The sequence below is a fragment of the Geminisphaera colitermitum TAV2 genome (genome assembly GCF_000171235.2).
Lineage (GTDB): Bacteria > Verrucomicrobiota > Verrucomicrobiia > Opitutales > Opitutaceae > Geminisphaera > Geminisphaera colitermitum.
Map to the genome: position 1 here is coordinate 1 of NZ_ABEA03000095.1, position 57671 is coordinate 57671.

Annotated in this window: 50 protein-coding genes and 1 pseudogene (1 of these 51 running past the window's edge); 16 read left to right on the plus strand and 35 right to left on the minus strand. The window is 60.6% G+C overall.

Translation table 11 applies throughout. From position 1 onward, the window contains the following. From OBACDRAFT_RS10870 to OBACDRAFT_RS10920, 11 genes are all read right to left on the minus strand, one after another. On the minus strand, positions 1-441 hold a 441-nt coding region (locus OBACDRAFT_RS10870; RefSeq protein WP_043585564.1), incomplete at its 3' end, for an NfeD family protein. A 223-nt stretch (positions 442-664) separates the two neighbouring features. Next, entirely contained in the window at positions 665-2212 is a 1548-nt protein-coding gene (locus OBACDRAFT_RS10875; RefSeq protein ID WP_043585523.1) for an NfeD family protein, read from the minus strand. A 186-nt stretch (positions 2213-2398) separates the two neighbouring features. Further along, positions 2399-3454, minus strand: a complete 1056-nt coding sequence (locus OBACDRAFT_RS10880; RefSeq protein WP_232767002.1) for a tetratricopeptide repeat protein — start codon at positions 3452-3454, stop codon at positions 2399-2401. After that, positions 3444-4283 carry an ABC transporter permease gene (locus tag OBACDRAFT_RS10885; RefSeq protein WP_052361709.1) on the minus strand — a complete coding sequence of 280 codons (840 nt, stop codon included), beginning with the start codon at positions 4281-4283 and terminating at the stop codon, positions 3444-3446. The genes OBACDRAFT_RS10880 and OBACDRAFT_RS10885 overlap by 11 nt, the downstream gene beginning before the upstream one ends. 190 nt (positions 4284-4473) lie before the next feature. After that, positions 4474-5409: an ABC transporter ATP-binding protein gene (locus OBACDRAFT_RS10890; RefSeq protein ID WP_052361711.1), complete on the minus strand. Its 936-nt coding sequence runs from the start codon at positions 5407-5409 to the stop codon at positions 4474-4476. 7 nt (positions 5410-5416) lie between these two features. After that, a complete protein-coding gene (locus OBACDRAFT_RS10895) occupies positions 5417-5710 on the minus strand; it encodes an acylphosphatase (RefSeq protein WP_052361713.1) in 294 nt (97 codons plus the stop codon). 98 nt (positions 5711-5808) lie between these two features. Next, positions 5809-6222 (minus strand): tetratricopeptide repeat protein, encoded by a 414-nt coding sequence (locus OBACDRAFT_RS10900; RefSeq protein ID WP_052361715.1) that lies wholly within the window; start codon positions 6220-6222, stop codon positions 5809-5811. Between the two features lie 27 nt (positions 6223-6249). Beyond that, positions 6250-7806 carry a glycogen synthase GlgA gene (gene glgA, locus OBACDRAFT_RS10905; protein WP_232767003.1) on the minus strand — a complete coding sequence of 519 codons (1557 nt, stop codon included), beginning with the start codon at positions 7804-7806 and terminating at the stop codon, positions 6250-6252. Between the two features lie 349 nt (positions 7807-8155). Next, positions 8156-8374, minus strand: a complete 219-nt coding sequence (locus tag OBACDRAFT_RS10910; protein WP_043585525.1) for a DUF433 domain-containing protein — start codon at positions 8372-8374, stop codon at positions 8156-8158. A gap of 126 nt (positions 8375-8500) precedes the next feature. Then, entirely contained in the window at positions 8501-9208 is a 708-nt protein-coding gene (locus OBACDRAFT_RS10915) for a MarC family NAAT transporter (RefSeq protein WP_052361717.1), read from the minus strand. Between the two features lie 159 nt (positions 9209-9367). Continuing rightward, positions 9368-10546 (minus strand): DUF2264 domain-containing protein, encoded by a 1179-nt coding sequence (locus OBACDRAFT_RS10920; RefSeq protein ID WP_052361720.1) that lies wholly within the window; start codon positions 10544-10546, stop codon positions 9368-9370. A gap of 180 nt (positions 10547-10726) precedes the next feature. Between OBACDRAFT_RS10920 and OBACDRAFT_RS10925 the strand changes: the two genes are divergently transcribed. Continuing rightward, positions 10727-11605: a hypothetical protein gene (locus OBACDRAFT_RS10925; RefSeq protein WP_043585528.1), complete on the plus strand. Its 879-nt coding sequence runs from the start codon at positions 10727-10729 to the stop codon at positions 11603-11605. Between the two features lie 106 nt (positions 11606-11711). After that, the gene (gene dapF, locus OBACDRAFT_RS10930) at positions 11712-12608 is read left to right on the plus strand and encodes a diaminopimelate epimerase (RefSeq protein ID WP_043585530.1); all 897 of its coding nucleotides are present in this window, start codon (positions 11712-11714) and stop codon (positions 12606-12608) included. A gap of 169 nt (positions 12609-12777) precedes the next feature. Here dapF and OBACDRAFT_RS10935 read toward each other — a convergent pair whose 3' ends face one another. The 3 genes and pseudogenes from OBACDRAFT_RS10935 to OBACDRAFT_RS10945 form a co-directional block, all read right to left on the minus strand. After that, positions 12778-13134: a DUF3127 domain-containing protein gene (locus OBACDRAFT_RS10935; RefSeq protein WP_043585533.1), complete on the minus strand. Its 357-nt coding sequence runs from the start codon at positions 13132-13134 to the stop codon at positions 12778-12780. Between the two features lie 45 nt (positions 13135-13179). Further along, positions 13180-14199 (minus strand): annotated as a pseudogene (locus tag OBACDRAFT_RS29670) (virulence RhuM family protein). A gap of 754 nt (positions 14200-14953) precedes the next feature. After that, positions 14954-15178 carry a helix-turn-helix domain-containing protein gene (locus OBACDRAFT_RS10945; protein WP_043585534.1) on the minus strand — a complete coding sequence of 75 codons (225 nt, stop codon included), beginning with the start codon at positions 15176-15178 and terminating at the stop codon, positions 14954-14956. Between the two features lie 144 nt (positions 15179-15322). Here OBACDRAFT_RS10945 and OBACDRAFT_RS10950 point away from each other — a divergent pair, with 144 nt between their 5' ends. From OBACDRAFT_RS10950 to OBACDRAFT_RS10965, 4 genes are all read left to right on the plus strand, one after another. Beyond that, complete coding sequence (locus OBACDRAFT_RS10950; RefSeq protein ID WP_081721965.1) at positions 15323-16054, plus strand: type II secretion system protein; 732 nt, start codon at positions 15323-15325, stop codon at positions 16052-16054. A gap of 60 nt (positions 16055-16114) precedes the next feature. Next, positions 16115-17365 carry an autotransporter-associated beta strand repeat-containing protein gene (locus OBACDRAFT_RS10955; RefSeq protein WP_043585535.1) on the plus strand — a complete coding sequence of 417 codons (1251 nt, stop codon included), beginning with the start codon at positions 16115-16117 and terminating at the stop codon, positions 17363-17365. A gap of 55 nt (positions 17366-17420) precedes the next feature. After that, positions 17421-19235 (plus strand): right-handed parallel beta-helix repeat-containing protein, encoded by a 1815-nt coding sequence (locus OBACDRAFT_RS10960; RefSeq protein ID WP_052361722.1) that lies wholly within the window; start codon positions 17421-17423, stop codon positions 19233-19235. Between the two features lie 111 nt (positions 19236-19346). Beyond that, complete coding sequence (locus OBACDRAFT_RS10965) at positions 19347-21839, plus strand: glycoside hydrolase family 38 N-terminal domain-containing protein (RefSeq protein ID WP_081721966.1); 2493 nt, start codon at positions 19347-19349, stop codon at positions 21837-21839. Between the two features lie 158 nt (positions 21840-21997). Here OBACDRAFT_RS10965 and OBACDRAFT_RS10970 read toward each other — a convergent pair whose 3' ends face one another. From OBACDRAFT_RS10970 to OBACDRAFT_RS10985, 4 genes are all read right to left on the minus strand, one after another. Further along, positions 21998-22642, minus strand: coding sequence for a hypothetical protein (locus tag OBACDRAFT_RS10970; RefSeq protein ID WP_043585536.1), 645 nt, complete (start codon positions 22640-22642; stop codon positions 21998-22000). Then, a complete protein-coding gene (locus tag OBACDRAFT_RS10975; protein ID WP_232767006.1) occupies positions 22639-23673 on the minus strand; it encodes an AAA family ATPase in 1035 nt (344 codons plus the stop codon). Before OBACDRAFT_RS10975 ends, OBACDRAFT_RS10970 begins: the two co-directional genes overlap by 4 nt. A 92-nt stretch (positions 23674-23765) precedes the next feature. Beyond that, complete coding sequence (locus OBACDRAFT_RS10980; protein WP_232767008.1) at positions 23766-24878, minus strand: adenosine kinase; 1113 nt, start codon at positions 24876-24878, stop codon at positions 23766-23768. Further along, positions 24875-25258, minus strand: coding sequence for a DUF6941 family protein (locus tag OBACDRAFT_RS10985; protein WP_043585537.1), 384 nt, complete (start codon positions 25256-25258; stop codon positions 24875-24877). Before OBACDRAFT_RS10985 ends, OBACDRAFT_RS10980 begins: the two co-directional genes overlap by 4 nt. Before the next feature lie 155 nt (positions 25259-25413). On the opposite strand from OBACDRAFT_RS10985, the gene OBACDRAFT_RS10990 reads away from it, so the two are divergent. Further along, the gene (locus tag OBACDRAFT_RS10990) at positions 25414-27387 is read left to right on the plus strand and encodes a heparinase II/III domain-containing protein (protein WP_043585539.1); all 1974 of its coding nucleotides are present in this window, start codon (positions 25414-25416) and stop codon (positions 27385-27387) included. Positions 27388-27425: 38 nt separating this feature from the next. Here the strand turns inward: OBACDRAFT_RS10990 and OBACDRAFT_RS10995 are convergent, their stop codons facing one another. Beyond that, positions 27426-28658, minus strand: coding sequence for a glycerate kinase (locus OBACDRAFT_RS10995; protein ID WP_043585591.1), 1233 nt, complete (start codon positions 28656-28658; stop codon positions 27426-27428). Positions 28659-28747: 89 nt separating this feature from the next. Here OBACDRAFT_RS10995 and OBACDRAFT_RS11000 point away from each other — a divergent pair, with 89 nt between their 5' ends. From OBACDRAFT_RS11000 to OBACDRAFT_RS11010, 3 genes are all read left to right on the plus strand, one after another. Beyond that, positions 28748-29443, plus strand: coding sequence for a GntR family transcriptional regulator (locus tag OBACDRAFT_RS11000; protein ID WP_043585541.1), 696 nt, complete (start codon positions 28748-28750; stop codon positions 29441-29443). Between the two features lie 12 nt (positions 29444-29455). Beyond that, complete coding sequence (locus OBACDRAFT_RS11005) at positions 29456-30424, plus strand: D-2-hydroxyacid dehydrogenase (protein WP_043585542.1); 969 nt, start codon at positions 29456-29458, stop codon at positions 30422-30424. A 169-nt stretch (positions 30425-30593) separates the two neighbouring features. Then, positions 30594-31361 (plus strand): RraA family protein, encoded by a 768-nt coding sequence (locus OBACDRAFT_RS11010; protein WP_052361740.1) that lies wholly within the window; start codon positions 30594-30596, stop codon positions 31359-31361. Between the two features lie 9 nt (positions 31362-31370). Here OBACDRAFT_RS11010 and queF read toward each other — a convergent pair whose 3' ends face one another. Further along, complete coding sequence (gene queF, locus OBACDRAFT_RS11015) at positions 31371-31781, minus strand: preQ(1) synthase (RefSeq protein WP_052361724.1); 411 nt, start codon at positions 31779-31781, stop codon at positions 31371-31373. A 91-nt stretch (positions 31782-31872) separates the two neighbouring features. Further along, positions 31873-32829 carry a helix-turn-helix transcriptional regulator gene (locus OBACDRAFT_RS25275; RefSeq protein WP_052361726.1) on the minus strand — a complete coding sequence of 319 codons (957 nt, stop codon included), beginning with the start codon at positions 32827-32829 and terminating at the stop codon, positions 31873-31875. Positions 32830-32922: 93 nt separating this feature from the next. Here OBACDRAFT_RS25275 and OBACDRAFT_RS11025 point away from each other — a divergent pair, with 93 nt between their 5' ends. The 6 genes from OBACDRAFT_RS11025 (at position 32923) to OBACDRAFT_RS11055 (ending at position 40041) form a co-directional block, all read left to right on the plus strand. Continuing rightward, positions 32923-34656, plus strand: coding sequence for a right-handed parallel beta-helix repeat-containing protein (locus tag OBACDRAFT_RS11025; protein ID WP_157837025.1), 1734 nt, complete (start codon positions 32923-32925; stop codon positions 34654-34656). Between the two features lie 25 nt (positions 34657-34681). Continuing rightward, a complete protein-coding gene (locus tag OBACDRAFT_RS11030) occupies positions 34682-34954 on the plus strand; it encodes a hypothetical protein (protein ID WP_043585544.1) in 273 nt (90 codons plus the stop codon). Between the two features lie 18 nt (positions 34955-34972). Then, positions 34973-37009 (plus strand): sodium:solute symporter family protein, encoded by a 2037-nt coding sequence (locus OBACDRAFT_RS11035; RefSeq protein WP_043585545.1) that lies wholly within the window; start codon positions 34973-34975, stop codon positions 37007-37009. Between the two features lie 148 nt (positions 37010-37157). After that, complete coding sequence (locus tag OBACDRAFT_RS28185; protein ID WP_157837026.1) at positions 37158-38051, plus strand: hypothetical protein; 894 nt, start codon at positions 37158-37160, stop codon at positions 38049-38051. Between the two features lie 39 nt (positions 38052-38090). Beyond that, complete coding sequence (locus OBACDRAFT_RS11050) at positions 38091-38831, plus strand: prepilin-type N-terminal cleavage/methylation domain-containing protein (RefSeq protein ID WP_052361728.1); 741 nt, start codon at positions 38091-38093, stop codon at positions 38829-38831. A 49-nt stretch (positions 38832-38880) separates the two neighbouring features. Continuing rightward, positions 38881-40041 carry a sialidase family protein gene (locus OBACDRAFT_RS11055; RefSeq protein WP_043585549.1) on the plus strand — a complete coding sequence of 387 codons (1161 nt, stop codon included), beginning with the start codon at positions 38881-38883 and terminating at the stop codon, positions 40039-40041. A 48-nt stretch (positions 40042-40089) separates the two neighbouring features. Here OBACDRAFT_RS11055 and OBACDRAFT_RS11060 read toward each other — a convergent pair whose 3' ends face one another. The 14 genes from OBACDRAFT_RS11060 to OBACDRAFT_RS11130 all read right to left on the minus strand — a co-directional run. Then, complete coding sequence (locus OBACDRAFT_RS11060; RefSeq protein ID WP_043585550.1) at positions 40090-40686, minus strand: D-lyxose/D-mannose family sugar isomerase; 597 nt, start codon at positions 40684-40686, stop codon at positions 40090-40092. A 26-nt stretch (positions 40687-40712) separates the two neighbouring features. Continuing rightward, positions 40713-42212, minus strand: a complete 1500-nt coding sequence (locus OBACDRAFT_RS11065) for an FAD-dependent oxidoreductase (RefSeq protein ID WP_043585551.1) — start codon at positions 42210-42212, stop codon at positions 40713-40715. Further along, the gene (locus tag OBACDRAFT_RS11070; protein WP_043585599.1) at positions 42209-42679 is read right to left on the minus strand and encodes a NanQ anomerase/TabA/YiaL family protein; all 471 of its coding nucleotides are present in this window, start codon (positions 42677-42679) and stop codon (positions 42209-42211) included. Before OBACDRAFT_RS11070 ends, OBACDRAFT_RS11065 begins: the two co-directional genes overlap by 4 nt. 553 nt (positions 42680-43232) lie before the next feature. Next, positions 43233-44159 (minus strand): dihydrodipicolinate synthase family protein, encoded by a 927-nt coding sequence (locus OBACDRAFT_RS11080; RefSeq protein ID WP_052361733.1) that lies wholly within the window; start codon positions 44157-44159, stop codon positions 43233-43235. Between the two features lie 120 nt (positions 44160-44279). Beyond that, entirely contained in the window at positions 44280-45074 is a 795-nt protein-coding gene (locus OBACDRAFT_RS11085) for a hypothetical protein (protein WP_052361735.1), read from the minus strand. A gap of 271 nt (positions 45075-45345) precedes the next feature. Then, the gene (locus OBACDRAFT_RS11090) at positions 45346-46131 is read right to left on the minus strand and encodes an alpha/beta hydrolase (protein WP_052361737.1); all 786 of its coding nucleotides are present in this window, start codon (positions 46129-46131) and stop codon (positions 45346-45348) included. Positions 46132-46292: 161 nt separating this feature from the next. Further along, a complete protein-coding gene (locus tag OBACDRAFT_RS11095; protein WP_081721969.1) occupies positions 46293-46949 on the minus strand; it encodes a type II secretion system protein in 657 nt (218 codons plus the stop codon). A gap of 43 nt (positions 46950-46992) precedes the next feature. Beyond that, a complete protein-coding gene (locus OBACDRAFT_RS11100) occupies positions 46993-50415 on the minus strand; it encodes a hypothetical protein (protein ID WP_043585556.1) in 3423 nt (1140 codons plus the stop codon). Positions 50416-50502: 87 nt separating this feature from the next. Further along, positions 50503-51558 (minus strand): hypothetical protein, encoded by a 1056-nt coding sequence (locus OBACDRAFT_RS11105; protein ID WP_043585557.1) that lies wholly within the window; start codon positions 51556-51558, stop codon positions 50503-50505. Positions 51559-51614: 56 nt separating this feature from the next. Next, the gene (locus tag OBACDRAFT_RS11110) at positions 51615-52643 is read right to left on the minus strand and encodes a glycoside hydrolase family 130 protein (protein WP_052361739.1); all 1029 of its coding nucleotides are present in this window, start codon (positions 52641-52643) and stop codon (positions 51615-51617) included. 124 nt (positions 52644-52767) lie between these two features. After that, complete coding sequence (locus OBACDRAFT_RS11115) at positions 52768-55008, minus strand: beta-galactosidase (protein ID WP_043585559.1); 2241 nt, start codon at positions 55006-55008, stop codon at positions 52768-52770. 156 nt (positions 55009-55164) lie between these two features. Beyond that, complete coding sequence (locus OBACDRAFT_RS11120; RefSeq protein WP_043585560.1) at positions 55165-56214, minus strand: LacI family DNA-binding transcriptional regulator; 1050 nt, start codon at positions 56212-56214, stop codon at positions 55165-55167. A gap of 165 nt (positions 56215-56379) precedes the next feature. Beyond that, on the minus strand, positions 56380-57447 hold the full coding sequence (locus OBACDRAFT_RS11125; RefSeq protein WP_043585562.1) for a RodZ family helix-turn-helix domain-containing protein: 1068 nt from the start codon (positions 57445-57447) through the stop codon (positions 56380-56382). Continuing rightward, a protein-coding gene (locus tag OBACDRAFT_RS11130; RefSeq protein ID WP_043585563.1) for a sigma-70 family RNA polymerase sigma factor crosses the window boundary here: on the minus strand, positions 57444-57671 show its final stretch. It continues 411 nt past the right edge of the window; the window shows 228 of its 639 coding nt (coding positions 412-639); its start codon lies beyond the right edge, outside the window — the gene reads right to left on this strand; the stop codon is at positions 57444-57446. Before OBACDRAFT_RS11130 ends, OBACDRAFT_RS11125 begins: the two co-directional genes overlap by 4 nt.

A 57671-nucleotide genomic window follows, 5' to 3' on the forward strand; every position in this document is an offset into this window, starting at 1 on the left:
GAAGGTGCTGGTGCCGATGACGGTGATGGTCGCGCCTTTTTCGATGAGGCCGGAGCGCGAGACGGCTTCGTAGCGGCGGCCATCAACGAAGACGTAGCCGGTGGGGGCGAGTGTTGTATCGGCGGTTCCGATACTGCCGGCGATGCCTTCCGCGGCAACGGGGGGCTGGCTCTGGCTGTCGATGCTTTTGTGCAGGAAGAAGCGGCGTCCCCAGCGTGTGCGGGGCAGGATGGCAAATTCGATTACGAGCAGGATGCCGACAAGCAGCAGGGCGACGGCGACCGCAATGCCTCCACCCGTCGCGCCGTGATAAACAAAGGCGAGGGCGCAGCCGACGATGAGCGAGAGCGCGCCCAAGGTGCCGAGTATTGCACCGGGGACAACGACTTCAAAGGCGAGCAGAAGGACGCCGATTAAAAAGAGAAGGAGAATGGCGTTCATCAGGGCCTTGACGGGAGTGGATTGGCGAGAGCGGGGGACGCAGGGCAAGGCCCTGAACGTCGAACATCCAACGTCGAACATCCAACATCGAATGTGGAGAGCTGTGATTGAAAAATGGAGTTTACGGACATCAGGTATGTGTGTGGGGGGGGGGGGGGGATGGATGGATCGTTTGTAGGTTCAGGTATTGGGCGTTGGATGTTCGACGTTGGATGTTGGATGTTCAGCGGCGGGCATCATCGCCGCCGCTGTCTTCTTCGACGAGGAGTTCGAAGCCTTGGCGTCCGATGACGCGGACGCGGACGTCTTTATCAATGGTGCCGACGGCCACGCGGGCCTCGTAGTGGCGGCCGTCGATCTTGATCTGACCGGCGGGGCGTAGTGCGGAAACGGTGACACCTATCTGGCCGAGTTGCGTGGCTTCGGCCCCGGGACCGGCGTCGGTGTCTTCGGCGGTGGACGCGCCGCCAATCGCCGCCTGGAGCACGAGGCGGTCGAGGAACCAGCCGCGGGGGAGGAAGCGGAGGACGAGCAGGCCGCCGCCCACGGAAACGGCGATGCCGACAAGGAGGTTGGCAAGGGGGCGGGTGAACATGCCCGAGGAGATGGTGATCGGTTCGTTGGGCCAGAAATCCGTCATGGACCAGACGAGCGCGCCGAGCATGAGGGCGAGGCCGGTGAGGGCGAGAAAGACGGTGCCGGGGAAGAAAATCAGCTCCACGGCGACAAGCAGCACGCCGAGGGCGAAGAAGAGCCAGGCTTCGTTGCCGGAGAGTCCGGCGATGTAGTGGCCGAAAAATACAATGGCGAGCAGGATGCCGCCCGCGATGCCGAAGAAGCCGAAACCGGGGGTTTTGAATTCGATAAAAATGCCGAGCAAGCCGAGTCCCATGAGGATGGGGGCGATGGTCGTGATGTATTGGGCGACGCGTTCGGACCAGGTGAGTTCGAGCGTGGTGAGGCGGTAGTTGCCCGCGCCGTATTTTCCGGTGAGGAGTTCGTCGATGTTTTTGGCGATGCCGGTGGCGAAGAGGGGGCGGGGCGGGTCGCCGTAGGGGCGCATGGCTTCGGTGGCGGTGAGGGAGAGGAGTTTGTCGGCGGGTTTGATGACGGTGTCGCCGATCTTGAATTCAAATTTGGGGTTCATCATGGCTTCGAGAACCTCGCCACGCCGGGGGTCGGTTTCGGAGTAGGCGCGGATTTTGGCGGTGAGGTAGCTTTCGACTTTGCGCTTCATGGATTCGCCGACGTCCTTGCCGTCGGAGTTGACGACTTCGGCGGCTCCAATGACGGCGCGGGGGGAGAAGTAGATGTGGTCGGTGACGCCCGCGATGAGCGCGCCGGCGGACATGGCTTCGTCGTTGACGTAGGTGAGGGTCTCGCCGGGGAACTGGTCGAGGGCTTCCATGATGTCGAGGGTGACATCGACGCGTCCGCCGGGGGTCTTCATGTCGAGGACGACGGCGGCGGCGTTTTGTTTGATCGCCTCCTTGAGGCCGCGGCGGAGGACGTAGAGGACGGGCGGGGTGATCTGGTCGCGGACCTGAATGACAAAAACGTGGGCCGGGGTGTCGGCGTTGATGGCGGGTGTAGGGTTTGGGGTTTCGAGTTTAGGGTTGGAGGCAGGCGCGGGGGCGGGTGCGGACGCAGGAGCGGGGGAGGAGGGGGGAGCCTGGGTGTCGGCCGTTGGGGTTGGGGCGGGGTCATCCGTTGCCGCGAGGAGCGAACAGGCGCAAACCGTGCCAAGGAGGAGCTGCCAAAGGCGTTTCATAACAGGGCTGACATGAACATCTCCCGATGCGCGCCGCAAGCATGCGCATGGAGTATTCGCGTTATATTCTGCTGTTACGCAGAGAGGCAATGGTTGCGGGGCTGACGCCGCAGGCGTTCTGGGGGAGGTGAGATATTTCGGATGGGCGGCGCTTCGCGCCGTCGGCGGGTCAGGAGACCCGCCCTCCTACTTGGGGATGGAGGGGGTCCAGCCGTCGGCGGAGGGGGGGGGCTGGGCTGCTCCGGGAGGCGTGTAAGCGCCGTCGGTCGCAGGGGGGCGGGGGGGCTCAACTACTCCGGGTCCGGGATCGAAGCGGGCAGGGAGGGGGATTTTTAGTTCGTCCTCCAATTCGCGTATGCGCTCAAGGACTACGTGCGGCATGGCATACATGGCGGCTTCGCCGTCCTTGGGGAGCGTGGGATAGAGTTTCTTGAGCCAGGCCAGGGCTTCGGGTTTGCGGTCAATGCGACGGAGGAGTTCGGCGTAGATGCGGAAGGCGTAGGCGGGGCAGTTGGGTTGTTCGGTGGCCTTCAAATACCACTCGGAGGCGGTGGCGGGGTCTTTGAGGCGGTTCAAGAAGACGTTGGCTATTTCGATGTAGAGGAGGGGTTCGTGGGGGTGGAAGCCGAGGCCGGTCTTGAGGAAATCGACGCCGACGCTGGATTGTTCTTCTTCGAACTTGCGCTTCACGGCGTCGGGCACGCCGGCGTCGTCGATGGCCTTTTCGATGATCTTTTTGTCGAACTTGCGTTTATCGGTGTCAGGAACCTTGGCCCAACCGCCGAACTTTTCGATGGCCTTTTTGAGGGCCTCGTCGCCGGCCTTTTTGAGAGCCTCGTCGATATTCTTCTTGATCTCCTCGTCGATGCGCCAGTTGGGCATGTCGTAGGCGATCATGCGGGAGCCGTTTTGCCAGAAATAGATCGGGCGCGGGTCAATGGCAGTGACGAGTTTGATGTAGGTCTGCGTGGCGGGCAGGTCGTAGGTTTCCCAAACGGTGTTGGTGCGTATCCAGAAAAAGTCGGCAACGATGGCTTGAAAACCTCCGAGGAGGCCGACGGTGAGGCCTTGGCCAAGCGCGCCTTCGATGGACTTGAAGTTGAAGGCGGGTTGCGCGGCTTTGATTTTGGTCCAGGCGGGCGTTTCCAAGGGGCGAACGGCAGCGCCCACGGCGGCCATTACCACGAGGACGAGGAGCGCCGTGCGGAGGGGACGAAAGGCGGTGGGTGGGTTAAATTTCACGGCTGCGGAAGCTGTAAACAGCAAGGAGGCCAATCACGAGTATGTAGATGAATCCGTAGCCGGCAACGCGCGCGGCAACGGCAAGGTCAATGCCGATTCCCTGGCCAACTTGGTCGGCAAGGTTGAAGAGTTGGAAGTTGGGGAAGATGTAGCTGAGGAGGCGCACTCCTTCGCGGAGAAAGAAGTTGGCCACGTTGCCGTAGGCGTCGCGCGCGAGGTATTGGAGGTGGCAGATGACGAGGACAAAGAAGCCGGTGACGACGGTGTAGAGGTTGGTGTTGGAGAAGCTGGCAATGAGGAGGACGATGGCGGTGAGGACTCCGAATTTGATCCATTGGAGGGCACCGACGATGAGGATGTCGGTGTAGTTGATGAGTCCGCCGGGGGGGAGGTTTTCAGGGTCGAGGGTTTTGAGGATGGCGTGCTCGCGGAAGAGGAGGATGCCGATCATGAGGCCGATGGTGACGGCGCAAAAGATGCCGACGACGGCGAGAACTCCGAGGAATTTGCCGAAGACAAATTCGGTGCGCCAGATGGGTTTGGCGAGGAGGGTGAGGGCGGTGCGGTTTTCGATTTCGCTGAAGAAGAGTTGCGCGGTGGTCGCAACGGTCAGCACGGAGCCGAAAAACACGAGGGCGCCGAAGCCGAAGTCGGCAATGAATTTGAGTTCGGAGGAGCCGAAGTTGAAGTCGCGAAAGAAGAGGGCGCTGGCAACGAGTCCAATGGCGAGGAGGAGCAGGAAGTTGAAGAGTTTCTGGCGAACGGCTTCAAGGAAGGTGTTGCTGGCAATGAGGCCGAGTCGCGCGGGTGAGAAGGGAACGCTATTCATAAAATTAGGAAGGAGAAATTAGGAATTAGGAAATAAGGGCAGGTGATTGATGTGTGTGTGTGGGGGGGGTGGGGGGGGGGGAGGGAATCAGGAGAGAAAAATCAGGAAGTAGGAAGGGGCGGTTTCGCCGCGCATACTGGCAAGTGAACGCGTCGAGTGGTCCGCAGGCATGGGTTTGTTTTTCTAATTTTTAATTCTTAATTTTTAATTCTTCATTCCGCGAGGGAAGAGAGGCGCGGGAGACTTTGCTGAGGAAGAGTTGGTCGAGGCGGGCGCGGGGTTGTTCAACGGCGTTGAGGTGGTGTTTGCGTTGAGCGAGCCAGTGTTTGAAGGCGTCGAGGTCCTCGTCGGAGAGTTTGTCCACGATGAGGGCTTGCTGGTCGCGTTTGCCAACGAGGTCGTTGACGTTGCCTTCGAGGATGAGTTTGCCGCGGTCGAGGATGGCGATGCGGTCGCAGACGTCTTCGATCTGGGCAAGGAGGTGCGAGGTGATGAGGACGGTTTTGCCTTGTTGTTTGAGTTTGAGGATGAGGTCGCACATCTCGGCGGAGCCGACGGGATCGACGCCGGCGGTGGGTTCGTCGAGGACGATGAGCTTGGGGTCGTGCACGAGGGATTGGGCGAGGCCGATGCGTTGGAGCATGCCTTTGGAATAGGTGCCGACGCGGCGGTGCGAGGCACCGGAGAGGCCAACCCATTCGACGACTTCTTTGACGCGGGCGTCGAGTTTGGCGCGGGGGACGCCGCAGACGCGGGCGTAAAAGCGAACGAGTTCGGCACCGCTGAGGTAGCGGTAAAAGTAAGGGGCTTCGGGGAGGTAACCGACGTTGCGGCGGGAGGCGACTTGTTCGCTGGGGATGCCGAAGACGCGGCATTCGCCGAGGGTGGCTTCGAGGAGGCCGAGGATGACTTTGATGGTGGTGCTTTTGCCGGAGCCGTTGGGGCCGAGGAGGCCGAAGACCTGGCCTTGGGGGATGGTGAGGCTGAGGTTGTCAACGGCGCGGAGTTTCACGCCGCGCAGGCTGATGGGGAAGTCCTTGGTGAGGCCGCGTATTTCGATGGCCGGAGGGGCGGCGGGCGCATCCGTGGTGGTGGTGGGAGAGGTGGTGGTGGCGGTGGCGGACATGAGTGGATTATTGGATTTGAAAACCGGAGAATTGCGGCGGTGTGGGTGCGGGGCGCGAGGTGCGCTCTGTCTTGCGAATGTAGCCGTGCATGCGTTCGTCAATGGCTTTGATGAAGGCGTCGATGTCGCGGGGAGAACCTTCGGCGTCGAGTTGCACGCGGCCATCGTCGAGGTTTTGCACGCGGCCCGCCACGTCGAATTCGCGCGCGATGGAGAGCGTTTCCTGACGGAATCCGACGCCTTGCACGTGACCGGTGAAATATACGGTTTCGTGGCGCATCTCGTTACTCGTGCTGTTCATGCGGGCTTTGGATAAATGAGAAAGAGGTCTTACGATGAACGGGTGGGGACGGTGGTGGAGAAACAGGTGGAGTTACTAGGAGAGGTCTTTGCGGTGATTCAACCCGGAAAATGACTTTCCCCGGCGGTTTTTGAGCTGGGGTTGGGGTCGGGGTTTTTGAGTTGGTCTTTCCAGCCGAGGATGCGGGCTTGGGCGCCGTATTTCTCGGCGGTGGTTTTGTCGCCTTTTTCCATCCAGATGCGGGAGAGGGTGGTTTTGATGAGGAGGTCGTCGGGGCGAAGGGTGTCGGCGCGTTGCGCGGCGTCGAGCGCGGTGTCGAGGGCGGCGTCGCGCGTGTGGCCGGGGTGGTCGCGGGCGTTGAGGGCGACTTCGGCCAGGGTGTGCCAGGCTTCAAAGGAGGTGGGAGCGGCTTGGGTGGCGCGGTGGAGCTTGGCCAGGGCAGCGTCGAGGTCGCCCATGGTGTAGTCAAAGGTGGCGTCTTCGATGAGGGTGGTGAGTTCGTGGTCGGTCATGTTTCCGGGTGTCTGGGACTGGCCGGTTCAGCACATTTCTTCGTAGATGCGTTCGTATTCGGCAACGGAGCAGGCCCAGCCGAAGTCGCGGGCCATGGCGCGTTGCTGCGCGCGGCGGTGGCGGGGCGTGTCGGAATAGAGGAGGAGGGCGCGTTCGAGGCCGTGGCGGAGGCCGTTGGCGGTGGGGGGGAATAGAATACCGGTGCCTTCGGCGGGGTGGCCGTCCACGTCGATGACGGTGTCGATGAGGCCGCCAACGCTGGATACGAGGGGGATCGTTCCGTAGGCTTGCGAATACATCTGGTTGAGGCCGCAGGGTTCGAATTTCGAGGGCATGAGGAAGAAGTCGGAACCGGCTTCGATGAGGTGGCTCATGGCTTCGTCATGCACGGCGCTGAGGGCGACTTTGCGGGGGGCGAGGACGGTGAGTTCGCGCAGGCCGCGTTCGAGGGTCTTGTCGCCGGTGCCGAGGACGATGAGGCGGCAGTCGGAGCGTTGGAAGAAGAGGTGGTTGTCGAGGACGAGATCGACGCCTTTTTGCGTGGTGAGGCGGCAGACCATGCCGATGACGGGGCCGGGGTAATCGGGGTCCATGCCGTGGCGCACGAGGAGTTCGCGGCGGCAGCGGGTTTTGCCGGCGAGGTCGGTGGCGGTGTAGTTGGCGGGTAATGAGGGGTCGGTGGCGGGGTTCCAGATGGTGGTGTCGATGCCGTTGAGGATGCCGACGAGGTCGTCGGCCCGGGTTTTGATGACGCCGTCGAGGCCGGCGCCAAATTCGGGGGTCTGGATTTCGAGGGCGTAGCGGGGGCTGACGGTCGTCACGCGGTCGGAGAAGAGGATGCCCGCTTTCATGAGGCTGATCTGGCCGTAGAATTCGATGCCGTCGATGCCTTGGAGTTCGGAGGGGAGGTTGGTGCGGATGAAGCTCTTCATCGGAAACACGCCTTGGAAGGCAATGTTGTGGATGGTGAACACGGTGCGCAGGGCGAGGGAGACTTGGTAGCGTTCTTCGGTGTGGCGGAGGAGGAGGGGGAGGATGCCGGTCTGCCAGTCGTGGCAGTGGACGAGGTCGGCCTGGTATTCGAGGAGGCGGAGGGATTCGACGACGCCTTTGCAAAAGAAGACGAAGCGTTGGTCGTTGTCTTCGTAGTCGCGCGCGCCGTTGCCGTAGGGGTTGCGGCGGTCGAAGAATTCTTCGCGGCACACGAGGTAGATGGTGAGGTTGTGCTTGGGGCGGAAGCAGCGGAGGTCGCCGGACATGAATTCGTCGCCCATCTCGATGCGCAGTTTGGTGAGGGGAGCGGCGAGGGCGGCGTCGGGGTGGTCGAGGATCGCGCGGTAGCCGGGGAGGAACACGGCGACTTCGTGGCCGCGGTCGGCAAGGGTGGAGGTCAGCGCCCCGGCAGCATCAGCCAGGCCACCGGTTTTAACGTAGGGGAACAGCTCACTGGCAACATGGACGATCTTCATCGTGTGCGAGGCTCGCAGTCCGCACGCGGGGGCGGCAAGGCGCAAGTGGCAGCCGCAAGGGGGGGGGGGGGGAGGGGGGGGGAGAGACCGAGGCGAAGTGGTGTTTATTCCCAAAATCGCACTTTGATAAAGGTTCTTCGACGTTTTCAGTGGAGACTCGATAAGTTGATATAGCGGGAGTTGGCGCGGTAGCGCCCGTAGCGCAGGCATCTTGCCTGCCATCTAAATTGATTGCGCGAAGCGCGGTGGCATTTGCTGCGTTTAGTTTTGGGAAGCAGCGCTTCGCGCCAGCGACTCGATTGCAGGCAAGATGCCTGCGCTACGGGCGCTCCCGCGCCACCTCTCGTCTATCCACCGAAAACGTCGAAGAACCTTGATAAACGAGCCACAACATGACCGACAAACCACTTGCGCAGGGGGACGGGGGTTCCTTGGTCGAACAGGATTTTCATGCACTATGCACTCATGCAACTTTCAGGGTGCCGGTTGCAAATTCGAGAACGTCGTCGACCTGGCGCTTGGATACCCCAGGAAACCACGTGAGGAATTCGTCCACCGTGGCTCCGTCTTCCAAGTTTTCGAACAACGCTGCGACAGGGATCCGGGTGCCACGAAAAACCCATGCTCCGCTGACTTTGTCAGGGATGCGTTCCACAGACGGACAATCCAACCAGTCAAACATAATGCGGGAAACGTAGTGTGGTTTGTAGATTGAGCAAGCCTGTGGGTGCCGGGTTTGCCTCGTCGCCTGCCATTCCCGCCTCCCTGTCCTGCGCCTCCCGCCGTTCCTGCTGGCTGCCCCTGATGATCACTTGTTGGCGTCCGCCTTCGCCGTGGCGCTGGTTCCAGTATTCGTCTCCGCCGATGCCTCGAGTCCGGCGCGGATGTCGCGGAGTAGTTCCGAGTCGCTGGCGATGCCGCGCACGCCGTTGACCACGAACTGGACTCCGACGCACAGGATCAGAAATCCCATGATCTTGGTCATGGCGTGGAGGCCGTTGACGCCGAGATGATGCACGAGTCGCGTTGCCAGCCGGAGCACGCCGTAGGTAATGCAGGCCACGACGAGGATGCCGATGAAAACGCTCACGTAATCAAGCCAGCCTGACGACATTGAGGCCAGGCCGATGGTAACCGAGATCGCACCCGGGCCGCTCAGGCTCGGCATGGCGAGCGGGGTGAAGGAGACGTCCGCTTTTTTGCGCGACTCGGCTTTTTCCTGCGGAGTCTGGTCGTGGTCGTCTTTTGGATACAACATGCGCATGCCGACGCCAGCCACGATAATGCCGCCCGCGATTCGCAAGCCGGGCAGCGAAAGGCCGAAGAAGTTCATGATAAAACTGCCGCAGACCAAAAAGGTGGTGAGGATGGCAACCATGTAGAGCACGCCGCGCCGGGCCTGCTCGTTGCGCTCGGCGTCGGTGTCTCCTTCCGTGATGGCGAGAAACAATGGCGCGGTGCTGAATGGGTTGATGATCGGCAAAAGTGCCGCGATGGAGGCGAAGATCAGACTCATGTTTTGATTTCCGCCCGCACTCGAATGCCCAAGCCCGCCGGATGCAAGCATGAGGGGCGCCTACAGCCTGCGTAGAGGAGGAGGGGGGGGGGCGAGGAGGCCGGGGGGGGGGGGGGACTGGGCGCGATGTAATGCCGATGGAGTCGCGGCGCCACGGAGTTATTTGAGGGCTTTGTCCACGGGCTGATCGGCGCCGGCCCAGACGCGGGCGCTGGTCCAAGGCGCATCGGGCTGGCTCCAGAAATCGTCCGACGCTGGCAGTCCGAGCGGGAGAAATGCCGTCGTGCACAGATAAAGGCTACCCGTGCTGATGTAGACTTCGCCAAGTCCCGGCTGGTGTCCGGCGAGACCTATGCGCAGCCAGCCGGCGCCGTCGTTGCCGGTGTCGTTGTCGAATGTTCCCGGTGCCCCCAGCGTGCGGCGTATCACAGCAGTGAGCGCGCCGCGGACTTGCGCGGGGGCAACGCCTTCGGGCAACTCGCGCCGCAACGCCATCTGTGCGAGCAACTGGAACGCGCCGCAGCGATACGCGATGGAGCGTCCCACGGGCGGGAACGAGCCGTCGGGTGCGATCAGGCGCTCCAGCACCGCCGCGTAACGAACCGCGCGGGCGCGGACGCGCGGCAGCAATTCGCGCCATGCGGCGGGCGCGCGGAGATGCGGCGCGGCGGTTTCGAGCACATCGAGCAGCATGGGCTGGATGACGAAGCTGTTGTAAAAATCCCAGTGAAACTCCGGTCCGTCGCCGTAAACGCCATCGCCGAGGTACCATTGCTCGTGCTGGCGGACGGCGTAGTCGATACGCATGAAGTCGGCCTCGTCCGTGAAGCGGAGCAGCGCGGCTTCGATCATGGCGGAGAAGAGGAGCCAGTTGTTGAAACCGGGCGTGGTGACGCGGGTGGAGCGCAGTGCCTCCGCGAGTCGCTGGCGGGTGATTTCGTCGAGGTCGTGCCAGAGTGCGCGCGGGGCGCGAAGCAAGGCGTGGGCGAGAAACGCCGCGTCCACAAGAGGCTGTCCGCCTTCGGTAAAGTTGAGCCGGTCGGGTGAGCGGGGATCGACCGCCTGCGTCATCGCTTCGCGGGCGAGCACGGCGAGGCGGTGTTGCGGTTGCAACTCCATCCATGGTGCGAGTCCGGCCAGCGTGCGCCCGAAGGCTTCGAGGTGCGTGACGGTTGCGCGCGATGTCGTGTGTCCCTGGATACACTCGATGGGCATGGAGGCGCGCAGCCGTCCTTGCGCGAGCGCCTCAAGCACGGGCGTGGCAACGCGGGAGAGCGTGGTTTCCCAATACAGGCGGGGGGAGGCGAGGGGGGCGGATGCGGGAGAAGATGAGGGCATGGCGGCAGATGTTTCCCGCACCCGATGAGTGAGACAATCGTGAATTGGATGCAGCAGTTTGATCCCGCGATCAACCGGGGATCAATTCAACCGGGGATCAATCGTACCAAACCGCGTTTGTCGTTGCATTCGACCCTGTGGGGAGCACTTTGCGGCAAACGGTCCTTCGACCGCCCAAGTATGAGCGACTACAACACTGACGGCACCTTTGATAACTCGTGGGATGATCGTGGGGACGTGGTTTGGAACGAGTTCGACTGGGAGCAATACCTGCGCGAACAGGACGAAGTGCTCCTTCGTTACATCGCTTGTTACGAAAAACTTAGGAACCATCCGCAGCGTCTCGACGAAACCGCCCGCTTGATGGGCTGGGATATCGAAGAGTGGAGCGGCGAAACGGAAACCAACCCGGAAACCGCGAAAACCGACACTCCCCAGTCCTCATCTTCCTCCTCGTCCTCCGGCGCGGCGAACGATGCCGCCAACGCCGCCGCTTCCGGCCCTGCCGCCGCCGCTGACTCCCCTTTCGCTTCCGACGCGACCAGCGATGACGACAATTCCGCTTCCGCAAAGGAAGACGGCGACCTGATCCCGGACATGAGCGACGACATGGAACCTTATACGTTGCAAAAAAATCCGGTTTTCGTCGCCACCCGGGCCATCTATCTGAGCCTCACGCGCAGTTGGGAGCGCCTCGCGGCTGATCCGGCAAAAGTGCCGCAGCCATTCGCCATTGGTTACATGGGAGCCCTGCAACGCGGCGAAACGCAGTCACTGCTCGCCATCCAGGCGCTCGATTTTGGTGATTATGCCCTGGCCATCAGCTTGTTAAAGCGTGCCCTGCTGGAACTCAACGCCACCATGGGACGCTTGGGCAAGGTCGCCGAACTCGGCGAACGCGCCTCCAAACCCCTTCGCGCCTACTGTGCCGGCGCGATGTCGCGCTTGTTTGACCTGCGCGAGATATGGCTGCGAGTGATGAGCGAATGCCGCTACGAACTCGCCTACCCCTCGGATGACGATTACGACGACGAGGACGAAGAGGACGACGAAGATTGATTTCCGGCGCATCCGGCGCCGCCGGCTGCGAATTCGGCTTCCGTCCCTCCCCTGTGCTGTGGTTGCGTAGCTGGCTGTTACAATCACAACGACGCACTGCCACACCATGCGCTTTTACAAATACCACGCTCTCGGCAACGACTACATCGTGCTCAATCCGGCCGACTTCCCCGCTTGGGGAGCCGCCCCCTCGACCGCGCAGATCCGGGTCGTATGCCATCGCAATTTTGGCGTCGGCTCCGACGGCATTCTCTGGGGACCGCTGCCCTCCGAAAAGAGCGACTGCGGCCTGCGCATCTTTAATCCCGACGGTTCCGAAGCGGAAAAATCCGGCAACGGCCTGCGCATCTTTACGCGCTACTTGTGGGACACCGGACGCGTGCGCAAAAACAGCGCCGACGGCACCGGCGTGGTGACCATCGAAACACCCGGCGGTCACGTTCGCTCTGAAATCCGCGACGCGGGCCGCCTCATCCAAGTCGAGATGGGCCGCGTGAGTTTCAACAGCGCGCAAATCCCCGTGACCCTCGCTGGCGAGGGGGGGGGGGGGGGGGAAGGACGCGATGTGATTAACGAAAAAATCACCATCCTTGACCGCGAGTTCACCTTTTGCGCCGCCACGATTGGCAATCCCCACTGCGTGCTGCCGCTGCCTGAAGTTTCCGCCGAACTCGCGCACAAATACGGCCCGCACTTGGAGACGCATCCCAACTTCCCGCGCAAGACCAACGTGCAATTTCTCCAAATCCTCGACCGCGCCAACATCCGCATCGAAATCTGGGAACGCGGTGCCGGTTACACACTTGCCTCCGGCAGCAGTTCGAGCGCGGCGGCGGCGGTGGCGCGCAAGCTCGGTCTCGTGGACTCATCGGTCACCGTCCACATGCCCGGCGGACGCATCGGCATCGAAATCGGCGACGACTACGCGATCCAAATGACTGGTTCCGTCAACAAAGTCGCCGAAGGCACGATGCACGCCGAGTTGTTCGACGTGACCGTGTAACGCGTGACGGTTTGAAGTGGCGCGGGCGTCCCCGCCCGCATCTCTTCCCCGCCTGCCAAAGCCGAAGTCGTTCACACTTCGGCTTGTTTTGTCCTCAGGCCCTCACGGTTCGATTTTTAGCCATTCGAGGACGTCTGATTTGACGGTATTCCACTTGAGGCAGAAAACTTCAAAACGGCACGTCGTCGTCGTTCACTGGCGTGCCGGGCTCTTCGGGGAGGGGCGCGCCATCGTCTGTCGGAGTCGGTGCGTCAGACGCGGCGCCGACGAGTTCGATTTTCCATGCGTTGAGGTTCACGTAGTAATTTTCCTTCCATTCGCGGCCCCGCAGATCGAAGGAGACCTTGGCCTTGTCGCCGGGGTTGAGGGAGGTGAGGAGGCCGACTTTATCCTTCACGCACTCGAATTTGATGTCCTGCGGGAAGCGACCGTCCTCGATGGTGAGGACAAATTCACGCTTGTTGAAGCCGCTGCCGAAAGTCTGCTCGTCGAAGATTTTTTTGATGGTGCCGATGATCTCAAACATGCCGTCTACGATGAACACAGCCTGCGCCGGGTGGCCAGCCTTCGTTCACGTCTGACCACCGTTCTTTTTTGTCCGGCTTTTGCTCTCTACCTTTTTCTGGATGGCCTTGATCCCGGCGAGGAAATCGCGTTCGGCGGGCGAAAGATCGGGCAACGTTTTCTGGCGGTATTTCCCTTACTCGGCCTGAGCTTTTTCAACGGCCGCTTCATGGCTGACTGTGCCGGCGTTTTCCAGCACGCCTTGGCCGTATCGTTTGGCAAAATCGTCCAACTCTGCGAGCCAGTCTTTCATATATATGGGCTGGTGATTCATGGCGCGCAGTTCAGCCAGATCGAAAAACGCGGAGACCATGCGGTTCAATTTCGCGAGTTCCTCTTCCGTCAGGTAATTTTTGGCGACGGTAATTTCGTTTTTCAGGGGTTGCGACTTGGAAAAGGCGATCATCCCCATGAACGGCAGTTCCGCGTTGGCGCGTTGAGCAATAATTTCCGACGCAGTGTGTCCATGCGCGGCGAAATGGAATTTGTTTTATGCGACCTTGAAGAATTTTTGCGATTCAGGTGTGCGCGGGTCGTAATCCGCGCTGGTGGCGTAGAGGTCGAGGAGTTGCCGGTAGAAAATTTTCTCGCTGGAACGGATGTCGCGGATGCGCTCCAGCAGTTCGCGCCAGTAATTGCCGCCTCCTGCTTTTTTCAGGAGTTCGTCGTTCATGGCGAAGCCCTTGACGAGGTATTCCCGCAGCACGCTGGTCGCCCAGCGGCGGAATTGCGTGCCGCGCAGGGATCTTACACGGTAGCCGACCGAGATGATGACATCGAGATTGTAGAAGGCCACGGGCTTGTCGGAATTTGCAATGTGCAAAAACTGCACATTGCTTTTCCCATCAATCTCTCCTTCGGCAACGGCGTTGTTGATGTGTTTTGTGATGACTGACCGGTCTCTTTGGAACAGCTCCGCCATCTGCGCCTGGGTGAGCCAGACGGTTTCGTTTTCCATGCGAACCTCGATGCGGGTTTTCCCATCCTCGGTTTGGTAAATAACGATCTCTGTGTTTTCGGGATTCATGGCTTCGCTCTCGTGCGGTTTTGTGTCCAATGGCTTGGCTGAGTTTTCCTCCTCTCGCATCTGTGCGGCAAGTTCGGTTTGGAAGAACGGCTGAGTGTCAGGCGATGGGGGCGCAGGTTGGGTGGAGGTCATGCGTCCGAGCGTGGTTGGAAAGGCGCGGGTGGCGTGGCCTGACGATGTCGAGGGGCCAGCCATTGTTCGTCAACAGGCTCTTTCCCGCAGGCCATGGAGCGGGGTGCATTCAAACACGCCGCCCCAAATGAGCGTCGCCTTGAGCTGGTAAGCCGGGTCTGATTTACCGGGGCTCGGAGCCAAATGCCTTTGGGAGATCGGCGGTATGACGTTCACGCGGAGTCGCGAGGCGGAGGGATTCGCTGTCTCTCGTTTCGATTTCGGATGGAGCCTTCATCCGTGACTCATGCGAGGGACCTAAAAAATATCAAAAAAATTCCCGCAGTAAACTTGTGCCATCAAAAGAACCATCTAGAGCATTGTCGGTTCAATTTGTCGCAAGATTTAAGAGATCACGCAGAGATCACGCAGAGGCGCAGAGGCGCAGAGAAAACATAGATTGCTAATTATAAATAAATTACAAACATTGTATTTTTCCGGCTCTGCGTTCTTGTTGCTCAGGATAAAGGGTCATGAGGGAGAAGCGGATGCGAGTGAGGCAAGTTTTTGAGACAGGCTCAACCCCAAGTTTTTGTGATCTGGCTGCCGAGGCTACGTCAGCACCGCTTCCTACTCGGCCGACTCAGTAACCGGCTTGCGCGATCAACGACGAGGCTGTGATGCCAAGTCCAGCAGCCACCTTGACCAGCGCGGTCACACTCGGCTCCTGCTCACCTCGCTCAAGGTTGCCGATGTAATTCGTCGATAAATCCGCCTTCTCCGCCAACTCTTCCTGCGTCAAATCCAACGCCACACGGCACTCCCGTATCACCGCGCCAAGGCGTAAGATAATCTGGTTGCGTTGCATAGGTGGCCGTTTCTTGCCGGGCATCGCTCCACTTTATCAGGTGTCATCATTCACTTAACCAACGATCGTGGGTTTTTTCTTGCATCTGCATTAATCACCAATAAACCCACGATCGTTGGTTTCCTTCTTGACCTAAATTCTCCTATGAAACACCCAACCCTCTCCTCCCCGTTCTTCGGTGATCCCCCCGTGGAAACTTGGAACCAGACGGTTCCCCGTCGTCCCCGGACTGACGCCTTCACACTCATCGAGCTTCTGGCGGTCATCACCATCATTGGTGTCCTCGCCGCCATCGTTATTCCTGTGAGTGCCAAAGTCCGCCAGAGCGCCCGCACGGCACAGTGCAAGTCCAACCTGCGCCAGATCGGACTCGCCGTGATCCTCCACGCCAACGAACAGCGCAACAACACACTCCCCGGTCCCCTCTACGGAAAAATCGCCCCCGCAATCAAAAAAAACGACGCCAACGGACGCCTCGGCCTCTATCTCGCCTCACAATTCCAGACCACACTCATCAACAACGAAGTCGTGATGTTGCCTGTTCTGGTTTGTCCCGGTTTTGCCATGGCGCGTCCCGATCTGATCGGCGTGGACGAATCCAAAAACGCCATCGTTTATGCCAACAACCGTGACCCACTCGTCCCCGGTTACGACGGTTCGGTCTGGGGGTATCCCGGTTCGGCGGACCCCAAAAACCGTCCCGTCCCTCTGCATCAAATCTCCGAGCCGAGCCGCAACTGGATGATCCGGGATATCGATTACACAACCGGCAAAGGCTACGGCTGGCCTGAGGACATGATGGCCCCGGCCCCCGTTCACGGGAACAAATACAACCGGGTTTATTTCGACGGTCACGTCGCCTCCATCCGTCTCTGACCTCTACTCCCCCCCCCCCTTCCACACATTTTTAACCTGCCACCAGAACCCACAACAACCATGAAAAAGACAAGCATCCCTGCCGTCCTTCGCCCTGCGCTCCTCATTCCACTGACCTGCATCGTCGCACATGCGGAAAACTACACCCGCGAGGGCGTCAACGGAACCAACTGGAATGACACAACCCAATGGACTCCATCAGCACTACCTGGAGCCAACGATAACGCATCAATCAACCTGACCGCCACCAGCGATTTCTACGTCAATGGAAACTTCGAACTCGCCAGCCTCACCCTCACCTCTTCGGCGACCACAAACAAGACCCTCAACCTGATTGCCCTTGGCACAAACGGAACCTACTCGTTGGCGGCCTCCCGTGTCACCATCGGCAGCACCAACGCCACCTTGGTATTCCAAAACAACAGCGGCTCCAATCAACGACTGGATGTATCCATCGGGACGCTTGATCTGGGCACTTACGGAAACTCCGTCTCCTTTGGTCGTGCCGATGGCACCCGCGTCCTGAACAACCTTGCGATCAATCACGTCATTTTGGGCGGCGACACCAGCCGCACGCTGAATTTCAATATCAACAACAATTACACCCTTGGGCATCTTGATCTGACCGGCACCGGGACAAAAACCATCAACCTGATTTCACGCGCCACGACATCCGTCGGCATAACGCGTACGGCCACCGTGACCGGCATCGACGACACCAGCAACGCCACCACCATCAAAGGCTCCGTCCGGGAAGCGACCACGGCCAATGCCGCCACGCTGCGCATCACCACCGCCAGCGGAACGGCATACTCGGCCAGCACCATGTTTGCCGACGGCATCGGCGGCACGCTGAAACTCGTCAAGGACGGCGCTGGAACCCAGACGCTGCTCGGCGCAAGCACCCACACCGGTTCCACCGAAATCGAAACCGGCCTTCTGGCGACCGGCGCAACCGGGGACTTCGGCCTGGGCGATGTCCGTGTGGGTGCGGCCAGCCTCACACTGGGCAACGCCGCATCAATCGCCGACACCGCCACGCTCTTTTTCAAAACGGATTCCACGGTCAACCTGAGCTTCACCGGCACCGAACTTCTCGGAGCGTTGATCAACGAAACCAACGGCATCAGCGCGACCGCAGGCACCTACACCGCAGAACAACTCAACGCATTCTTCGGGGTGAGTGTTTTTGGCGGAAACGGATTGTTGAACATCGCGCCTATTCCCGAGCCATCTGTCTGCGCCGCGCTGGGCGGGTTGGCCGCCTTGGGGTTGGCGGGCTTGCTCCACAGGCGGATGCGAAACGTCTGAACATTCTGCGCTCCCTTCCCGATCCAATAACCAACGATACCCTCCCCCCCCCCCGATGCGTCATCCTTTTCCTGCTCTTTTCCTTCTGGCCCTGAGCCTCGGTTTGCCCGGTCTCTCTGCCGAGTTCCTTCACGTGGCGCCCGCGCCTGTCGGAAAAGCTGACGCCCCCGGCACGGAAGAGGCTCCGCTCAATAGCGTGCAGGCGGCGCTGGACCGTGCAAAAGCCGGCGACACGGTGCGCCTGCGCAAAGGCGTTTACCGGGAGCGCGTCGTATTCAAAAACAGCGGACGTCATGGAGTTCCCGTTACACTCGAAGGCGAACCCGGCGCGGTTCTCGACGGCAGCCATGCCGTGACGCTGGACTGGCAACCCGCGCCGGACATCGCCCCTGGTGTGTATCGCGCCGCGCTCGCCTTGAAGACGCGCCATGTCGTGGCCGATGGACGATCGGTGACGATGCTGCGCGACAACTGGGTGCAACCCGGACGGGCGCGTCGAGGTGAGGCGTGGGAATACCCAAAGCTTTTTCGCGATGGGGTGGGCGTGTCCGGCTGGGAAGTCGTCGGCGGACTGGCGCTTTATCGTTTCAAGGAAAAGGAACTTTTCATCCGTTTCCGGGGCGATCGTGATCCGCGTCGGATGGACATCACCGTTGGCCCTCCTCCAGAGCACCCCATCATCCTGATCGACGGGGTGGACCGGTGCGTCGTGCGCGGCCTGACTCTGCGGAATGCCTCGGGTGGAGTGCGCATCGTGCATTCGCTGGGATCGGTGGTCGAGGGTTGCGTGATCGGGCCGGTGGAGGACGGCATCGTCCTCGGCTCCGGCGCTGACCGCGCCACGCTCCGTTTCAACGAAATTTTCTGGAATCCCTTGGGTGAAAACCGTCCGAAAGCGCCCAATTCCATCGACCACTGGACGGCCAACAAGCGGGGTGGCTGGGGAGACAAACGCGGCATCAATCTCATCCGTTCCGCAGGGGGGCACCGGATACATGACAACCACATCCACCATCATTGGGATGGCATCAGTGTGGCGGATGGAGACAGGCGGTTCGACCGCGGCCTGCGCATTCATCACAACCGCATAGAGATTTTGGTGGACGATGGACTGGAAACTCAGGGCGGACAGGAAGACTGTCACTGGCATGACAACTTTATCCAAGGCACCCTCTGTGCCATTCGCCTGAAAGCACCCGATTACGGACCACTCTACATCTATCGAAACATCCTCTGGGATAACCGGGAGGACATCCGAAATTTCGGCGTGAAAGGCTGGAAACACATCTTCAATGCCGAAACCGGCAAATGGGAGCAGACGCACAGCGGCCACGGTTCGCCCGAGGCGCTTCCTGCACGAGTTTACGTATACCACAACACCGGCACGGCACCGGCCGCGATTACCTCCAACGGCGTGACGGACATCGGTCTGCCGAATTACCATTATTTCAACAACCTTTTCTGGGCCATGCGATGGCATCGGGCCAGTGACTCGGTCGCGGTCAATCCCAACTGGCAGGGAGACTACAATGTTTATGTCCGCCGCGGCGACATGCCCGCATGGGACACAAGCGAGGCCGATGCGCATTCCTTCGGCATCGACCTGCACAGTCTCTTCACGACGGGCGATCCCGGTTTCCGGGATGCCGCGGCAGGCGATTTTTCACTCCGGGAAGACAGCCTGGCATGCGGGCGCGGCACGGATTTGCGCACGCGTTTTGGTCAGCCTCTTCCCGGCTGCGAACCGGGCGATTTCAAGGGCGGGCAACCCGACGTCGGTGCGCTTGCATGCGGACAACCCATGCCGCGGATACCTCGTTCCAAAGACAGCCTCCGGGAGGCTCCCGCTGGTTTCTGGCCCGATCCCTGATTCGGGCGATTAACGGAGAATTGGCGAAATTGTTTTCGCAACGCGAGACGTTGTGTGCATCGGTGCTCGCCTCATCTATCGGAGAGGTTTCTTGATTGGCGTTCCGTTCCCATGCCTTCCCGCACACTCCACCTGTTGCCTACGTTTCATCACGACATCGCCTATCTGCAGCGTTGCGACGAGTATTTGCCCGATTGCGAAAAGATCATCGACGAGGCGTTGCGCATCCTTGCCGCCGAGCCGGATTACACGTTCATGATCGAGCAGATTTTCCTGCTCGATTGGTATTGGGAAAAGCGACCGGACCAGCGCGGCGCGTTGAAGCGGTTTTATGACGAGGGACGGCTGACCATCGCGCCGGGCATGTGGACGGTGCCGGACCTGAACCTGCCCGATGGCGAATCGCTGCTGCAACAGATTCGGATCGGCAAAGCGTGGATCGCGGAAAATCTTGGCGGCGTGCGCGAGGAGCCGCGCGTGTGCTGGATCGCCGATTGCTGGGGGCATCCGCCGCAAATGCCGCAACTGGCGCGGGCGTCGGGGTATTTTGGATACGTGTTCTGGCGTTGCATGAGGCCGGAGGTGCAGCAGGCGGATTTTGTCTGGCGCGGTCTCGACGGCAGCGAGGTGGCGGCGCGCTGGATGGCGCGCGGGTATGCGAATCTGCGCTTCCCCACTGAAGCGGCGGCGGTCAACGCGGCGGAGCTTCGCTTTGCCAACACGAACGCGGGCAGTCTGGCGGAACTGGTGGAGCAACTCGACAGCTATTCGGTGCGCGGCGCGGAGGCGGATCAGTTGATCTGCAACGGCGGCGACATGGCGTTTCCGCAGGCCAGCGGTCCGGCGGTGGCGCGGCGGCTGCGCGCGGAAGGGTTGCCGGTGCGGTTCAATTCGCTGGAGGCGTTTTTCGCGGCGCGGGATGCGGCGGCAGGGCAGGGGAGGGAGGGGGGGGAGTTGCCGGTGGTGGAGGGCGAGTTCAACAGCGCGCTGACCGGCACGTTTACGAGCAACATCCGCCTCAAGCTGGCCAATCGCGCCTGCACGGAGCGGTTGCTGGCGCTGGAAAAACTGGCGGCGTTGCGCGGATTGGGACGAGCGGAGGGGGAGGGGGGGGGAGCGGTGCATTCCGTTGATTTCGATCCGCTGTGGAAGCTGCTCCTTAAACAGCAGTTTCACGACACGATTTGCGGCACGTTGGGTGATGGGGCGTTGCAGGATGCGTTCGAAGAATTCGCCGAACTGGAGCGCGGTCTTGCCTCGATGGAGTCGCGTATTGGCGGAATGGATGCAGGAGCGCCGGCGGGTGGCGGTGGCGTCGTTGGCGGATGGTTCAACGCTTGCAGCTTTGCGCGGACGGCGTGGCTTGATGGCGAGGCGGCGCGGCCCGCGTTGCTGGAGTTGCCTGCGCATGGGGAAGTTCCGGCGAGCGCCGCGAAATTGCTGGCGGGCGAGGCGGGCGGGGGGCTGCTGCCGGAGTTCGTCACGCCGCATTATCGGGCGCGGTTCGATGAGCGTGGATACATCACGAGTCTGGTGGAGGCGAAGTCGGGCGCGGAGTGCGTGCGTTCGCAACCGGGACCGTTTGGGGCGATCGCGATGGTGCCGGATTATGGCGACCTGTGGCTCAACCACGAAGGACCGCTGAATGGCGGCGGGTTCGAGTCGTCGCTCACACAAAACAAATCCGATCCGCTGGCCCGCGGTTCGCGCGAGGACATCGTCAATCATGGTCCGTTCTGGCCCGCGATCACGGAGGTGCGGGTGCTGTTTTACGGCCCGGAGGCGCTGGTGTTTGAGCAGCGCGGACGGATCGGTTTCTGGCGTCAGTCGGTGGAGTTCGTGACGACGGTGCGGTTGTGCGCGGCCTTGCCTCGGATCGAGTATCGCACGCGGCTGACGCCGCGCGGGCGGGACTTCCGGCTGCGGGCGGTGTTTGGCACGCCCTTTGGAATTGGGAGTAAAAAAAGCGAGGCGCGTTTCGAGGTGCCGTTTGGCGTGGTGGCGCGTGGCACGGGCGAGCACGCGGCGCAGCGTTTCGTGGACTTGCGCGAAGCGGGGGACAACGGCGCGGCGGGGGCCGGCCTGGCGGTGCTCAATCGCGGCACGGCGGGCCACGCGGTGGAGGACGGGGCGATCCTGATGTCGTTGTTCCGCGCCGTCGGGATGGACTACAAGGCTCCGAGCGAATTGTCGTATGCCGAGGGCGTGGAGCATGTGTTTGACTACGCGGTGCAGCCGCACTCGGGACCGGCGACGGCGGAACTGGTGCGGTCGGGCGCGGATTTCAATGCGCCGCTCCTGCCGCTGGCCGCGGCGCAGCCGGGCCGGGAGAGCTTTTATGCCGATCCGGACGCGGGCGTGGATGATCCGGTATTGGTGAGTTCGATACGAAGCGCGCCGGAAGGACTGGCGGTGCGTCTCGCGGAAACGCGGGGCGGGGCGGCGGAGGTGGTGCTTCGTTTGCCGTCCGGCATTACGCGTCAGGCGGAGGCCGACGCACTGGGCCGACGCACCGGAGAATGGCGGATGTTCGACGCGGGCAACACCGGCGCGTGGCGCACGTGTGTCCGCGCGTGGGAGGTGCGGACGGTGTTGTTTGGCTGAAGCCGTCCGTTTGTCGTTTTACGCAATTGAAGTTACGCAAGGACGGTAGGGAGGCCTCTCCGAGGCCTCCGAAACCACGCTCCATTCACCTATGAGTTTCGTATCCTCTCACCACGCACAGCGGAGGCCTCGGAGAGGCCTCCCTACCTGCTCATCAGTTACGCAAGCCGCGCCTGCCAGTCGCGGAGGTCGCGGGAGAGGGATTGAAAACCGGGGAAGTCGTGTTCGAGCCGGCGCAGGTCGCGGGCGTGGCGGCGGGCGTCGGCCAGGGCGCGTTCGGTTTCGAGCGGGAGGCTGGGGCGTTCGGTGCCGTAAACGCGGGCCTTCAATTCGCGGCGGGTGTAGGGCGGGCGGGCGGTTTCCTGCCCTTGCCGCCAGGCGGCTTCGGTGACGGTGGCGTCACGTCCGCACAGGTACCAGGCTTCGATGGCGGGCACGGCCACGCCGATGCCGCGCAGGACGCCGGCGGGACGGGTGGGGCGGAGGGAGAGTTTTTTGGTGGTCTGGCGAAAGGTGGCGCGGAGCTGGCAGAGACGGCAGCCGGGGTGGTGGTGGCCGGGTTCGTCGTGTAGTGGCGTGTGGACTACGGAGTCGTCGCTGTCCACGACTACGACGAGGCCGTGGGCGTCGGTGTTGAAATGGAGATGTTTGATGATGGAGGGCAGGACTTGCGCGACGGAGGGCCAGCCGCGGGCGCGAAGGGGGGGATGGATGCGCTGGAAGGTGCGCCCGAGCGCGGCTTCGATGAGCACGGCCAGCGCGGCTTCGTCGGCGGGGGATTCGCTGAGAATGGCGAGCTTCATTTTCCGTCGTCTGGCACGCCGCCGAGGATGCCGGAAAACCAGAGGTCGCCAAGGGATCCGCCGGCGAGGAGTTCGGCGAGGTCGGCGCGGTCGGCGAGGCGGGCAAAGTGCGCGGTGCGTCCGTGTTTTTCCGCGATGACGACTTCCTCGGGGGTGTCGCGGAAGAGGTCGAGGAGGTAGGGTGAGTGCGTGGTGGCGATGACTTGTGTGGCGGGTCGGGGTTGCGAGGGGAGGGGGGGGGGGGGGGGGTAGGCCAAACGGTAGAGGGAGTCGCGGAGTTCGCGGAGGAGGCGGGGGTGGATGCCGCGGTCGAGTTCCTCGATGCACACGAGGGAGGGTGGGTTGGGGGACCAGGCGAGGGTGAGGATGGCGAGGGCGTAGAGGGTGCCTTGCGAGAGGTCGGCGGCGTCGATCCAGTCGGGTTCGCCGCAGATGCGGAAGCGAAGGAGCACGGTGTGGGCGTCGTCGTTGTCGGCGGTTTCGAAGGTTTCGAATTCGGGAAATATCCTCAGAAACTCGGCGTGCAGGGAGGCGAAGGCGGCGGGGTGTTGCGCGTGGAGGTGGGCGAGGACGGCGGAGAGGTTGCTGCCGTTGGAGGCGAGTTCGGCGTGGTCGCTGGCGGGGGCGGGGCTGGCGATGGCGTGGTGGTCGAAGAGGTAGGCGCGCATGGAGAGGAGGCGCGCGCGCAGGCCGTCCCAGTCGTCGGAGCCTTCGCCGGTGAGCAGGGGGCGGATTTCGAGGAGGTCGCACACGGTGTCGGAGGAGCAGGCAAGGATGGCTTCGAGTCCGGTGTGCGGCGGATCGAAGTGGAAGATGACTTCGGGCAGGTCCGTGGAGAGGGCGAGCGCGGGCGATGGTTCGCGCAGCGGGAGGCGGGCCAGGGTGCGCAGGCGCATGCCGGCTTGGATGAGGCTGGTCTTGCCCGATCCATTGGGCCCGATGAGGAGGGTAAAGGGAGCAAGGTCGATATGCGTGGAGCGCAGGGCCTTGAAGTTACGGAAAGCAACGGAGGCGATCACAATGCCGGTCATGGTGCGCCGTCATGCGGCGATGGCCAGCCTTTGTTAAGGGGGGGGAGTTTCGGACCGTCGATTTTCAGATGGTGGCGCAGTCGCCTTGCGGTTTACCGCGCGGCACCGATCTGGTGGGCGGCGAGGTGGATGTCGGCCCAGCGGTGGTCGGGGATGCCGGGACCGAGGTGCTGCACGCATTCGGAGCCGAGGAGCGAGCCGAGCGCGCCGGCCTTGGCGAGCGACCAGCCGCGGAGGCGTCCGCAAATGAAACCGGCGGCCCAGGCGTCGCCCGCGCCGGTGGTGTCGATGACTTGGAGAGCGGGGATGGGGGCGATGCGTTGCAACTCGGTGCCGCGCGCCACCCAGGCGCCGTCCTTGCCGATCTTGACGGCGGCGGTCACGGGGGCGAGCGCGGCGAGGCGGCGGGTCAGCGCGCCGTAATCGGGAGCGGGGCCGGCGTCGGGGAAAAGGGCCCGGATTTCGTCTTCGTTGGCAAAGACGGCGTCGATGCCTTTTTGGATTTGCGCGAGGAGCCAGGCGCGGGAGGAGTTGACGACTTCAAAGGAGGCAAGGTCGATGCTGATGGTGCAGCCGGCGACGCGCGCGGCGTGGAGCACGGCCTCGGCGAGCGAGCGGTTGAAGAGGAGGTAGCCTTCGATGTGCGCGTGGCGGCAGCGAGCGAAGTCGGAGGGGGAAATTTCGTGCGGCACGAGCGTCATCGCGGCGGCGAGGCAGGTGCGCATGGTGCGCTGGCCGTCGGGCGTGATGAGGGAGAGGCAGCGGGCGTTGGAGAGGTCGGCGTATTTGAAGCGCGAGGCGTCGCCGCCGAGGGCGATGAAGTGGTCGCGGTAGGCCCGGGCGGTGGCGTCGTCACCGAGTTTGCCGAGAAACGTGGTGTGCAACCCGAGCCGCGCGCAGGTGCAGGCGGTGTTGCCGGCGGAGCCTCCGGCGGCGGCAACGGGCGGCTGGGGCAGGGTGGAGACGAGGCGTTCCATCTCGACGGCGTCGATCAACTCCATGCCGCCTTTCTTGCCGTGAAGGTGGGCAAGAAAAACATCGGGCACGCGGGCAAGGAGATCCATGATCGGCGAGCCGACGGCGATGAGGTCAAACTGGGTGTTGAAGGGGTTGGTGGTGGGCATGGCAGGCGGATCGAGGAGGAGAGAGAGAGAGAGGGGGGGGGGGGGGGGCGCGGGCGGGCGGCGGGCGGTGGTATCCGTCAACTCATGACATTGATGCTGGTCACGAGGATCGGTTCGTCGTCGATCTCAATGACGATGGCGTAGTCGCCGGGCTGGGGGAACTGGAGGTTGCGGATTTCGTTGATGAGGTTGATGCGTTGCAGCGGGCCGTGGGACTGGAATTTGCGGTCGATGAGGGGCTGCGGGTTGATGGGGTCGAGGCCCATGCTGATGCGGATGCCGTGTTCGCCGGAGGTTACGTCGCTTAGCGTGAGGAACCAGATCATGAAGGGGTGCGTGACCGGGAACTGGCGCGAGCGGATGTTGGAAAACACGCCGAGGATGGTGTGTTTTCCCGTGGCCGGGTCGATATGGACGCCGTCGCAGGTGAGCCAGGCGAGGACTTGGGGCTTGGAATGCATAAAGAGTAATAAAAGTGGTTGGAGGGGGGGAATGCTGTTCGTCGGGAGAGGCATGGAGCAAGCCCCGTTTCCGGCGGTTTTTATGATACATACACAATTCTGTTTCACTCCACCCCATCTGTCGAAAAGCTCCGCCACTTCCACACACTACGGCTATGCACCCGCAAAACATTCTCCTCACCACGCCGTCGCTCGACGAACTCATTGCGATCTTCCGGCAGCACGCGCCGCGTTCCCCCCTCCCCCCCCTCGGTGCCCCGCGATGGACCGCCGCTTTTGTCCAACCCCATCTCGTCCCCACGCTCGTCGAAATCATTCGACGCGCCAGCGACCCAGCCGAACGTGACGCCCCCCTTCCGCCCCTCACGGATGCCCTTTACCGCGATTTCGCCGCCACGGGCACGCGCATCCGTTTCGAAAAAATCTACTTTGAACGCCGCCGCCGCCTCGCCCGCGCCGCCATTGCCCTTCTCGTCACCCCGGATGCCGCCCGCGACCCGCAGGCTCCGCTCCCCCGCTCCTTCATCGACAAACTCGAAGACATCTTTGCCGAAGGCTCCTGGGCCCTCCCCGCCCACGTTCCCGATTCCCCCTCCGGACGCGACCCGCATGTGATCGACCTGTTCGCCGCCGAAACCGCCAACCTCATGGCCGAGCTTCTTTCCGTATTCGAATCCCTGATACCGACTGCGCAGCAAGCCATCATTCGCAAAAAACTCCGCCGTGACATTTTTGAAAACTACCTCTCCACCGAGTTCTGGTGGATGCGCACCACCAGCAACTGGAACGCCGTCTGTCATCAAGGCGTCATTGGCGCCGCCCTTGCCATCGAAGACGATCCCGGCCTCCTCGGCGCCCTCGTTGCCAAAGCCGCCGTCCATCTCCCCTGCTTCATCGACGGCTTTGGCGACGACGGAGCATGCTCCGAAGGCCCCGCGTATTGGGATTATGGATTCGGCTGGTTCACGCTCCTCAACGAGCAACTAGAAAACCGCACACGCGGCGAATTGTCCCTCTTCGCCAGCCACCCCAAAATCCCCCGCATCGCCGCCTACGGCCCCGCCATGAGCCTGAGCAACGGCCACGCCGTCAACTTCGCTGATTGTCCCGGCGTCACGCACCTGCGTCCCTCCACTCTCCAATACCTCGGCCACACCCTCGGCTCCCCCGCTTGTCAGCGTCTGGCAATCGAAAACCACGCCTCTCTCACGCGTCCCGAAACTCTCGGCCAACTCTGCGACCTTTCCCGCTCCGACTTTCTCTTCTACTCCCGCTTTTTTCTTCACGCTCCGCCCGTCGAAAACGCAAAGCTCCAGACACAAAACCTCAACCCGCCCTCCGCCCCTGCCACCACGTTCCTTCCCAGCCTTGGCGTCTGGGTTGTTCGTGCGCGCGACACCCGCGGCAACACTTGGGAACTCGCTGCCAAAGGAGGCAACAATGCCGAGCATCACAATCACAACGACCTCGGCAGCCTCCTGCTCCACATCAACGGACAGCCCGTCATCGCTGAGGTCGGCATGCCCGAATACAACGCCTCCTATTTTTCTCCGTCGCGCTACACGCACTTTGCCGCCCGCACCCTTGGCCACTCGCTCCCGCTCATCAACGGTTGCGAACAACACGATGGCGCCAACTACACCGCGGCCATCCTTCGTGCCGACACCGAGCCTGCGGCCGACAGCGGCCTTTTCCATTTCGAAGCCGATCTCACCGCCGCGTATCCCGCCGCCGCCAACCTTCGCAGCTTCATCCGCCGTCTCACCTTCGATCCGCGGGCGGGCCACCTTCGCTGGACCGACACCATTGCGCTCAACGCTCCCGGCACCGTGGAGTCAGGTTTCATCACCGGCAGCGACGCCCTCACCATCGAAACCCCGCACCACCTCATCCTCCGCGAATCCGGCCGGACTCTTCACTTCCGCGTTTTCTCAGTTGGCGATGACGATCCATCCAAGGCTCCGGCCAGCACCACCATTGTCATGCCTGTCTGGATACGCATCGACTCCCACACCTGTTCCATGCACAACGGAATCGCCCGCACCTGGCGGCGTGCAATCCTCGCCCCGGCCCAAGGAACCCCTCCCTCCGCCGTCTTCCAGTCCATGGTCGAAATCACATTGCAGTAAGCAGTCAGGCGTTTCCCCGTTTGGGACTGGGCGAGGCATCAGACTCCGTCAAACGCCGCCCGCACCGCCGCTCGCAGATAATCGGCGCCCTCTCGCAACGCATCCGCCAGCGGCACATCTCGCGGGCTGATCTCGTGCAACGTGACCCCGGTGGCGGGCGACTCCAACTCGACACGTCCGGCGAACACTCGCACCGCCTTTCCGCGCGCCACCGCTTCGCGTACCAGCGCGCCCGGCCCCTTGCCGCTCAGCGAACTCCGGTCAAACCGCCCCTCGCCGGTAATCACTAAATCCGCCGCCGCCAGATGCTCCGGCAACCTCAACCAGTCCGACACGAGATCAAACCCCGCTGTCAACCATGCCCCGCACGCCACCATCAAACCAAACGCGATCCCCCCCGCCGCCCCGCAACCCGGCGTCCGGGCAACCCTGTCGAAATCGTATCCAAAACACGCGCACAACATCCTGCCCATGCGCTCCGTCTCTGCTTCCAGCCGTGCAAAATCCTCGTCGCGCAACCCCTTTTGCCGTGCATACACCGCCGCCGCCCCATCCTGGCCGAGCAGCGGATTGGCCACATCGCAAGCCATACAGACCGGAGGCAGTAGTGGACGACCCGATACACTGGCTGCTCCCCGTCGCACCTCCGCGACACGCCCCCAGTTGGCCGGAGACAAATCCTCCAGGATCGTGCCCCCTGCATCGCAAAACTCCACGCCCAGCGCCGCCAGCGCACCCAATCCCAAATCATGCGTCGCACTCCCGCCGAGCCCCAGCACCACGCCATCCACCCCCGCGTCATCCCGCGCCCACGCCAGCAACTCCCCCGTGCCGCGCGTATGCGCGCGCCACACATCGCGCTCCTCCGGCTTCAACAACATCAACCCGCTCGCCGCCGCCATTTCCACCACCGCCAATCGCCGTGGCGCGGGAGTCCCGCCCGCAACCATTGCCTCTTCGCGTGGCGCGGGCTTTTTTTCCCAATCGCCCGCCAGCCGCTCCCGCGCGTTCGCCGCCACCGCATCCATTTCCACCACGCCCACGCTCGCCATCACGCGAGTCCCGCGCGGCCCGCATGCCTCCACATCCGTCAACTGTCCGCCCGCCGCCTCCGTCAGGATGCGGGCAAAACCATCGCCGCCGTCCGCCAGCGGACACGAGACGATCACCCACTCCGGATGCAGCCGGCGCAATTCCTCCGCCACAATTTCGCACGCCTGATGCGCGCTGAGGGAGTCTTTGAATTTATCGAGGGCAACGAGAACGTTCATGATGACAGGAGGTGAGACCAACAACGCACCAACCCCATTCCCCGCGCTTGACAATCGCAAATAAAAACATCAGTGATATTTCACAAGAAATGCCAAAGACGCTCAAAAACACCTCCTCCCCCCCCCCCTCCTCCCGCCGCGCCGCGTCCGCCCGCGCTTCTTCCAGAAGCCTCTCGCGCCAGGCTTATGACCACCTCGCCAACCTCCTCCTCACCGACCTCTCTCCCGGCGACATCCTCAACCGCCGCCAGGTTGCTGCCGACCTCAACATCAGCGTGGCCCCCGTGCTCGAAGCCATGGTGCAGCTCGAAGCCGACGGACTCCTTGAAACCCTTCCGCGCAAAGGCACGCGAGTCCGTTCCGCACGCGCCGAGGATCTGCGCGGACAACTCATCCTCCGCGAAGCCATCGAGTGCGAAGCCGCCCGCCTTTATTGCGGCGCGCCCGTCAGGCAAAACGCCGCCGCCCTCGAAACCCTTGCCACCCGGATCGACCAAATTCCCGCCGCCGACAACCTCGCCCTCTGGCGCGCCGAAACCGCCTTTCATCGCGCCCTCGTTGTCCTTGCCGACTGCGATGTCCTCACCGACGCCTTCGACCGCGTCATGCGCCAGAGCCTCTTCATCGCCATGAAATTCTTCCTCGAAGCCCATCCCGAAAAAACCCGTGGCAACCACCGCAAACTCGTCCGCCAGCTCAAGACCGCCACCCCCGACAAGGCCCAGACGATCATGCGCGAACACCTCCGCTACGCCAAACCCGCCGCCCTCCTCCCTCCCCGCTGATTCACGACCACCATGACCCGCGCCACACCACCCGCCATCGTTGTCCTCGACGGACACACGCTCAATCCCGACGGCGACAACCCTTGGGATGAAATCGCCGCCCTCGGCCCCCTCACCCTCCACCCGCGCACCCAGCCCGCCGACATCATCGCGCGCGCCGCCGACGCCGATATCATCCTTACCAACAAAACCCCGCTCACCGCCGCCACACTCGCCGCACTGCCCCGCCTGCGCTTCATCTCCGTGCTCGCCACCGGCCACAACATCGTGGACTCCGCCGTCGCCCGCGCCCGCGGCATTCCCGTTGCGAACGTTCCCACCTACGGCACCACCACCGTCGCGCAACACACCCTCGCGCTCATCTTCGAGCTCTGCCACCACGCCGGCCTCCATTCGCGCACCGTGCACGACGGAGAATGGAGCGCGTGCCCCGATTTCTGTTACTGGAAAAAACCACTCGTCGAACTCGACGGACTCACCCTCGGCATCGTCGGACGCGGTCGCATCGGTCAGCGCGTCGCCGCCCTCGCCCGCGCCTTTGGCATGCGTATCCAATTCGCCAGCACCAACGAGCCTGCGGGCAACAACAACGACCTTGTCCCACTCGACGCACTCCTTGCGACCTCTGATATCATCACGCTTCACTGCGCCCTCACGCCCGCCAACACCCGTTTCATCAACCGCGCCACCCTCGCTCGCATGAAGCCCGGCGCCTTCCTTATCAACACCGGCCGCGGTGCCCTCATCGACGAACCCGCCCTGCGTTCCGCTCTCGACAACGGACATCTCGGCGGTGCCGCGCTCGACGTTCTCGACGGCGAACCTCCCGCCGCCACGCACCCGCTGCTTGGTGCGCCCAACTGCATCATCACGCCACACATGGCCTGGTCCGGCCGCCGCGCCCGCCAGCGCCTCATGCAAGTTACTGCCGCCAACATCCGCGCCTTCCTCAACGGCACGCCCGAAAATATCGTCAATTAAAACACTCACGGCGCGGTAGCGCCTGGGACCGCCGGCATCCTGCCGGCACGAACGAATCATCCCCTCACCTCCCCGCTGTTCCATAATTTCATGCTAAAAAAATGCCGGCAGGATGCCGGCGCTCCCAAGCGCTGCCGCGCCTTTGAAATCTCTTCTTCGCCGCACCACCATGACCACATCCACGACCAACACGCGCATCACACATGCCGACATGCTCCAACTCAAACGCTGGAACACGCCCACCATTTACAATGGTTGGGAACAAATCACCTCACACAACATCGCCGCCGATGGTTTTAATCTGGAAGAAACGCGCGACTTCATGCCGCAGATGGGACCGATGGTAGGCCGCGCCGTCACTGTTGTTATCGAACCCTCCAGCCCTGCGCATACTGCCAACGCCGCGCAAATGTGGCGCGCCTATCGCGAATACATCGCGGCTCAACCCGGCCCCAAAATTGTCATCGTGCAAGACCTCGACAAACCGCGCGTCATCGGGTCGTTCTGGGGCGAGGTCAACAGCAATGCCCACCGCGCCCTCGGCTGCGTCGGCACCATTGTTGACGGTGCCATTCGCGACGTGGACGAAATGACCAACGCCGGCTTCAAAGCCCTCGCCCGCCGTTTTTGCGTCGGCCATGCGCACGTCACGCCCGTTCGCTGGAACATCCCCGTGACTGTATTCGGACGCGAGATACAACCCGGCCAGCTCATCCACGCCGACAAGCACGGTTTCCTTGCCATCCCCGCCGAGGACGAAGCCCGCCTGCTCGAAGCCGCCCGCTTCATGGACGCCAACGAATGCAACACCGTAATCCCCGCCTCCCGCGGAGCCTCCGGACGCACGCATGCCGAGTTGATCGACACTCTCACCGCCGCCGGAGCCGAATTCAGCCGCGCCGCCAAGGAAAAATTCGGACGCAAAGGCGAGTGGTAACAAAAGCGCCTACTCGTCGCGCCGTCCGTGTTCCGCGCGTACCGTGATGCCGATGCCCCCGCGCGGGCGAAACTCGCCTGTCACTTCCAGCCACACCGGATCAAGTGCCGACACAAGATCATCGAGCATCACATTGACAAGGTGCTCTTGAAAACAGCCCTCGTTGCGGAACGACCAGAGATAGAGCTTGAGCGACTTCGACTCGATGATGCTCGGACCGGGAATATAGCGGATGGTGATGGTTCCGAAGTCCGGCTGTCCGGTTGCGGGACAAAGGCTGGTGAACTCCTCCGTGCGCAACTCCACGACATAGCGCCGTCCGGGATGGCGGTTGGGGAATATTTCGAGCTTTTTCGAGGGCTCGTTTTTGACGCGTCCGAGGAGCGTGAGCGCGGCGAGGTCTTCAGGTCCGGTAAGCATGGTGCGGGAGCAAAAGGGAAACAGTCCCCCCGGCAAAGCGAAAAGCCGCCCGCGACGCGTTTCGCCAAGTCCGCCAGCCGCACCTTTGCCGTTACTTCGGCTGTTTTTTTCCCGCCGTCGTCACCACCGCCGCCTGACGAAATTCCGAGGGTGGCAACCCAAGCTCCGCATGGCACACGCGCGAAAAATAACTCAGGCTCGTGAATCCGCATTGCAGTGACACCTCCGTGATGTTCCAGCGCGGATCGGCCAGCATTGCCCGCGCCCGGTCCATGCGCTGTCGCATCACATACTGCGCAAACGAGCACTCGCTGAACTGCGTGAACAACCGCGAAATGTGGTTCGGATGCAGTTTCAAAAAATCCGCCACGTCCCCGCGTCCGAACGGCAGATGCAGATGTTCCTGCACAAACGCGCACGCCGCCTGCCACGACAACCGCGACCGGCCTCCTTCCATGTCCGGCAACGCTTCAGCCAGTGTTTCGAGCACGGCATCCAGCAGCAAGTTCATCGACGAACGATGCCGGACATCCATTTTGCCTGGAAAGGCAGTCCCTGTCCCGGATGTCACCTCTCCAGTTTTTGCGCCATTGCGCGCCAATCCTTTTAGATAGATTTGCCCCTCCATGGACAATGGACGCGGCCACATGAGCACGCGCCTGTTCAGGTTGAACGGATACCGACGGTTGCGTCGCACGGCGTCGTTGGACCTAACCAAAAGTATCCTCGTGATGTCTTGGTAAAACACGACACCCAGGGAATCGTAATCGGTGTCGTAGCACGCATGGAGCCAGCAGTAAGCCGGGACAAAAATGGCTTCGTTTGCGCAAATCTCCCATTTCTGTGTCTTGCCCCCCATCGCAAATTCGTAATGCGCGCGTCCTTTCAGACACACGATGATGCGAGGGATGGGGCGGATGTTGTGAAGCCCATTGGGCGCGTACACCATTCCGTCGCCAGTATCGGCGACCAGCACGCGGGAGACTCCTCCGTGTTGCAAAATCCGGCCGGTCAGCCGGCCGAAAAATACTTCGTTTGTCCGGGGCATGTTACAAATTTAAAAGCCATGTTTGCTCTTTATTATGCGAGGGCAAGCCTCTGCGATGCTTTCATCGGAATCACAATCACTCCAGATACCATGATGTTCCCTGTTCCCCCGTTTTCTCGTATCGTTGCGTTCCACATTGCCACTGCGGCCAGCCTTGCCGCGCTGTCATCAGGCGGTGCGCCAGCACAAGCGGTGCAAGCCGTGCCGGTGCCTCCCGAAACCTTGATTCGAGTGACGGATCATGGCGCCGTGCCGGATGACAAGGGTGATGATTCCGCCGCCGTCATGGCAGCGCTCGACGCCTGCCGTCGCGTTGAAAATCCCGTCCTGCTGTTCCCCTCCGGCGTGTATCGCTTTTCCCGTGACGCGACGCCCGGCATCAACGTCATCACCGTGGTTGACTTCAAGCGCATCACCATCCGCGGCGAACCCGGCACCACGCTCGTCGTTTGCGACACCCAGCCCACCAAGCTGTTCGCCTTCTTCAATTGCGAGACGGTGCGTGTTTCCGGGATCGATGTGGATTGGGATCCGTTGCCATTTGCCGCCGGACGCGTGATCGCCGTTTCGGGCAACACACTTGATGTCGAGGTCATCGCTCCGCATGTCGCCCGCGCCGACACGCCGGTGCATGGCATCACGGTCTTCGATAGCGAGACGCACCTGCCGCTTCCCGCGGGACATCCGCGTTTTTATCTGCTCTCCCAGAAAAATTTCAACAAACGGGCCACCGTTCCTTCGCCCGGCGTCCTGCGCGTCGAAGTGAGCGCGAAGCCGGAGATACTGGTCGCCACCCCGAAAGGACGCAAGATGCCCGACGTGGGTGAGCATGTGCTGGTGTGCTACCGCGTGCGCGGGAGCATGGCGTTTTTCGCGCGCCATTGCGGAGATGTTGAATTTTTGGATACGCGTGTATTCGCGACCCCAGGCATGGGTTTTCAGGTCAACAACACGGAAAGCGTTGTCATGGAGCGCTGTCAGGTCACCCCGAAACCCGGCAGTGGCCGCTGGATGTCAACCACAGTGGATGCGACGCATTTCAACATGATTCGGCGCGAGGCCCGGATCATCGATTGTGTGTTTGAAAATATGGGTGACGACGGTGCCAACATGCACGGCATATATTCCCGCCTCGTGTGGCGCATCGACAACCGGCGGATCGTAATCGAGGGCGGACGCGGTGCCGGGATTTCCCCCATCCCGGACTATCGTGTGGGCGACAGGCTCGAGTTTGGCTCGGCGCAGGCGCCCATGCGTGCCGCGTTCACTGCCAGCGTCGTGGAATCCCGCTCGTTTGATGATGCCGGACAACCCCGGCATCGCGTATTACTCGACCGCGACCTGCCCCTGGAATTTGGCTCCGGCACCACCATTGGAAACGCCTCGGAAACTCCGCGTTTCGAGATGCGAGGCTGCATCGTGCGCGGCAACCGCGGATCTGGAATCCGCGTGAAAACACGTGGGGCAATTGTCGAAAAATGTGTGTTCGAGAACAACGCGGCGCCGGGCGTCCAGATTGCATGTGACGACGACTTGCACTATGAAAGCATTGCCACCCGCGACGTCATCATTCGCGACAATGTTTTCCGCAACTCCATCCTCCGCACCGAGGCGGGGCGCAAGAGAATCGATCCCGAAGTTCACGAAAACATTCTGATCGAAAACAACCGCTTTGAGTGGACGCGTAATGAACGGACGCCTGCGCTCATCCTGAATTCGCTCAATGGCGCGGTGGTCCGTGGCAACACATTTTCCGGTTTCAAGACCAAGCCCGTCAGCATTTCCAAAAGCCGTGGTGTGCGTGAAGAAAACAATGTGACCAAATAGCATCCCTCCCCCCCCCCCCGTCGCCATGAACAAGGCCGTTTCGTTTGTCACACTTACGATTGAAGATGCATTTTGTATTGGAATTTTAATTACATCGTTTGACGGCGTCAAAGTCACGGGCAACAAAATCACCAGTACGACCACTGCGCCGATATCCGTCTCCAACTCGCGCAACGTGACGATCAACGGAAACAAATTCACCCCACCCAGCACCATAACGAAATCCGGTGCTCCGTGTCCGCAGGTAATCATTGGCGGAGGCAACGAAACTGGAAACATCATCGTGGAAAACAAGTAACGGACAGGCGGCACCGACATGCATTTCGTTGACTGGCTTGTTATCGTCATCCCGCTGCTGATTATTTTGATCATCGGCGTCATCACTCATCGCCACATGAAGAGCGTGGCGCACTTCGTCTCTGGTGGCCGGGTGGGAGGACGTTATTTGCTGGCTGTTGCCAAGGGCGAACTACAGGCGGGGGCGGTGGTGTTTGTCGCCTTGTGGGAAATATTCGGCCAGTCGGGCTTCATTCCCACGTGGTGGGGCTGGATCACGGCCCCGGTGGGAATCGTCATGGCGATTTTCGGCTTTGTCATTTACCGGTTTCGCGAGACCAGGGCGATGACACTGGCGCAGTTTTTTGAGATGCGTTACAGTCGGAATTTTCGCTCGTTCACCGGCGTGCTTGGGTTTTTGGCAGGCATCATCAACTTCGGCATCATGCCGGCGGTTGGAGCGCGATTCATGGTGTATTTTCTGCAATTGCCTCCGGAGATCACGATACCGTTGGGGGCAGGAGTGTATTCGATTTCTACTTACATTCCGTTGATGGCGGTATTCATAGGTATCAGCCTTGTCCTTACCATTTCAGGCGGGCTGATCACGCTGATGGTCACGGATTGTGTGGAGGGGATTTTTGCCCAGTTGATGTATCTGGTGATCATCGTCGGAGTGCTCTGCGTGGTCAACTGGTCCGAGATCGCGACTGTGCTGGGGAGCCAGCCGCCGGATCACTCCATGGTCAATCCGTTTGATGCGTGGGCGGTGCAGGATTTCAACCTGTGGTTTGTCTTGATGGGCGTGTTTCTCGGCACCTATGGAACGATGGCCTGGCAGAACTCGGGGGCTTACAATACGGCTGGTGCCACGCCTCATGAGGCTCGTATGGCGGGCCTTCTCGGGCGTTGGCGGGAACAGGGCAAGGTCGTCGTCATCGCACTGCTCGCCATCAGTGCCATGACCTACCTGCAACATGCCGATTTTACCCAGGCATCCGCTGCGGCACGAGAATCAATCGAGGGGATAGAACAGGCACAGATACGGAAACAGATGACAATCCCGATCGCGCTTTCCCACCTGCTGCCCATCGGGGTGAAGGGCGCGCTGTGCGCGGTGTTGTTACTCGGGATTTTCGGCGGGGACTCCACTCACCTGCATTCCTGGGGGAACATTCTCGCCCAGGACATCATCCTGCCGCGCATGAAAAAAGCCCCGACGCCAGAGCGCCACATCAAGCTTCTGCGTGGTTGCAGCATTGGGGTGGGCATTTTCGCGTTCTTGTTCGGTGTGTTTTTCCGGCAGACAGAATACATCATCATGTGGTGGCAGGTGACGACCGCAGTGTATGTTGGCGGTGCTGGCGCGGCGATCATCGGCGGTCTGTATTGGAAAAAGGGAACGACTGCCGGGGCATGGGCGGCGGTGATTTCCGGGTCGATTTTGTCCGGGGGAGGCATCCTGGCCTACAAAATCTGGGGTAACACATTTTTGTCTCAGGCCATGCAGTCAGTGGGATTGCCGGTGTCGGACTTCACGCTCAATGGCATTCAGATTTCGTTTTTCTCCACGTTGATTTCGATCGGACTTTACACAGGCATATCGCTGCTCACCTGCAGGCAGGAGTATCCGCTCGCCAAGATGCTGCATCGTGACAGTGGTGCGGACGCCGGGATCAATGATGGCCGAAAAATGGCCATCCGCCATCCCCACCCCAAATGGACTTTTGCCCGTTTACTTGGTTTCAACGAGCATTTCACCACCGGGGACAAATGGATTACTGGCAGCCTGTTTGTGTGGGGTTTGCTTTGGTTTGGAGTCATGCTTGGCGGCACGGCGTGGAATCTTGTTGGGCAGTGGGGTTGGGTGCCTTGGATAAGGCCGTGGAGCAACGATGCGTGGCTTGGTTTCTGGCATGTGACGGCAATTGGTTTGCCCTGTGTCATCACGCTTGTCACCGGACTCTGGTTTACGTGGGGAGGCATCCGCGATATCCGGCGATTATTTCGTTCTTTGCGTGGTTATAAAATCGACGACTCCGACAACGGCACCGTCGAACAACACAAACCTTGGTAAGCCCTTCTCCCCCCCCCCCCCCCCTCCCACACACATACCACCCTGATGTTACATTTCTTAAAGTGATGTTTACTCTTTGCTATCTGCTTCACGTCTGCGGATCGCTCTGAATCTGTCTCGCAGTCCTAACCCAAACCCAACATCCGTCATGAACAAAACCGTATCGTTTACTCCACTACAAGAAAGGTTGTCCCGCAAGTTGTCCGCCATCGTCTTGGTTGCCAGCCTTGCCTTGTCCGCCTCCGTCTCCGGAGCCGACATTGTATCCGTAACGGCAGTACCATTGTTCTCTCAAGATTTTTCCGAGAGCAATACACTCGCAGATTATGTGGGAACCGGCGCGAATCAGCTCGATGGTTTTACCGGATCGGTCACACTTGGCTGGTCGGTAAGCAATGGCATCCTGACTGGTCAACGCACGGCTGGGGGAAATGGGTCTTTCGCAAAAAGTGGACTCAAAACCGACTCAGGCAATCAGGCTCTCGGTGCCGTTTATTCGTTTGATTTTGAATTGATAAGCACCGCGCTCGCCAGCGGCTCTTTCGTTACATTTGGAGCAGGCAGCGACTATGTCGTCGATGGGAATGCACCTACTGACAGTAACTCGCACAGCCGCTTTTCGATCACGCGCACAAGCGGTGGCTGGGCAATTGGCGGTCTCAGTGGAGCAACCGGAACTTCTGCCACGTATACAGGTAAAGAGAAGATCACATTCGTAACTAACACCAGTGACGCGGCATTTTCCTACTCAGCTCCAAGCGGGACTTCCGTTACATTATCGGCCAACACATGGAATGTCTGGGTCGGAACGGACCTCGCGTTAAGTGGCACCTCGATGGGAGCCTCCATTGACCCCACTGGTTTCAAATTACGTTTGGGAGCAACTGGCACCGACGCCATCAATATCACCTTGGATAATTTTTCCGTTGCCGCGTTGCACGCCACCCAGGTTCCCGAACCCGGGACGATCGCAATCATCGCCGGCATTCTTGCCATCGTCGCTGTATTCGGAAAACGGATTCACGGGCGCCGCCAATTTTAACACATGGAACAGTAATGGACGAATCGCCGGACACCCAAAATGAGAACACTCCCCACTCCCCCGTTCTTTGCCACGGCGGACAGGCATCGTGGTTGCGATGATCGTTGTGGTTTCACGCTCATCGAACTGCTCACGGTGATTGCGATCATCGGCATCCTTGCCGCGATCATCATCCCGACCGTTTCTTCTGTGCGCGCCCATGGACGCCGGGCCGTTTGCGTCAGCAATCTGCGCCAGATTGGCATGGCCGTGCGCATGTACTCTGACGACACGCGCGGGTTGCTCCCTCCCGTCCGTGTGACGGGGACCGGTGTGATGACTGGCTGGCCATATTACATCCAGCCCTACATGGTCGGATCAGGCACGCCCAAAATCACAAGTTGGAAGCCCTTTGTCATCACCGGCGTGATGCGGTGTCCGGCCAACAACATCGAGGAAACGGGAGTGAACTTGCCCGAGTGGAGTTACAAGATGAACGACAACCTGCGGACCAAGCTTTCGACCGATCCCAACGAAGCGTCCCTGCCTTTCAGCAAAGTCAATCGTCCCACCCGCACCTTATTGATCGCCGATGGGCGCGCGCCCGGTCAATCGGGTAACACCCGCTTTGACTTCGCCAGCACGTCAAAAGAAACCGGCAGCAGCTTCGTGGGCGGGTTGACCATCGCCTATCCTCACAACGAGAAGGCCAACTGCCTCTTTGTGGACGGTCACGTCGAATCGCTCACAAACGCGACGCTGGAAAATGACTGGGACAACTACCACCTGTATTACCGCTGAATCCCCCCCCTCTCCCCCCCCCCGCCTTGCATCCTTCGCACATCCTCTCATGCAGACACAACCTGCCACCGCGCAACTTGCCTTCCCCGTTCACGTCATCGCCCAAGCCAGTGAGGCCATGCCGCGCCGCACGGAGGCGACGCTTGTTGCCCTGAAAAACGGACGTGTTCTGGCCGCCTATGCCAACCATGTTGGACGCAGCGATAATGCCCGCTCACACATTGCGCTGCGCCAGATCGACACCGCAGGCCACTTGATCGGCAACGAGTGGATCGGCATTACTCCGCCCGGCGATGGGCTCAACGCCATGTCTCCCGCGTTGCGACGTTTGCCCGATGGACGCCTCGGAATGCTTTACAGTTTCCGCCTCGGCACGACCAAAGCCATGCGACACTTCGTGACCTCCAAAGACGAAGGCAAAACGTGGACACCTCCCGTGGTCGTTGCCAGCGGCAAGTATGTGACTGGTTGCCATGACCGCTTCACCATCCTGCAATCCGGCCGCTTCGTTGCTCCGCTTCACTGCTCCGAAAATTGGGAAGATCATTACCTCTACACACGCGTTGCGACCTCCGACGACAACGGTCGCTCTTGGCGGGTTTCCGAACCATTGGAACTGCCTTACGTCGGCGGTCTGGGCGGTCTGGGCGATCACTGGAAGGGCGCATTTTACGAATCCGGTTGCTATGAGCCAGGCGTGGTGCAGCGGGTGGACGGCAGCCTGCTCATGACCATGCGCACGGCCATGGGCACGCAGTTTTGTTCTGAATCTTTCGACGAAGGACTCACATGGAGCCCGTTGCGCAGTCTCGAAGTCGTCAGCCCGCAGGCACCGGCCAATCTGGTGCGCATTCCGGGCACGCCCGTGCTGCTCCTGTTGTGGAGCTCCGACTACGGAGCGACCATCGGCACAGGGGGCAACCGCCGTTGCATTTCGTGCGGGCTGAGCATGGATGATGGCAGGACATGGCCGCATCACCTGCGGCGTCATGTAATTCAGGATACAGTGAGTTCTTGGGATTACCCGTCGGTCCTCTTTCACAACGACGAACTGTGGATGAGTATTCGTTACACGGCTGGCGCGCGTTATCTCGAAAAACCCGCTTCCACGCTCCTCATGCGCATCCCCATGGCTTGGGTCATGGAGCCGCTCGCAGCTGAAAACGCCTCCACCGCGCTGACTGCAATGGCTGCGGATAGTCTGGCGTGAGTTGCCCCCTCCCCCCCCCCCCCCCCCCCCGCCCTTCCGCCGTTCCAATCAACGCTCAAAAAACAGCCGGACTTGCGCGGGTTCGTCTTCGAGCAGTTGCGGGTGACGACCGACCGCAGGGTTGAGGAAAAAATTATCGTGGAGGTCATCGTTGGCGGTGCTGACTTCGCCAATGATGCACTCGTCGCTGGTCGGCCAGAAGGCGTGCCAGATGCCGGGCATGAGCGTCACGCGGTGACCTGCCGGGAGAACAAGAAGCCGGCCCGGCGGCAGTGTGAACGGCGAGCCGTTGACGGAAACGACGAGTGGAGCGCCGCCATCACCGGGCGTGGCATGATCTGAGTGATTCGCGGGAGGACGCCGCGCGGAGAGCGCCAGAGTGAGTTCGCCAGCACGACAGATGATGTCCTCTTTTTTCTTCGCGTGTGTATGCCACGGCGTCGTCTGGTCGCGACGGGCGTACATCAGTTTTTCGCAATACTCAGGTTCGTTCGCGAGGTTGATGAGCGTGAGGCCGTAACGGTCAAAATTGCCCAGCCCGAAGTCGGTGATGTCCCAGCATGGGCAGGGCGGAAGTGCCCAGTGGTGTCGCGCAAAACAAGTCGTGGCGTCGCGCCATGCGCGGTTGATTTGAGAGCGGTTCATGTTTCGAAATTGTTTTTTGGATACGCTCAACTGATCCACGCATGCGCCGCGCTTGAGGCTTCGTCCCGATCTCCTGTGGAGGGCGGTTCCTCAAAGGGCAGTTGTCCCACCTCCTCGATCGCAGCGAAGTCAGGTTCGCCGAGGGTGCGGCCAATCTCGGCTCCCTGCTCCATGAGGCGAGTCTGGAGCGCGGCGATGTTGAGCTCGCGCACGTCGGATTTTGTTTGAGTCACAGCCAGCGCGGCGGCTGTGCCGACGGCCTGGCCTTGCGCCATGCAGATGGGGATGACGCGAGTGGAGGCCACGGCTTCGTGCGTGGCGGAGAGGCATTTGCCAGCCATGAGAAGACCGGTCACGTCACGCGCGATCAAGCTGCGCAGCGGGATCGTGTAGGCGCGTACGTTGCGTGAATCAACCCAGGTTCCAGAAGGGCGGTGGATGTCGATGTGATACGCGCCCATCGCCACGGCGTCGTCAAACACGCGGCCTGCAACGAGGTCGTCGCCAGTCAGCATATAGTCGCCAACAATGCGGCGGCTTTCGCGGATGCCAAGCATGGGGGCGATTTCCAACAGGTAGGAATGTTCGAAGCCGGGGACGTATTTTTTGAAAAACCCGGCGAGCTGGGGGATTTGTTGATAGATGCGTGTGTAAGCTTGGGTGACGTTATGCGCGTCAGTCGGATCGAGGCCGAGCACGCGCGTCATGATGACGACAAACTGGTCGGGTTGGTGAACTTTCATGCCAACGACGCGGGTTTGCGGCAGATCGATGTCGCCGGCGGCGCGGGCTTTTTCCATCAGTGGAGCGTAGCCACCGCAAATGATTGTACTCATTTTATCGATACGGCGCATCATTTTCTCACGGATATCTGGAAAGGGGGCCAGCCATTCGCGGTAATTGAGTTCGGGTCGCTTGCAACCGGCGATGAATCCGGCGCGGTTTACTCCGCCGAGTTTGAAGACGAGGGTGGGGGCCTGGACGAGTCCGTCGCCGGTGCGGCCTTTTTCCCAAGCCACGCCGCCGCGCGCGGCCACGTCGCCGTCGCCGCTGCAATCAATGGTGACATCGGCGCGGATGTGCTGGCGTCCGGATTTGTTTTCCACAACCACGCCGGTAATGCGGTCGCCGTTTCGCAGGGTGTCCACGACTTGCGTGTGCAGGAGGAGGTCAACGCCCGCCTCCTGACAGAGTTGCATGGCGAGGATTTTCCAGAGGTGGGACTGGATCGAAACGGCGGAGGCACATTTCGGGTCGAGGGCAAATTCTGAGGCGCCTCCCATCGCTTGGAGACGTCGCACGATTTCGAGGGGCAGTCCTTTGACGACCAAACGGTAATCGCGGTCATGAAAGCCGAGCCAGGACAATACCGCCGAGAGTCCGCCGAGGAATCCGTTGTATTCGACGAGCAGGGTTTTGGCACCGTTGCGCGCGGCGGAGAGCGCGGCGCAGATGCCAGCCGCGCCGGAACCAATGACGACAACTTGTGTGTTGATTGTGGTGACTGTTGTAGTGGCGGAGCTCATACGACGATTTTGATAACGATTTTGCGAACGTTGGCGGAGTGGCCGGGGCGGAGGGTGCAGCCGGGTTTGTGCGCGTCTTCGGGGAAATAGATGGCGAAGTCGCCGGGGCAAAATTCGCTGAGGGCGGGTGTTTCGTGCATGCAGTCAGTGTAGAGGAGGAGGTCGCGTTGCGCGTCGTAAGTCTGTTGTGTTGTCAGGCGGGCGGCGGGCACGCAGGGGATGGCTTCCTCGCCGGCGACGAGATACTGGATGTCGATGTAACGGCGGTGCGTTTCAAAAAATTTATCGGGGGCTTCGGCGGGGCGGGTTTCGTAGCTCTGCACGAGTGCGTAAATGCGGTCGCCGTCGATGTCGTGGCGTCCGTCGGGCGTGGCGTGATCAAAACGACGCAGGTAGTCGAAGGACGCGTCAAATCCAGGATGGAGACCGGCATAGCGCCGGGCGTTGGCAAGGGTGTCGAATATCATGGCGAAGAAAATCACCCACTAGTCTGTCGAGTCCGCCCGCCACCGGAAAATCAGACTGTTGATACATTGGTTTCAAAAACGTAACACCGCGCCGGCGATGCGTTGAACGAACGCTTGATCGTAGCGTGCGGGTTTTTCGACGGGGAGGCGGTTGGATTGATCGCAGGTGAGGCAGACGCGGCAGTTGTCGACTTGAATGGCGCGGTCGCCTTCGCCCGTGCTGCCGGGAAGCAGTGGGCCGCTCGTCAGCGGGAAATGGCGCAGAGGGTATGGATGTGTGTGTGGGGGGGGGGGGGGGGGGAGCTGCCGGGTAGTGCGTGTGTAGAGCGTTTTCAGTTGAATTGTGTCCGTTGTCTTGCGGTAGGGAGGCCTCTCCGAGGCCTCCGTTGTGCGTGGTGAGAGGATGCGAAACTCATAGGTGGATGGAGCGTGATTTCGGAGGCCTCGGAGATGCCTCCCTACCAGGTATCAAATGGCTACAGTTTAAATGAAACTGCTCTAGATACGTCCGGCATGGGGTTCGCGTAGTGGTCGCGGCTTTAGAGTCCGGTGGTCATGGTTGCTCCGGCGTGGCGGGGATTTCGCGCCATTCGGGCCAGACGGCGTCGAGCTCGGCATGCAGTCGTGGAATATCGGATACGGAAACAGTGGGAAGGGGCAGGCGCATGGGGCCGAGATCAAGGCCAAGGGCGAGCGTGGCCGCCTTGAGCGCGGAGAGACCACCATAGCGCCCGAAAATTACGATGGCGTCGATAAGCGTGTCTTGTGCGCCGCGGGCGCGGTCGAGTTGGCCGTCGTCCCAGCTTTCGAGAATGCGGTGGAGAAGCGGGCAGAGGATGTTGTAGGAGCCGCCAATGAAGCCACGCGCACCCATGGCAAGCGCACCGAGTGACATTTCATCCTTGCCGTAGAGGACGGCGTAACGGCCTCCGTCGAAGCGGAGGGCGCGGCTGTAATCCATAAGATCGGCATCGGTGTATTTGATGCCACCGAGCGTCGGGATTTGTTTCTGCGCGGCGGCGAGAAAATCGACGGCCTTGATTTTCAAGCCGGGCGAGGCGGAGTTGTGATAATAATAAAATGGCAGCGAGGGGGCGGCGGCGGCGATGGCGGCGAAGTGAGCGACGAGCGCGTTCATGTCGCGCGCGGCGTAGGGTGAGGGTGTGACGGACGACACGCCACTTGCGCCGATTGATTGCGCATGGCGTGCGAGGTCGATGGCGTCCATCGGACTGCCGGAACCGACATGGACGATCATGGGAACGTCAGCCGGGAGGATGTCGCGCCAAGCCTCGGCGATTTGTTTGCGTTCGGCGACGGTGAGGAGCTGGCCTTCCCCCGTGCCGCCGCAGAGATAAAATCCTTGGGCGCCGCGGCGGCGAAGAATGTCAGCCTGGCGGCTGATGAGCGCAGTGTTGAGCGTGCCATCAGCATGCAGCGGCGTGAGCGGAGCGACCATTCGGATGTCGAGTGAGTTCATTGGAAAAGGCATGTGCTGATGGTTGAGTCGGAGGGAATTTCGGCGATGCGGGCGCACATGAGGTGCGAGGCTTCGGGGCCACCAAAGCTGCGTGTATGATTGTGGAGAAAATTGTATCCGCTATAGAACAGCCACCAGGCTCCGTCGTGACGCACGAGGCTCCGGCCCGGCATGATGATGCAGCAGTCGGGCTCGCCTTCTTTTCCGCGCGGCAACCATGGGGGTAGTGCGGAAAGGACGACGCCAGTGGATGCCATCATCGGAAAAACAGAGCTCCACGTCGATGGTCTGCGCGGCGCAGCGGTAGTGGCCGAGCAAGCCCACCCTGCCGCGGTCCGTGTGCGTGACCGTGAGATAATAGAACTGGAGATCAGCCGGGTCGGAGGCGTCTGGCCGGACCTCGCCGACCGGGCCGTTCCATGTCAGGCCGTCGGCGCTGACAAAACGCCGGATGAAGCGTCGGTAGCCGACAGCGTTGTCATAGGCGACATAGCCGGGGTTGTTTTTGCCGCCGGGCATGGGTTCGACGACAGCGGAATAGGCCTCAAAGGTGCCGTCAGGGAGTTGGTAAATCGTGGTGGCGTCGTTGGTGATTTCGTGAGGAAGCGCGGTGGGTTCGCCGACGGGTCGAGTGGCATGGAGATTGCCGACAACGGTGAGGCCGTGAGGCACATCGTTGGGGGCAACAGCGCGATCGTGCGGATGGTAGAAGCAGGCGCGGTGCGGATTGACCACCGTGTAGCTACAACCGTCCATACTGTCGGCAACAAGGTAGCGAATGACGCCAGGGGATGTCGTCCAGAAATAGATGCGGTGTGTGCCATCCTTGAGTTTTAGATGGCAAGGATGACGGGGATTCCAGCCATCGGGGAGATTTTTGATGAAAAGAGGAGGCGGTGGAGCAGTGATTGGCAATTGGGAAGGAATGCAGGTATCTAAAAAATGGACACTTCGTGATCCATTTTCCGATGTATCGAACCAGATGCGCCAATGTGCAGTATTCCGGCCGCAGGCAGCATCAGTTAGTGGTTCGGCGTCGGCGCTGAAATTGATAATCCTCCCCGGCATGGTTTTTGGGGAAACAATGGGGCCAAGTTTTTCCCAAGCATGTGAGTTTAGTATGGTCATCGGGATGAATTAATTATGACAAATGTCGATAAAATCAGACGATGTATCGATGATGGGACTACTCATGTTGTTTGAGATATCGATCAAACCAGTCCCCGATGGCTTTTGCGGTTTGATCCAGCCAAGGCTGGCTCATCCAGAATGGATGTGGAGCATCCTTCAATGTAACCAACTCGGTTGGGACTCCTGCGTCGCGCAGCTTTTGCTGCATTTCGGGACGCCCAACTTTGTAGCTGTCTTTCTCTCCTTCAATGAACAGCGTGGGTGGACTCATTTTGGAGACATACCTAATCGGCGATGCCTCAGAATACAGTTTCTGATTCTCCCTAAAAGATCCTAAAAAAAGCACATGGCCTAGGCTGTTTTTTTCCCTGTTCAGGGCTACCAAATCCATGTGTGTCGCCATCACAACGCAGGCTTTGATAGTCGGGAGTGTTTCCACTTGTGAGGATGTCATGCCGAGGAGGGCGCTGAGGTGTCCGCCAGCGGAACCGCCAGCGCATCCAAAACGGAGCGAATCGATTTTGTAGTCTGCCGCGCGGGCTTTCATAAATCGAAGCGCCGTTTTGCAATCGTCGAATGCGGCCGGATATTTGGCATCGGTCGAAAGGCGATATGCAACCTGCGCGACAACATATCCTCGTTGAGCCAGACGCTCGGCCAATGGTTTGTCATATTGAACCTGCCTTTTCCTCCAATCGCCGCCGTGGATTAAAAGAACCGCAGGGTAAATGCCCTCCGCTTTGGGGACATAAATGTCCAGAAGCACGGAGAAGTCTTCCGAACGAGAGCACTCCACCCCTTTATGAAGCGTGACGGATTCGGGAAAATGTGATTTGGCCATTTTGAATTTGGGAGGAGCGAGTTGTTCAGCCAGGCTTGTGTATGGAAATAGGTAAATTAATATAAAACTTACTGCAGAATAGGAAGTTGTGAATTTTGAATTCATAATATATTTCCATATCACGAGTTGATTGAGCCGTCGTGCGAATGGATCATTTAGCGCTATTGCCCCCGAAAGTGTATGAGGTCCCATGCTCCGCCGGAGTTTTGTTTCGCAGCGTTATAAACAATGGTTTCCACATGAGCGTCGAAGAATGCATAATTACCAGCTGTCTTTCCTTTATGCAGCCGGGTGACGTTGCTGGCGTAATAGGCTTCAGCGCAACCGGTTTTCCCGATTACGCCTCCATCAAAGGCACGATTCACGAGCAAAATCATTCTGGTCGGATTGGGTGGATTGAAAAATTGCACTTTATTATTGTTGGTTGCCGGATAAGGGGTCGCTGCGCGGGCATTAATGGCGTAACTGCGTTTTGAGCCCTCATACAATCGCACTATATCATCATTGGGGCTCCAGAAAACAGCATCAGGCAGGGCGGTTCCATAGGATGACTTCAAGGTTTCGATCCAACCATCATAATTGCTTGCGTTGGGTTTGGGGAATTTGTTGCGATTTTCATCTCGATACATCAACATATAAAGAGCTATTTGGCGGATATTGCTCCGACACCGGGCGGTTTTTGCGCTCTCTCTCACCTTGATCGTCACCGGTATGATAATGGCGGCGAGGATTCCAATAATAACAATGACCGTGAGCAATTCGATTAGCGTGAATCCGGCGATGCGTCGAGGCATGTATCTGTGTATATTGGCATTCATGGTGTATGTTCGTGGGGGGGAGGCGATGCGGACGGGGATATGGCTACGGGAAGATGATTTCGATGCGGCTCTCGCCTGGCGGCAGCGATAATTGCAGGCGGATTTCTTCTCCGGATGAAGCGGTGGTGATTGTCGTGGCCGTTACGGGTTTGGCGTTGAGCCGGATGATTTCTGGCAGAGTGGTAACGGCGAACGTTAGGAGCGCGGGGACAGAACTGGAAAACTCCAAGTCGGCCTGTTTGGCGACCTTGTCGAACTCGGCCTTTTTCACCGCGGCTCGTCCCCAGGAAATGAGCGAGACGGGGAAGTCGCGTCCGGCGATCAGGGCATAAAGGGCGGCGTTTTCCTGAGCGACAGCAGCACGCGGTTCGAGTCCCCATTCGGACTGTTTGGCGAGTTCGTCTGTCAGTTCGGAGATGGGAGCGCCGAGCAGTCCGCGCATGTAGAGGTGGGCGGTGATGTTGGCGGGGTGATTATTGCGGTTTCCGGGATGGTTTTTGCGCCAGTCCACCATTTTTTTCCCAACAAAATCCTGTTCAAACCATTGCCAGAAATCGCGGCCGAGTCCGCGAAGGTGCAGGTCATAGAGTTCCGGATACTGACCGACCCAGGAGAGGGTCAGCGCGATTTCGCTGGCGGCGTGATCGGGACCACCATGGCGGGCATGGAAGGTGTCGAAGCCGGAGAATTCGCTGAAGCCCACGCCAACGGTGTCCCATTGGTCGCGAGGGCGCAGCGGTTGCGTCCATGCAGGGCCGATCCAGCGCATGGTGGTGGAGAGGCCAAGGCGGGCCGTCAAGAGGCGTCCGAGCGCGGCTTCGTCGGTGTATCCGAGTTCCTGTGACATGGCAGCGAAGGCCACCGCGCCTTCGTAGCCAATGCCGTCCATGTCGATGGCGGAGGAGCCGCTGTGCTCGCGCGCTCCGGTCTGCATGTTGTTCCAGTCGTGCTGGACGAGGTAATATTCAAATGCTCCGCGAAGGGCGGGCCATTTTTGAGCGACAAAATCCCAATCTCCGCTGCATCGGGCGTAGGCCCACATGCCGTAGAGGACGGCGCCGAGACCTGAGTTGAGGTCGCCGAGGGTGTTTGTGTGGGATTCGATCCAGGCAAAGGAGACAGGGTAGGCGGCCTGGCTGAATGGCTCTTTGCGAAGGAACCACGCTGTGGGTTGGAGGCTTTGCTCCAGCCGTTCGCGGTAGCCTTCGAGAAAGGTTTTTTGCTGCGTAGCATCAAGGAGGGGAAATGCGAGGCTGCCGGGTGCTTGCATCCACCAACCGGCAAGCGCGTCGATGCGTACGGAAGTTCGCGGTCTGGAACTGGCCGGGATTTCCGCCGCGACATGGTCGGCAAGTTTGTCGGGACCTGCGGGACGCAAATAAAACCGGGTGCCTTTTTCCGGGACGGGCAGCCGCCATGTGATGATGTTGCCGTCAACCGCGGTGTAGGGGCCGGTCTTGGTTGGCCAGTCAAAGGAGGGCAGAAGTTTTTGGGGGAGTGTCACGGGATAACCGTTGTCGGCGGCAAAGCGAACAAGCGGGGGAATGGGGGCGACGCGCCGGGCGGGTTCGTCCCAATCGTTGCGCCATTCGAGGTGCTGGATGGTTTCCCGGATTTCGATGGTTCCGGGCGCGTCGGATGGCGTGCGAAATTCTTGCGTGGCGGAAAGCGGATAGGCGCGGAGGATGGCGGCGATCTGGCGGGCGCGCTGTGCAAGCGTCACGTCGGTTCCGGTGTGATCGAGTTTTTCGGTTCCACGCAGGTAGTAGCCTGAGGGGAAGGCGACGCCGATTCGTCCGAGCGGGCCGTTTTCCGTGCGCAGTTCGATGGTGGTGTTCTGAATGCGGATCAAGGCCGTTTTTTTCTGCAAGGCGAGCATCAGGGGTATGCCGTCAAGATCGGGCCACACGACGATAATCCAGCCTTCGGAAAGGTCGTCGCCGTTCAGGGGGGATCCAGTATCCAACCATCTGATACCTGTCCGGGTGGGGGCCAGAATGCGAGGGGGGGATGAAGGGGATGAGGTGGAGACGTTTTTTTGTCTGGTTTTGCCGATGGCGGTGGATTCGATGACGAGGCTGCGATCTTGCGAATCGAGCAGGAAACCGGGGGCCAGAATGCTGGCGGTGACGGCCTGCGGGAAACGTGTTTCTTTGAGAAGTTCGGGAGCCTTGGCCGCGAGTTCGTTGCGCATTTCCGCGGAAAAATCGTAGCGGGCTTCGTGCCGGACGGAGACCCAGTCGGCAGAGGTGCGGGTCCAGCTTTGGACTTTGGCGTCGCCGAAATGGAAACGCCAGTCGCCGGTCTGTTTGTTGCCTTGGCCGTCAATCGCAGTGGCGGCGAAACGATCAGGCGCGAGGCTGCCGACAAGGAGGCCGTTGTTTTGCAACCAGCCGAAGCGGCCAAATCCATCGGAGGGGATGCCGGGTCTCCAGCCTTCAGCGTCAGCCGAGAAGTCGCGTTTGGCGATTTGTTCCCACGAGGGGGGGGGGGAGGGAGGCGTCAACGCTGCGCGGGTGGTGTCGTTCGGCGTGTTTTTGAGAAATGACCATGAGAGGAGGGCGGTGCTGGCATCGTTTTTTTCAGGGTCGGCGTTGCCGATCAGGAGCGCGTGGAAGTGTTGCGGGGAGATGGGGGCGATGACGGGTAATTCGTCCGGTGAAAATTCGTTCCAGCGCACACGGATGCGGTTTTCGCCAGGGGCGAGCGCGGGTAGTGGTGCGCGCATGGAGGTTATGCGGCGGAATTGATAAATGGATGCAGTCAGGGCAGTGCCGGAACGTGGCGCAGGGGAGTTTTGTTGGATGACGAGTTCAACGCCGGTGCTGTCAGTGGGGACGCCGCCGACGGATTTGAGGTCGATGTGGATGGGGGCGAGTTGGTAGGCGCAGAGTTTCAGGGTGCCGTGGGTGTTGCCCGTGCTTTCAACGCTTTTAACGGTTACTCGCAACTGGCGGATCGGGCGGGCTTCGCCGAAGTCAATGACGTCGCTGGTTACGATGGGGGCGGGGCGTCTTTTACTTGGTTTGCGGTTGTCGGGTTTGTGGCGGGGGGCGTTGAGCGAGAATTCACCGAGCGAAACGCCGTCGGCGGTGAGGCTGATTTTGGCAGGCACCGCCCAGTTCGTCCAGCCTACGCGTGGAATCGCCACGCCGCGCAGGGTGGTGTTGGCTGGGAAATCAAGGACGAGACTGGTGCCAGCAAGTTGTGAGAACATTGGCGTCTGATCCAGCCGGGCATTGTTGGCGGCTTCGGCAGAGAAACCGGGTTTTTCAGGGGATGTTGATTGAAAAGAAATGGCGGAGGCCGGAAGTGGTTTCAGATAAATGTCCCGTGCCGAGGCAAGCGGCGCAGCCATCGCCATCGTGGGGATGAAATGCGCCAGCAGCAGAGATAGAAGGCCAATGCCTTTCGTGATGCGCAGTGGCTTCGTGAGCGTTTTTAAATGGATGTTTTTTTGTGACATGAAGTTATGGAGGGGGGGCGGGGGGGCGCGACCACGCTCCCGCCTTAATGACTAGGACGGAAACGGGGGCGGATGTGTTGTGATGGCTTAACGGAATCCGAAGCGCCGGAGGCAAACAAAGGCTGTGGCGGCGCAACCAATGAGGAGCGCCATTGTCCGTGGTTCAGGAACCAGCGGTGTGACGTCATTCAATGAGGTGCCGAACCGAATTTCATCTATGGTAAAGGTGCGGCTTGAAGAGTTTGCGTTCATACTTAGTTGCAAGGCACCGGTCAGGCTGTAAGTCCCGCTGGTGACCGCATCATCCGACACCGTGCAGATGACGTTTGTAGTGCCGGAGCCGATAGTCGCGGTTTCCAGCCCGGCAAAACTGGTTGCTTTGAAATAATCGAATTGAGTTTCGGAAAGCACCCACTGGGTGGCCATGCCTGTCGTGTCGGCATCGAGTTGCACGCCAACGTTGGTGAAACGGGCAAGGACGATATAGGTGGCGCCAGCGGGCAGTGATATGGAGGAATTGGTGGCATTGGCGGCGGGGCCGTCGTAGCCAACTGCGAGCGTGTTGTTGGAGGAGCCGCTATTGTCAGCAGCCGAGGCAAAACGTCTCGTCGTCACATCTGTCGGGGAAGCGGCGATGTCCACGATGGCGTAGGGGGTCTTGTCGGTGCTAGGCGAAGTGCTGAACTGTATCAAATAGCTGCCGTAAAGAGTGCCGGAATAGGTTGCGAGTGAGTCGGAGAGGTAGGCCCCCGAATGAGTCCCGGAAGAGGACTTTTGAAATGCGCTCCCGCCGCTGACGGCGAGGTTGCTGAAGGTGAGTCCGGTGGACTGTATGTTGATGCCGGTTGTGGCGTTTGAGTTACTGGATCCCCATGCCGATTCGGCGCGTAGACCGATGGAATGGGTGCTGACGGTCTGGCCGCGCAAGGTGCCGTCAACATAGCCGTTAAATCCTTCATAAATGAGCAGTTCAGCCCTGGCGGTGCCGGTCAGCAGTCCGAATACCAGCATGGCGCTTCCCAGCATTGCGTTCGAACAGGCGGCACGACGGGAGGCAACGTGAGGGGGGATGATGTGATTTGGAGCGGAGACGGAGTCGCAAGCGACCGACGCGATGGAGTGGAGATTATGGTGCGATTTCATGGTGACGATTTTGGTGGTTTGGATGACGGGATGTGATGGAGAGTCAGAGGAAAAAATCAGGCGCGAAGCCGGATCGGATTTTTGGTGAAACAGGCCTCAATGAGGTCTGTGAGTTTTGCTTCGGCGAGGCCGATGCAGGTGTCGGCGGCTCCGTAGTAGATTTTTACGGTGTCGTCGGGTTCAACGATGGCGTTGCAGGTGAAGGTTACGTTGCCGACGCGTCCGGTTAATTCGTAGTCGTGCTCGGGCCAGAGGATGGCGTCTTCGCCGCGGGCAATCACGCGGGCGGGATTTTGCAGGTCGAGGAGGCAGACGCCGAGGCGATAGATGAGGCCGGCTCCGGTGTTGGTGACGCCGTGGTAGATTTCGAGCCAGCCTTTGTCGGTGCGAATGGGGACGCAGCCGGCTCCGACCTTGAGGTTGTCCCAGAGGCCGGGACGGGCGCTCATGACAGGTTCGGCGCGGCCCCAGTAAATGAGGTCAGGCGAGTAACTGATCCAGATGCCGCAGGTGTCGTTGGGGTCGCCGAAGGGACGATCGAGGCGGGCGTAGAGGCCGTTGATTTTTTCGGGGAAGAGCGCGCCGTTGCGATTGCCTTGTTCGCTGACGATACCAACGCGCTCGAATGTCTTGAAATCCCGGGTACGAACAATACCAAGACGGCAGCCGCTGGTTTCGCTGCTGCTCGCATACATCAAAATGTAACTGCCGGGGTTGCCGGGCTCGGGCGTGATGCGCGGATCGTAAACGCAGTCTTCGGCATGAGTGGAGTCGGGGGCGGGCCAGTCGAGGGGTTGGGGATCGACGGTCCACTTGATGCCGTCGCGGCTGCGCGCGAGCCAGAAAACCACCGGTTGGGCGAGCGTGGCGGCGTCAACGATCATGAGATACTCGTCACCAACCTTGATCGCGCCGGGGTTGAAGGCATACATGACGCGTCCGCCAGGGAAGTCCGCGGGGGTAAGGAGGGGGTTGAGGGGGTATTTACGGAAGATGCGACGGGATGGGGGGGGGGCGGGTGAAGCGTGGCCGTTGTGGGAGACATTGGCGGAAGCGGGTGCGGGAAGTGGTGCGGTGGCGATCATCGGAAAATCGGGGAAAAGGTGGCGGCGATAGGGGGTGGGGATGGCGAAAAACGAGAGGCTGTGTGGAACTTGATAGAAACAGTTTCATTCTGTCAACAAAATCTTTGGCGGCTGGATGAGAAAATTACATCGAAGTATCGCAGAGAATGCCGATGCCCCATTCGGTGAACGGAATATCGATTGTTGTGGGGCTGGTTTTGCTTCCGACGTTGAGCGTTAGGGTGCGACCCGATATCAGTTCTTGAATACGTTCGCCTTTGAAGACCCCGTCGCTGACCGCGAGGCGGGCGGATGTCACGTCAGGAGGTGCAAACACACACACGATTCTGCGTGTCCCGGAAGTGCCTGTCTTGATCAACCAGCGTTCCCGCGCAGTCTGGTCGGGCAGGGATGCGGAGGAGGGATCGAGCGGCCAGAGAGGTGGTGTGGAGGCGCCGACGCAGTGCGTGATGAATTGCTCAAGTCTGGAGGTCCGTTCCACGGGATAAGTGTCCCCAAGGAATGTTCCGACATGGATGATGCGCCCCGGCGTAGTGTTGTTGTTGCCGATGGATGCTTCACCAACGAGGACACCGTCCGGGTGTGTCGCCCAGACTCGACCTGTAGCCGGGAATCCGGCCCAGGGTGTGAGCCATTGGCAGGCATAGAGGCGAAGGGGGGAATGCAGAGCGAGTTCGATCATGCCATGCGGCGGCAGTTCGCGGCGTCCGATCTCGCCGCCCGGGAGTAATCCGAGGCGTGCAAAAAAGCGTTCTTCGGGAGCGCGATAAATTCCTTCCGGCGTAAACGCTCCGCATTCTGATTCGCATACGAGTGTGCCGCCGCGGCGCACGAAGGTGGCGAGGGCGTTTTCGAGTTTTTCCCCGGTGACGAGTAGGCGTGGCAGGAAGAGCACTCGCAGGGTGGATTGCGGCGCGGTGAGAGCGTCGAGGTGATCTTCTTCAATGACGGCGTAGGGGATCGAAAGATTAACGAGTGCCTGGCAGTAGCCTTCGAGTGCATTGCGCGGTTTTCTGGCATTGGATTCCAGCGTCCAGTGCAGGTAGTAGCTGGATGGGCTGAACAGAACGCCCACCTCCGGGGTGTCGCAGATGTAGGAGGAGAGAAGTTTGTGGTGGCGGGCGATGATGGCACCTGTGTGTTGCATCGCGGTTATGCGGGCGCTGGCGTGGCCGTCGCGACCGTTGATCCCGAAGCCGGCGGATTCGCGTCCGAACACTTCGTCACGCCAGCACCAGAAAAGGATTTTGTCGGCTCCGCTCGCGAAACCGCGCCAGAGCCAGCGTTGTTGGGCGCTGGCGTCCACGGCGACGCTAAGGTTGAAGTCAAGCGAGCCGCGCCCGCCTTGGACTTCGCTGAGCCAGAATTGTTTTTTCCTGTTTGATTGGGCATCCGTTTTTGTGGGGTCGGGGGCGATCACGGAAGATGCGGCGGAGGCAGCCGAGCGGGCAAATTCCACTCGTGCGGTGAAGGTGGTGTCGTCCATGACGGCGAGCCGCGGGAAACTGGAGCAGCCAATGCCATCGAGGTCGTCGGCGAAAATCCAGTCGTTGCCGCGATCTAGTGCGAAGGTTTCGGGCCCGCCGGATGAGAGGGGCGTGGGGTCGCCTGCATGCACGGTCACGAGGTGCTGTGGATCGAGGGCCTTGATGAGCTCGAAACGGCGGCGTCCGTGACGGTTGGCCTTCCAAGTTACGAAGCGCTGCCATGCGATTGCCTCGGTAAACGGGCTTTCGGTGTAGGGGTGCCAGTGGTTTTTCGGCGGCATGACCTCGCGCCATGAACTGTATCGGCGCTGCCAGGCGTGGTTGAGTCCCGCGAGCCCGTTGTATCGGGAATCCAACCACGCGCGAAATTCGTGCAGGCAGTGCGGACAAAAGCAAACAAAGGCATTGGACTGTTCATGCCAGCGCAGTTCGTTCCATGCGTCCCAGCCTGCAAGATTGGAGGCTCCACGGTAGCGTGTCACAACTTGGCTCAGGAATCCGGCCATGCGATCCCACACGGCGGGGTTTTCCGTGCAGCCGCCGGGTGTTAGTCCGAAGTTGGATTCGGCGCGCAGGGATGACACAACGCGTTGGCCGCGGTCGTCGATCATCTCGCTGCCGGGCACGATCTCGTGAATCCAGTGGGGCTGGAGTTCGGCGATGGTGCTGAGGATTAGCTTGAGGCCGTTGTGGTCCGCCATTTCGACGAGTTGGTCGTAGTCGCGAAATTCGAAAATCCCCGGCGTGCTTTCCGTCCATGCCCATGTGACCCAAAGCTGGAGTGTGTCGAATCCCGTGTCGCGGATGCGTTTCAGGTCGTCGGCCCAGTGTTTCTGAACAGGGAAGGGGGGGCGATAATACTGGACGCCGATGTTCATGGTTTTGTCAGGAGGTGGTGCATGAGTAGGGATTAAACAACGAGAAACTGTTTCATTACGTCAATACATTGTGCGGGTATTCGGATCGCAAGGTGTGAATGTAATCGGGGAGGAGTGCTGGTGAGTTGGCGAGTGAAGGTGCCGCGCCGTCTGGCGTTACGGGGCCGTGGCAGTGGAGCGGCGGACGATGAGGGACAGGGGGAGGGTAACGGTCTGGCAGGCGGCGGCGGGGGTGGCGGTGGCGTGGGGGCGACGCGGAGTGGAGTCTTCGCTGTTGAGCATGGAGAATAGCATTTTTACCGCCTCAATCCCCATCGTGTGTGCGGGGATGCGCATCGTTGTCATGGGGATGTCGAGGAAGGCGGTCTTTTCTGTGTCCTCGAAGGCGATGATCGAGATGTCTTCGGGGATGCGCAGACCCATTTCGCGAGCTTCGAGTTGGAAGCCGATCGCCAGGTCCTCATTGGTTACAATCACGGCGGTGGGGCGTTCGGGGAGCGAGAGCAGGCGGCGGGCGGCGGCACGGCCTTCCTCGATGGTTGTAATGTCTGTCTCGATACATTGGCCGGGGGTTGTGGCACCGGTGTGCGGACCTTTTTCGTTAAGGGCTTCGAGGTAGCCGGCGTAGCGTTGCTGGTGGCCGTGATCGGCATGCTTAAAGGATACCATCGCGATGTGGCGGTGGCGGAGTGAAAGAAGATAGCGGGTGGCGTTGAGGCCGGCGTTACGGTCATCAAGGAGGATTTGCGAGACGCCGTCATCCTGCGTTTTGTTGCCGACGATGGCATGGGGAATTTGCGACAGGCTGAGCTTTTCGGCGAGCGAGTAGCCTTGAAACATGGTGACGATGATGATGCCGGCAACGCTTTCGTTCATGACCATTTGTTTCAGTTCGCGGTTGTTGCGGATTTGCGGGACGAAGGGGCGGAGTTGCAGGCCGAAGCCGGAGGCGAAGGCGGTGTCGGTAATGCCGCTGAGGATACGTGAGGTGTAGCCGCTGTCGAGGGCGCCGCGGTGTTCGGGGACTAGGACGAGGAGACGGTTGCGGTCGATGGCTTTCCAGCGGGGTTGGAATCTATTGGTTTCCATGGTCTTTCGTATGAGGGCCACGGTTTCATCCTTCACACCAGCGCGTCCGTTGATGACGCGGGAGACGGTGGCAGGGGAGACTTTGGCGGTGCGGGCGATGTCGTAGATCGTGGCCATGATGTTTCTGAAACAATTTCAAAGAAGTTTCAGTGCAAGCATGTTTCTCGGCGCATTGTGCTTTGTTGGGGGAGGGGGGGGGGGACGCGATTACCCCTGAGTGCCGAGTGAAGGGTGAGGTGCGAGGCACCTCGTTGGCAACGGTTGGAAGCCGTCGCTCCTTGCTCAGAACCGGAAGGAGACGCGGTCGCCGCCACCGACTAGGCGGCGCACGGCGGAGGGCAGTACGTCGTCGGAATCCACGCGACGGAAAGAGTTGCGCTGCTGGTTTTCCGTGGAACCGGATTCGTCTGTCATGGCATACGATTCGGCTTCCTGTAAGAAGGAGATCAGCCGGGCGAGCCGGGGGTTGCTGCGTATGGCGGAAAGGGCGTTGTCGGGGGCGGATGCCGTTGCGGGGGTGGTGTCTTCGTCGAGCAGCGACGTCAAGAGGGTGAGGGGTGGTTGTTGCGCGTGGTGGCCGGCGAGGGGGAGCAGGGCGACGGGCAGATCTGATTCGTGCTGCATGTGAACGCCCAGCCAGTCGGAGTCGGATGCGGAGGAGTGGCCGCCAGACGAGATGACCAGACCGGCAACGCCAGAGGCGGCGAGGGGGGGCAATGATACGATCGTGCTCGTGCCAGTCAGCGAGGCCACGGCCGCAGTGACTGCCGGAGCATGTGTGGAAGGCGTGGATACGGCCGCGGTGGATGAGTGAGCGGGGTTGGCGTCCTCACTGACTGCCGGGGTTTGCGCCGCGAGGGTGGCGGTGGTGACAACGGCAAGCAGGTTTTGTTGATTGCCGTCTTCGGACGATGCGCCGCCGTTACCGGTGGGCATGGTCGCCGTCGGGTTGGCAAGGGTGGCAACGGTTGCGGTGGACGAGAGGGTGGTGGCGGGGGCGACGCCATCGGGCGCAGTTATCGGGGTGGATTGTGCCGCGATGGTGCTCGTGGTGGCTGCGGGGTCAGAGGAGGGCGAGGTGTTAAACGCCATGCGCTGGACGTTGACGACGCCAACAACAGAGAGGGCGAGCGCAGCCAAGGCTCCGATGGGCAGCGCGGCGGGCGAGGCTTTGCGCCAGACGAGGGAAATCCCCAGCCACCAAGGGCGGGGTTCGATGCAGGCGGCGAGTTGTTTGGTATGCAGTTCCTTTTCAAAGCGCGTCCAAAATTCTTCGGACGGGCGTTCGGCACGTTTGAGTCGCAATAGATCCTCAACAGACACGGTGGGTTTCGGTTGGTCGGGTTTCATGCGCTAAGATAGGGCTGGAGCTCGGCTTGCAGTTGTTGCTTGGCGTAGTGGAGGCGGGAGCGGACGGTGCCCACGGAGCACCCGGTGATTTCGGCTATTTCCTCGTGGCTGAGGCCATCAATCTCAAAAAGTGTAATCACAGTGCGATGATTGATAGACAGTTTTTGCAGCGCCTCGTTCAATTTTTCCTGAAGTTCGGCAAGATAGAGGTTCCGGTCGGCGCC

What these genes read in the sequence shown, in the direction of transcription:
- OBACDRAFT_RS10950 (WP_081721965.1), top strand. Translation starts at nt 15,323, where the DNA reads ATGAAACACCCAACCCTCTCCTCCCCGTTCTTCGGTGATCCCCCCGTG.
- OBACDRAFT_RS11115 (WP_043585559.1), bottom strand. Translation starts at nt 55,008, where the DNA reads ATGAACATCGGCGTCCAGTATTATCGCCCCCCCTTCCCTGTTCAGAAA.
- OBACDRAFT_RS11035 (WP_043585545.1), top strand. Translation starts at nt 34,973, where the DNA reads ATGCATTTCGTTGACTGGCTTGTTATCGTCATCCCGCTGCTGATTATT.
- OBACDRAFT_RS28185 (WP_157837026.1), top strand. Translation starts at nt 37,158, where the DNA reads ATGAACAAAACCGTATCGTTTACTCCACTACAAGAAAGGTTGTCCCGC.
- OBACDRAFT_RS11055 (WP_043585549.1), top strand. Translation starts at nt 38,881, where the DNA reads ATGCAGACACAACCTGCCACCGCGCAACTTGCCTTCCCCGTTCACGTC.
- OBACDRAFT_RS11110 (WP_052361739.1), bottom strand. Translation starts at nt 52,643, where the DNA reads ATGATCGCCACCGCACCACTTCCCGCACCCGCTTCCGCCAATGTCTCC.
- OBACDRAFT_RS11065 (WP_043585551.1), bottom strand. Translation starts at nt 42,212, where the DNA reads ATGAGCTCCGCCACTACAACAGTCACCACAATCAACACACAAGTTGTC.
- OBACDRAFT_RS10920 (WP_052361720.1), bottom strand. Translation starts at nt 10,546, where the DNA reads ATGCCCTCATCTTCTCCCGCATCCGCCCCCCTCGCCTCCCCCCGCCTG.
- OBACDRAFT_RS10925 (WP_043585528.1), top strand. Translation starts at nt 10,727, where the DNA reads ATGAGCGACTACAACACTGACGGCACCTTTGATAACTCGTGGGATGAT.
- OBACDRAFT_RS10935 (WP_043585533.1), bottom strand. Translation starts at nt 13,134, where the DNA reads ATGTTTGAGATCATCGGCACCATCAAAAAAATCTTCGACGAGCAGACT.
- OBACDRAFT_RS11025 (WP_157837025.1), top strand. Translation starts at nt 32,923, where the DNA reads ATGTTCCCTGTTCCCCCGTTTTCTCGTATCGTTGCGTTCCACATTGCC.
- OBACDRAFT_RS11060 (WP_043585550.1), bottom strand. Translation starts at nt 40,686, where the DNA reads ATGAACCGCTCTCAAATCAACCGCGCATGGCGCGACGCCACGACTTGT.
- OBACDRAFT_RS10910 (WP_043585525.1), bottom strand. Translation starts at nt 8,374, where the DNA reads ATGTTTGACTGGTTGGATTGTCCGTCTGTGGAACGCATCCCTGACAAA.
- OBACDRAFT_RS10985 (WP_043585537.1), bottom strand. Translation starts at nt 25,258, where the DNA reads ATGCATTCCAAGCCCCAAGTCCTCGCCTGGCTCACCTGCGACGGCGTC.
- OBACDRAFT_RS10990 (WP_043585539.1), top strand. Translation starts at nt 25,414, where the DNA reads ATGCACCCGCAAAACATTCTCCTCACCACGCCGTCGCTCGACGAACTC.
- OBACDRAFT_RS11050 (WP_052361728.1), top strand. Translation starts at nt 38,091, where the DNA reads ATGAGAACACTCCCCACTCCCCCGTTCTTTGCCACGGCGGACAGGCAT.
- queF (WP_052361724.1), bottom strand. Translation starts at nt 31,781, where the DNA reads ATGCTTACCGGACCTGAAGACCTCGCCGCGCTCACGCTCCTCGGACGC.
- OBACDRAFT_RS10975 (WP_232767006.1), bottom strand. Translation starts at nt 23,673, where the DNA reads ATGACCGGCATTGTGATCGCCTCCGTTGCTTTCCGTAACTTCAAGGCC.
- OBACDRAFT_RS11120 (WP_043585560.1), bottom strand. Translation starts at nt 56,214, where the DNA reads ATGGCCACGATCTACGACATCGCCCGCACCGCCAAAGTCTCCCCTGCC.
- OBACDRAFT_RS25275 (WP_052361726.1), bottom strand. Translation starts at nt 32,829, where the DNA reads ATGCCCCGGACAAACGAAGTATTTTTCGGCCGGCTGACCGGCCGGATT.
- OBACDRAFT_RS11010 (WP_052361740.1), top strand. Translation starts at nt 30,594, where the DNA reads ATGACCACATCCACGACCAACACGCGCATCACACATGCCGACATGCTC.
- OBACDRAFT_RS10965 (WP_081721966.1), top strand. Translation starts at nt 19,347, where the DNA reads ATGCCTTCCCGCACACTCCACCTGTTGCCTACGTTTCATCACGACATC.
- OBACDRAFT_RS11090 (WP_052361737.1), bottom strand. Translation starts at nt 46,131, where the DNA reads ATGGCCAAATCACATTTTCCCGAATCCGTCACGCTTCATAAAGGGGTG.
- OBACDRAFT_RS10885 (WP_052361709.1), bottom strand. Translation starts at nt 4,283, where the DNA reads ATGAATAGCGTTCCCTTCTCACCCGCGCGACTCGGCCTCATTGCCAGC.
- OBACDRAFT_RS10890 (WP_052361711.1), bottom strand. Translation starts at nt 5,409, where the DNA reads ATGTCCGCCACCGCCACCACCACCTCTCCCACCACCACCACGGATGCG.
- OBACDRAFT_RS10955 (WP_043585535.1), top strand. Translation starts at nt 16,115, where the DNA reads ATGAAAAAGACAAGCATCCCTGCCGTCCTTCGCCCTGCGCTCCTCATT.
- OBACDRAFT_RS11000 (WP_043585541.1), top strand. Translation starts at nt 28,748, where the DNA reads ATGCCAAAGACGCTCAAAAACACCTCCTCCCCCCCCCCCTCCTCCCGC.
- OBACDRAFT_RS10900 (WP_052361715.1), bottom strand. Translation starts at nt 6,222, where the DNA reads ATGACCGACCACGAACTCACCACCCTCATCGAAGACGCCACCTTTGAC.
- OBACDRAFT_RS11070 (WP_043585599.1), bottom strand. Translation starts at nt 42,679, where the DNA reads ATGATATTCGACACCCTTGCCAACGCCCGGCGCTATGCCGGTCTCCAT.
- OBACDRAFT_RS10875 (WP_043585523.1), bottom strand. Translation starts at nt 2,212, where the DNA reads ATGAAACGCCTTTGGCAGCTCCTCCTTGGCACGGTTTGCGCCTGTTCG.
- OBACDRAFT_RS11005 (WP_043585542.1), top strand. Translation starts at nt 29,456, where the DNA reads ATGACCCGCGCCACACCACCCGCCATCGTTGTCCTCGACGGACACACG.
- OBACDRAFT_RS10995 (WP_043585591.1), bottom strand. Translation starts at nt 28,658, where the DNA reads ATGAACGTTCTCGTTGCCCTCGATAAATTCAAAGACTCCCTCAGCGCG.
- OBACDRAFT_RS11080 (WP_052361733.1), bottom strand. Translation starts at nt 44,159, where the DNA reads ATGAACTCACTCGACATCCGAATGGTCGCTCCGCTCACGCCGCTGCAT.
- OBACDRAFT_RS11095 (WP_081721969.1), bottom strand. Translation starts at nt 46,949, where the DNA reads ATGAATGCCAATATACACAGATACATGCCTCGACGCATCGCCGGATTC.
- OBACDRAFT_RS10895 (WP_052361713.1), bottom strand. Translation starts at nt 5,710, where the DNA reads ATGAACAGCACGAGTAACGAGATGCGCCACGAAACCGTATATTTCACC.
- OBACDRAFT_RS10970 (WP_043585536.1), bottom strand. Translation starts at nt 22,642, where the DNA reads ATGAAGCTCGCCATTCTCAGCGAATCCCCCGCCGACGAAGCCGCGCTG.
- OBACDRAFT_RS10960 (WP_052361722.1), top strand. Translation starts at nt 17,421, where the DNA reads ATGCGTCATCCTTTTCCTGCTCTTTTCCTTCTGGCCCTGAGCCTCGGT.
- OBACDRAFT_RS10915 (WP_052361717.1), bottom strand. Translation starts at nt 9,208, where the DNA reads ATGAGTCTGATCTTCGCCTCCATCGCGGCACTTTTGCCGATCATCAAC.
- OBACDRAFT_RS11105 (WP_043585557.1), bottom strand. Translation starts at nt 51,558, where the DNA reads ATGAAATCGCACCATAATCTCCACTCCATCGCGTCGGTCGCTTGCGAC.
- OBACDRAFT_RS11100 (WP_043585556.1), bottom strand. Translation starts at nt 50,415, where the DNA reads ATGTCACAAAAAAACATCCATTTAAAAACGCTCACGAAGCCACTGCGC.
- OBACDRAFT_RS11030 (WP_043585544.1), top strand. Translation starts at nt 34,682, where the DNA reads ATGAACAAGGCCGTTTCGTTTGTCACACTTACGATTGAAGATGCATTT.
- OBACDRAFT_RS11125 (WP_043585562.1), bottom strand. Translation starts at nt 57,447, where the DNA reads ATGAAACCCGACCAACCGAAACCCACCGTGTCTGTTGAGGATCTATTG.
- OBACDRAFT_RS10945 (WP_043585534.1), bottom strand. Translation starts at nt 15,178, where the DNA reads ATGCAACGCAACCAGATTATCTTACGCCTTGGCGCGGTGATACGGGAG.
- dapF (WP_043585530.1), top strand. Translation starts at nt 11,712, where the DNA reads ATGCGCTTTTACAAATACCACGCTCTCGGCAACGACTACATCGTGCTC.